We start from the raw sequence: 57,176 nt of genomic DNA, 5'->3' as shown, positions 1-57,176 counted from the left end.
CCTTCGTAGGCGGGTTTGTAATCCAGCGCGAGATTAACCGCCAGAACATCGCTGTTCGAGGCGGTGCCGAGCAGCTGCTGCCTGGGCGAGATATGCACCGTGCCGGACGACAGCGGCGTATACAGCCACAAATTTCTGCCCTGCTTGAGCATCAGCTTGCCGTCATCTTTTTCCGGAGAGAGGAAATCCACCAGCGTAGTCATGCGGCGGGTATATCTGTCGCGAAACGCGTACGCCTGCAGGTTCAGCGTGCTGACCGCAACGCCGGCGCGGAAATCGGTAAGCTCCACCGAAACCGTGTACGGCTGGTCGGGGTTCATTATCCGGTCCGACCCGGACATTATTTTGACCGCGTCCGGCCCCGCGAAACACGGAGCCGCCCCGATCGCCAGCATAATCATAAATATTTTGATTTTCATTATTACCGCCGCCTGTAGGGGAATCACTATAAATATTTTATAATACTTGTATGAGATAAACACATCCTATTGAAGGCGGCGCCAATGGACAGCATAAAACAGATTTACAAAACAGGTATGGGGCCCTCCAGCAGCCATACAATGGGCCCGAAGCTGGCGGCTGAAACTTTCCGGCGAAAAACACCGGCCGCCGCGCGTTACAGAATCGGGCTGTACGGCAGTCTGGCCCTGACCGGGGCCGGCCACCTCACCGACAAGGCCATTATCGCCGGACTGGGCGGCGCGCCGGCGGAAATCGAATGGAACCCGGCCAAACAGCTGCCGCTGCACCCCAACGGCATGGAATTCTCCGCTTTAGACGAAAACGGCAGCCTGCTTGACCGGTGGCAGGCCTACAGCGTGGGCGGCGGCGAAGTGCGCGGCGCGGAGAATTTCCGGCAGGACGTGGAAACCGTTTATCCGCATAAAAACTTCTCGGAAATACGCGCCTATATCGAAGAAAAAGGCATCACCCTGTGGAAATACGCGGAAGAACACGAAGGCCCCGAACTGTGGGACTATCTGGCCGAAGTGTGGACAGCAATGCGCCGCACACTCATCCGCGGCATCCGCGAGGAGGACATGCTGCCGGGCGGACTGAGGCTCCAGCGCAAGGCCTACAGCTTTCTCACCAAAGCGAAAACGCAAACCCAGTTTCTGCAGCCGGTGAATTTTCTGTTCGCCTATGCGCTCGGCTGCGCCGAAGAAAACGCCGCCGGAGGCGAGGTGGTGACCGCGCCGACCTGCGGATCCTGCGGCGTGGTGCCCGCGCTCCTGCACCTGATGCAGACGACTTACGATTTTTCCGACAAGCGCATTCATCACGCGCTGGCCACGGCGGGTATTTTCGGCAATGTGGCCAGGCATAACGCCTCCATATCGGGCGCGGAAGTGGGGTGCCAGGGCGAAATAGGAGTGGCCTGCGCCATGGCGTCGGGCGCGACGGCGCAGCTGCTGGCCGGCAGCATCGCCCAGATCGAATACGCCGCGGAAGCGGGCCTGGAACATCATCTGGGCCTTACCTGCGACCCGGTCAGAGGACTGGTGCAGGTGCCCTGCATCGAGCGCAACGCGATGGCGGCGGTGCGCGCGCTGTCCTGCTCGACTTACGCGCTGCTGTCCGACGGGCACGGGCTGGTGAGCTACGACGACGTGGTTTCCACCATGCACGAAACCGGCCTTGACATGAACGCCAAGTACCGCGAAACCGCGACCGGAGGGCTGGCCCGGATACTCAATAAAAAATACGGCGGCGCGGCATAATGTCGGGCATATTGCAGGCGGCGATGCGGCACGGGAACATGATCTGGGCCATAGCGGCGGGCACACTCCACGTCGCGCTGGCGGCAGTGGCGACCGCGCATATTCTGCTTAATAAGGATGACACAAAAAGCGCGGCCGGCTGGATCGGACTGGTCTGGCTGGCCCCGATAACCGGCGGACTCCTCTATATCATACTCGGCGTCAACCGCATCCAGCGCAAGGCTTTGCGCCTGCGCCGCAAAACTTCCGCGCCGGCCGGGCCGGACGCTGACGAGCATCACCAGCCGCCGGGCGCAATTCATTCGCCGCGATACGCGGACTTTCTCCGGTTCGCGGACAAAGCCCTGAAACAGAAATTTTCGCACTGCGTGTCCATCGAGCCGCTAATAAACGGCGACGAGGCTTATCCCGCCATGATCGAAGCCATCACCCGCGCGCAAAAGCAGATTCTGCTGGCCAGCTATATTTTCGACAACGACGAGGCGGGCCGCGCCGTCGCCGCCGCCCTCAAAGCCGCCGCCCGGCGCGGCGTGCATGCGCGCGTGCTGCTCGACGGGGTGGGCGTGCGCTATTCCACGCCCACCATAGAAACGGAACTGCGCGACATCCCCAATCTTGAATTGCGCCTGTTTCTGCCGGCAAAAACCCCGTTCGCGCTGCCGTTTGTGAACCTGCGCAACCATCGCAAAATGCTGATAACTGACAGCGACGCCGCCATCATCGGAGGCATGAACATCAGCCGCGGCAACCTGCTGAAAAAATACAGGCACGACGCGATCGCGGACATAACCTTCCGGGTCTGCGGCCCCGTTACCGACCAGCTCGCCCGCGTGTTCGAGGAAGACTGGCTTTTCAGCGGCGGCCGGAAATTCCGGCTCGCACAACCGCAGCCCTGCCCCGCAAAACCCGAGGACAATACTCTCTGCCGTGCCGTAGCCGACGGGCCGGACAGCGACACCGGCCGCATTGAATGGCTGCTGCTCGGCGCGATCGCCTGCGCGCAAAAAAACATCACTATCGTCACCCCGTACTTTCTGCCCGGCTCCGGCATCATGAACGCGCTGGAGCTGGCCGCCATGCGCGGCGTGGGAACGGAAATCATACTGCCCGGCAAAAGCAATATTTTCGGCATGGACTGGGCAATGGAAGCCAATTTCCCGGGCCTTTTGAAAGCGGGCGTAAAAATCTACCGCACCCCCGCCCCGTTCGACCACAGCAAACTGACGGTAGTGGACGGGCTGTGGTCGTTCATAGGCTCCGCCAACTGGGACGTGCGCAGCCTGCGCCTTAATTTCGAGGCCAATCTGGAGTGTCTGGGCGAAGCCTTCGCCAGAAAACTGCTCGCCGTCGCGACTGAAAAAAAATCCGCCGCCAGACTCATTAAAACCCGGCACGGCCAGCGCCTGAGCCTGCCGCATCAGTTAAGAAACAACGCGTTCCGCCTGCTGACGCCCTACTACTGATGTTTATAAAGAAACCGCCCCGTCACGAAGTGCTGGCCTCTTACGGCTCCGCCCCCGGGCGGCGCCTGCCGCGCAGGATAACAGTGACCGTATGGAACTGCCACAAATGCCGGCACCCGCGCTGGGAACGTGATTTCGCGGAACTGGACCAGCAATCCGATCTTGTCATGCTGCAGGAACTGCGCCTGAGCCCCGCGGTGGAAACGCTTTTAAGCCTGCCCTGCGCCGCGTGGCGGATGGCAACCAGCTTTTTTTCTCCGGGCCGGGGCCACGCCTGCGGCGTGGCGACGGGAAGCGCATGCGCCGCCGCGCGCGTGTTTTTTCTGGCGCAGGAGCGCGAACCCGTGATAAACACGCATAAAATGATGCTTGCCACGGTCTATCCGATACCCGGAGGCTACCTGCTGGCGCTCAACGTGCACGGCATAAACTTCACGCGCCCGGCGGCGTTCGCCCGCCAGATGGAACAGGCGGGCCGCGCGCTGGCGGAATTCAAGGGCCCGGTAATAATGGCGGGCGACTTTAATTGCTGGAGCAGGCGGCGCAGGGACATACTTTATTCGGTGACCCGCGTGGCCGGGCTGACCGAACTGGCTTTCAAACCCGACACCCGCAGCCGCCATCCCATCCATCCTGTTGACCATATATTCTCGCGCGGGCTTAAAATAATATCCGCGCAGGCGCTCGACGGAGTGAACTCGTCCGACCACAAACCGCTGTCCGCCCGTTTTGAAATTGAGGAGACCTGATATGAAACGCAGCCCCGCAACCCTGAAACCTGTCCGCAAAGACCGCGACACCGGCCTGCTGAAGCACCCGAAGATCAAACCGCCCGCGGCGGAAATCCGGCCGCACACGCTGACCGCGCACAATGATACCAGAACCGACAATTATTTCTGGCTCCGCGAACGCGGCTCCGAAGCGGTAACCGCCTGTCTCAAAGCAGAAAACCGCTATACCGACGCGGTTTTAAGGCCCGCCGCCCACATCAAGCGAACCATTTTCAACGAAATAAAAGCCCGCATGAAAAAAGACGACTCCAGCGTGCCGGTCTGGAAAAACGGCTGTTACTATTACGCCCGCTATGAAACCAGATCCCAGCACCCCATCTACTGCCGAAAACAAGGCAGCCTCAAGGCGCGCGAGAAAATCCTGCTCGATGTAAACAAACTCGCCCGCGGGCACGCCTATTACGATATAATGAGCCTTGCCGTCAGCCCTGACGGCAGTATCCTCGCCTACGCCTCCGACACGGAGGGCCGGCGGGTCTGCACAGTGAGCTTCAAAAATCTCAAAACCGGAAAACTGCTGCCGGAAACGATCGAAAAAACCACGCCCAATTTCGTCTGGGCCGAGGACGGCGGCTCCCTGCTCTACACCCGGCAGGACGAAACCACCCTGCGCTACAACCGTGTTTTTCTTCTCTCGCCCGACCGCAAAACCCATACCCCGGTCTATGAGGAAAAGGATCCCGCTTTCAGCGTGGGAGTGGACAAAAGCCTGTCGCGCAAATACCTCTACCTTTCAATCCACAGCTCCACGTCCAGCGAATACCGGCTCATACCCGCCGGCCAGCCGCGCACGGAACCCGTTGTTTTCCAGCCGCGCACGAAAAAACTGGAATACTATGTTTCACACGGCGGCGACCGGTTTTTCGTGCTGACAAATCATAAAGCCAAAAATTTCCGCGTGATGCAGACGCCGGAAACGGCAACCGGCCTGAAAAACTGGAAACAGCTCATCGCGCACAGGCCAGACACGCTCATTGAAAGCATCAGCGCTTTCAGAGATCATCTGGTGATCGAGGAAACCCGCCGCGGGCTGACCCGCATCCGCATCCGCAACCGCGCCACCGGGCGCGAACGCCAGCTGCGCTTTAACGACCCCGCCTACACCGCGTATGTGGGTGACAATCCGTGCTACGAAACCAGACTGCTGCGCTACGGCTACCAGTCGCTCACCACGCCGGCCAGCGTATATGATTTCGATCTGAAAACCGGCGGACATATCCTTAAAAAACGGCAAAAAGTGCTGGGGAAATTCGACCCCGGCGATTACCGCTCCGAACGGATTTTCGCTTCCGCCAAAGACGGCGTCAAAATACCCGTTTCGCTCGTCTACCGCAAAGGCCTGCGGCGCGACGGCGCAAACCCGCTGTACCTGGTGGGGTACGGAGCGTACGGCATCTCGTCGGACCCGTATTTCAGCGTGGCAAGGCTGTCGCTGCTCGACAGGGGATTTGTGTTCGCCATCGCCCACGTCCGCGGCGGATCCGACCTGGGGCGCAAATGGTATGAAAGCGGAAAACTGCTTAAAAAAAAGAATTCGTTTTCGGATTTCATAGCGCTCGCCGAGCACCTGATAAAACGAAAATACACCTCGCCCGCCCATCTTTACGCCAACGGCGGCAGCGCGGGCGGACTGCTGATGGGAGCCGTGCTAAACATGCGGCCGGACCTTTTCAACGCGGTGGTGGCGGACGTGCCGTTTGTGGACATCGTCACCACCATGCAGGACACGTCGCTCCCGCTTACGGCAGGCGAGTACGAGGAGTGGGGCAACCCCGCCGATCCGAAATACTACCGCTACATGAAAAGTTATTCGCCTTATGACAACGTGACCGCGCAGGACTACCCGCACCTGCTAATCACAGCCGGACTGGAAGACTCGCAGGTGCAGTACTGGGAACCCGCCAAATGGGCCGCCAAACTGCGCGCGCTTAAAACCGACGGCAATTTCGTGCTGCTCAAAACCGACCTGAACGCCGGGCACGGCGGCCGCTCCGGAAGATTCGAGGCGATAGAGGATGCGGCGTTCGAATTTTCTTTTCTGCTTGCGCTCGAAAACAGGCGCTGAGCCGCCAGCATGTCCGGCGTGCCGGCGTTGTGATACGCGCCGGCGCGCGGATACCAAAAGCACGGAGACTACAGCTCGGCGGTAAGAATTTCGATCCAGCCGTGGTCCGCGGAGGGGAAGAACTTGGTTTCGCCCGTGCGCTGTTTCTCCATATCGGAAAGGGTAAAATGCTCCAGCGGCTCGCCGCCTTCGCCGCGGAACAGGGCGGAGAGCGAGGCCCGGTTATAGGTTGTCATGTCGGCATAGCCGCCGGCCATGGCGATCGAATCGAAAATAGCGTGGGGAATATCACGCCGGAACGACGTAACCTGCCCTTCCGGCACCAGGTATTCGGCAATGCAATAATTATGCCGCTGGCCCGATTTGAACAGGCGCATCATGTGCGCCAGCGTTTTCGGCGGCAGGAAATAGCTCGCTCCTTCCAGCAGGATGATGGAGGGGATATCGCGGCGGATGCCGTGTTTGTCGAGCCTGTCCAAAGCGCCGAGCTCGGAGCCGATGAACGTAACAAGCCCTTTCGAAAGCGGCTCCACTTCGTAAAACAGTTTTTTCTTTTCGGCAGGGCTTTCATGATCAATCTCGAAAATCTGCGCGAGTCTGGCGCGGCGGGTTTCGATCAGCTCCAGCGCAAGCGGGCTCCAGCCGGAACCCAGCAGCACCAGCTGGCACGGCAGTTCGGACTGGTCGAGGCGGGCCTGAATCAGCCGCTTTATCATGAATTTGCGGTTGAAAATCACTTCGGCGTACCACGGGCATATTTCGGCGCAGCTGATGTAAAGCGGGTCCGCTTCCGACAAATCGAGCAGATCGGCATACCGCTTCGCCGCGCCCGAACTGTTGACCTTCACCCATTGCATTATAAGCGCGGCGGCCGCGCCCATTTTATGCCTTGCCATACCGTTCCCCCAATCTGACAAAAATCTTTTTCAGCTCCTCGATTTCCGCCGTCCGGTAAAAACCGGCCAGCCCCAGAATAACCGGATAAAACAACAGCACCGAGAGTTTCGCCGCCCGCACCGGCGCACCGCACCTGACCGCCGCCCACGCGCAACCCAGCAGCAGCCCCGCGCACGCGAACACTTTCAACACCCGGCTCCATTCGTACGGCACCGGATAGACGCGCCGGCCCGCAAAATAAAGGCATACCGCCATTATAAGATAACTGACGAGCGTTGCCCAGCCCGCGCCTATAATCGAGAAATGCGGCACCAGCAGAAAATTGCCGGCTATATTGGACAGGCCGCCCGCAAGCGTCACCCAAACCAGCATCCCTGTTTTCTTGCTCAGCACCGGCGCGACCATGAAATTTATGTAAAATCCGTAGAACAGATACGCCACCAGCACCAGCGGCACAACAGCAATGCCGCCCCGGTAATCCGGGTGAAGCAGATACACACCGTGCACCGGGAACCGCAATAAATCGCCTATAAAAAGTGCGATGGCGAGCGTCACCCAGACCCCGGCGAACGAAAACAGCGTGAACACCCGCGCGAACATGCGCTCCGCGCCCGGCTGTCTGGCGCGCTCGAGGAAAAACGGGCGCCACGCCTGATCGAACATCACCACAATCAACATCATGAAAATGCCCATTTTGTAACCGGCCTGATACACGCCGACCGCCGTCGCGCCGGCCAGAAACATCACTATCGGCCGGTCCACCACCTGCACAATCATCGAAGCAAGCCCGGACGGCACGAACGGCCAGGCGAATGCGGCCATGTCAGAAAACAGCGCCCGGTCAAAACGGGGGCGGGCAATCCTTAACATGTCCGGCAGAAGCAGCAGAAGCGATACGCCAGAAGCCGCGAGCGCGGCGATAAAAATGCCTTCGGGCCCGCGCCGCAGCACCGCCAGCATAACGATATTCATACCCACATTGACCGCTATGGACAATGTACGCACTCCCACGAATTTCCACGCGCGGTGCTTCATCCGCAGCCGGGCAAACGGCACTATGCACACCGCGTCAAGCGCGAGCACAAGCGCGGAATAGACCACCAGCGGCGCGAACCCGCGCCCGATCCCGCACAGCTCCGCCAACGGCCCGGAAAACAGGATAAGCCCCGCCGACAATACCGCCGAGCTGGCCGTTACGGCAAGCAGGGGGGTGGAGAACACCACGGGATCGTCCGGGTTCCTGCCGGCGGTAAAGCGCATGTACGCCTGATCCATGCCGTACTGGTAGATGATATTGAGAAACGCGATATAGGCAAACACCGACGCCGCCACTCCGTAATCCGCCGGCGCCAGGAAATAGGTGTAAAACGGCACCAGCAGAAAATTGAGCAGGCGGGCCAGAACGGTGGAAAACCCGTAAATCACGCTTTCCCGTCCGAGGGCGGCGATATCCTTTAGCATCAGTCTGAGTTTACCAAATTGAGATCATTAAAAGATTGACCGGCATATGCTTACATTTTGTACAATCAACAGTAGGAGACACTCCCATGTCATTTACAAAACGTGAAGTTCCCGATTGTGATAAATGTATTTCCCGTTCCAACTGCATCTACGAACACTTTGACAGAGCCGCCCAGCGCACCTGGAAATCGCTCCGGTCGTCCTGCGCCTTTGCCGACGGCGAATACCTGTTCAACGAAGGCGAACCGCCCCCGGGCCTGTTTATCGTATGCACCGGCCGGGTGAAAATTTATAAAACCAGCGCGAGCGGACAGCAGCTGATATCTCGTATCGAGCATACGGGCGATCTGGTGGGGCACATCGCGTTTTTTGCGGGCGGCAACTTCCAGTCGAGCGGCGAGGTGATGGGCGACACGGTTATCTCGCTGGTGGACAATGCGTTATTCCTTGATTTCCTGCGCAAACATCCCGATGCGTCCGTCGCGGTCATGCGCGCGCTCGCGCGCGACGTGCGCGAAGGCGACACCCGCGCCCACGACATTGCCTACAAACCCGCAAAAACCCGCATGGCGGACGTTATTCTTAAAACCTCGCTGCCGGAAAGCGGCAGGAATTTTGTGGTAAAAGGCGTCAAGCGCCGCGAACTCGCCGAGATGGCGGGCCTGACCGTGGAAACGGCGGTGCGGATACTGGCGGAGTTTGAAAAAAACAAAATCATAAAGCGCAACGGAAAGGAAATAGTGATCACCAACAAGTCTTCACTGGACAAGATCGCCGCCGCGGAAATCTAGCGTCCCGCCATTGTCAAAAACCCCCGGCAAAGCCGGGGGTTTTCTTTTTAAATTACGCTCGCAAAACCCCGGCGCCGGCCGACGCGGCATAATGATTGCCGGCATGGCTCAATGGAGTGTGTAACCCCGCCAAATGAAGGCTGGACCAAAAGAAACCCCCGGCTTGCCGGTAAAGCGTAATAACAACCGGCAGGCCAATGGCACAGCCGGGGGGGTTCATCCTCAACGGAAACGGCCCGCCGCGGTTACGGCGTGGATAAATATACCTTGAGGCTCTCGATCTGCGCGCTGGTGTCAGGATCACGCAGAAACTGCTCATACTTGATGTCGCCAACCAGCTTGCCAGCCTCAATGTCGGAGGGATTGTGCACGCCGCCTATAACCCTGTACAGCGCGCACTGATCGGCCTGATCCATGAAAACCTTGCGCTGCGCCGGAACCAGATCCGCCAGCAGCCGCCCGAACATCCGCGAAATCGCCGCGTGTCCACTCGGATAGGAATATCCGCCAATACGGCCAAGGCAAGGGTCAATGGTGCTGTCCATACGGAAAGGCCGGGGCCGTTTATAACGGTTTTTGATCTGGACATTGGTGTCATTCACTTCCTTGCGCAAGTGCGTCAGGATGCTCTGCACGTTTTCCGGAACCGGTTTTTTAAAGGGACTGAGCCCGCCGAAAAGTTCCTCATAGGTGGCGTAGGCCTGCGCGTTGGCGGCCGCGCATTGCTGCTCTGTCCGCTCGTCCTGCCATTTATGCACTGCTGCATTGTCCGCGCGGTCCTCCTCGGATCCCGCGGCCGGAGGTGGCGGAAACTGTATTGTGCTGCTGGCAGAACCCGCCTCCTGAAGCTGAGTAACCGGCGCGCAGACCGCCCAGGTGCCAGTAAGCAGCAGCGCGCCGATAATAATGAGATTTCTTATTTTCTTCATGTACTTATTTTAGCACACAAAACGCCGGAAATTTACAACTTGCGGGCCGGGCTGAAAGTGCCGGACGGACCAGATTTTCAAACACCAGTCCCGCCTTAAAAAAGGAAAAAGCCGCCAAAAGGCGGCTTTTTCTCACCGTTTTAATTATGCTCAGGTTATACGCCGCGAACCGGTTTGAAATGTCAGACCGTGCCGAACATCCTGTCGCCGGCATCGCCGAGCCCGGGCAGTATGTAGCCTTTATCGCTCAGCTTTTCGTCAAGCGAGCCGATGAAAATCGGCACTTCCGGATGCACCTTGTGCACTTTCCCGACACCTTCCTTGGCGGCGATAATGCAGACGAAAGCGATATCTTTCGCGCCCTCGTTTTTCAGGATATCCAGCGCCTCTATGGCGGACCCGCCGGTCGCAAGCATCGGGTCGGTAAGGATTACGCAATGCCTGTCAATATTGGCGGGAAACCGCGCATAATAACGAACCGGCTCAAGCGTATCCTCGTTGCGGTATACGCCGATATGCGCGAACCGCGCCATCGGCTCGAGCGCCATGAACCCGTTGCTCATGCCCAGGCCGGCGCGCAGAATGGAAACGATTGTCAGTTCCTGCGCGGCCTTATGGCCCTGCCACAGTCCCAGCGGAGTGTGCACTTCGGACTTTTCGATTTTCATCTCCGCCAGCACCTCATAACCGAGCAGCATGGTTATCTCGCCCACCAGCCGGCGGAAATCGGCTACGCTGGTGTTTTTACAGCGCAGACGACCGATTTTATCCTGCAACAGCGGATGCTTCGATACGAAGGTTTTTCCTGTCGTCATTTAATCACTTCCCGGATTATTCCGGGAACCTTTACCTTTCCTTTCTGGATTTTCACTGCCCGTCCAAAATGTTCCGCGCCCGCTTTCAGGCGTTTGGGGTCGGACGCGTGGATCCGCGCGATCACGTCGCCTTTTTTCACCGCGTCGCCCACTTTTTTCTCAAACCATATGCCGGCCCCGAAATCAATCACATCCTCCATTCTGCCGCGCCCCGCGCCGAGCAGCACGCAGGCCTCGCCGGCCGTGCGGGCGTTCATCGCGGCCAGATAGCCGGACTGCGCGGCTTTGAATTCCGTCATCAGCCGGGCGTTTTTAAGATGCTTCTCCGGCTCGTCCACGAGTTTGGGGTTGCCGCCCTGCCATTTGATCATCAGGCGCAGTTTCTCGAGCGCGGAGCCGTCGTCAATATAACCCTCAAGCTGCCGCGCCGCCTGCTCGACGGTTTTGGCCTTTTTGCCCATCACAAGCATATGGGCGCCCGTCTGAATGAGCAGCTCGTAGAAATCCGGCGCGGAAGTTTTGTCGCCTTTGAGCACGTTTATGCTCTGCAGCATTTCGTTGGCGTTGCCTGCGGCGCGCCCCAGCGGCTGATCCATGCCGGTGAGCAGCGCGGTGCACTTAAGCCCCATCAGGCTAGCCGTGCGCACGAGCGACTGCGCGAGTTTTTTACTGTCCCCGTATTTCTGCATGAATGCGCCGGAGCCGTATTTGACGTCCATGACCAGCGCGTCCACGCCTTCGGCGTATTTTTTTGAAAGGATGCTCGCCACAATGAGCGGGCGGCTTTCCACCGTGCCGGTCGCGTCGCGCAAAGCGTATAGTTTCTTGTCGGCGGGCGCAAGATCCCGGGTCTGCCCGAACATGCACACGCCCAGCGCTTTCATCTGTTTTTTGATCTGCGCCGAGGGTATGCGCACCTTAAAGCCTTTCATCGCTTCCAGCTTGTCAAGCGTGCCGCCGGTGTGGCCGAGGCCCCGGCCCGACATCATCGGCACCGCCAGCCCCGCGCAGGCGACCAGAGGCGCGAGCGCGAGCGATATGCCGTCGCCCACGCCGCCGGTGGAGTGTTTGTCCACTTTAGGGGCCCTGATTTCTTTAAACTGCAGCCTGTCGCCGGACAAAGCCATGGCGCGCGTGAACATCGCGGCCTCCGCGTCCGACAGCGGGTTTAAAAAACACGCCATCAGAAACGAGGAAAGCTGATAGTCCGGCACCGCGCCTTTCGCCGCGCCGCCGGCTATGAAATCAAATTCTTCCTGCGTAAGCGCGTTGCCGCCGCGCTTCTTTATGATGATGTCAATCATTCTCATGGCTGTTTCACCTCGAAAGCGGACGCTTTGAGCAGATCCGCAATGAACCCTTTGAATTTGCTGGCGATCATAACGCCGGCGTCCAGCACTTCCTGATGAGTAAGCGGAGAAGCGGAAATGCCTGCCGCGAGATTGGTCACGCAGGCAACGCCCAGCACCCGCATGCCGAGCTGGCTCGCCGCCAGCACCTCGGGAACGGTGGACATGCCGACCACGTCCGCGCCCCAGCTCCTGAACATGCGTATTTCGGTCGGGGTTTCATAAGTCGGCCCGAACCCCGCCAGATAAACGCCTTCGCGCGCGGGGATTTTATTCTTTCTGCAGGCGGCCAGCGCGGCACGGCGCAGGGCCGGAGCATAGACGTCGGTGAGATCGGGAAACATCGGACCAAACCGTTTGTCATACACGCCGCGCAGCGGGTGCACGCCCATGAAATTGATATGATCCCTGAGAATCACGAAACTGCCGGGCTTCACGTTTTTATGCACCGAACCGACCGCCGCCGTGACAACAAGGTTCTTCACGCCAAGCGCGCCGAATACGCGGATCGGAATGGCCAGATCGCTCATAGCGTGCCCTTCATAGTAATGGAACCGGCCTTTCATGATGGCTACGGTAAGCGCGCCGGATTTTCCGATTTCCAGTTCGCCCGCGTGGCCTTCTACGGTGGAACGCAGGAAGCCGGGTATTCTGTCATAGGAGATCGTTATGGAATTTTTCAGCTGCGGCACGGATTTGGACAGGCCGCTGCCCATTATCATCAGCGTGTCCGGCGTCAGGCCTTTGAGATTTTTTTTAAGCCAGGCTGCGGCTTTTTCAATTCTTGCGATATGTTGGGACTTTTTTTTTGTAATCATTTATATAGCCTCGCGCGGGAAGATAATCATCGCCAATGCATTGTTTAAGGTTAACAAAAAAACGGCGGGGCAGGCAATGGCCGCAGCAGACGCCGCTACGGCAATTTCCACCCTGCCGCAAACCCCGGGCGTGAACCGGAACGCCCGTTGCAAAAATCCCGGGCCGTCAGCCGCCCGAATGAAATTTCAACCGGGCTTTCAGAAATTGAAACCGGCGGCGGGGGGAAAAGCGTTTTCGATATGCACGGGCTCCTGCCCGGCGGTGAACAGCATCACGTCGAACCGGGCTGATGAAAAACCGGGCGTTTCCGCTTTGATATAGCTTAGCGCGGCGCGCGTGAGTTTGAGTTGTTTGGCTTTTGTCACCGCATGAATCGCGCCGCCGAAACCCGTGCCGCGCCGGGCTTTGACTTCGACAAAAACCAGCGTACCGGTTTTGCGGGCCACCACATCCAGCTCGCCGCACGGCACGCGCCAGCCGCGCGCGAGTATTTCGTAGCCTTTCGCCCGCAGCAGAGCCTCCGCCTGCGCTTCGGCGGCGGCGCCGGTCTGCCGGCGCGTATTGTCAGAGCTGAATATCCGGCCGAAAAATCCCGCCATTGGAATTAGTGAAATTTGAAATCAAGCTGCCGGGCCCGGGATTTGAGCCCGTTTATGATATCGTCGGGGATAAATGTGGTTCTGTGTTCTGGACACGGGCCCTTTTCAGCTATCGCGCGCATGTGCGCCGCCGTGCCGTAGCCTTTGTGCCCGGCAAACCCGTAGCCGGGATATTTTACGTCAAGCGCCCGCATATAGCGGTCGCGCTCGACCTTGGCGATAACGCTCGCCGCCGCCACGCACAGCGACCGGCTGTCTCCTTTGACCACTGCCGTCTGAGGAAGGCTGAAATCGCGTATTTTATGGTTTCCGTCCACCACGCACAGCGGCGAAGCCAGCGAAGCGGCGACTTCAGCCGCCGCTTCGCGCATCGCCTTGAATGTGGCCTGCAGAATATTTATGCGGTCTATTTCCGCCGCAGCAACAAAAGCCACGCTGTAACGCGCTCCGCATTGTTTGAGCAGTTCGTACAGCTTCTCCCTTTTCTTCGGAGAAAGCTGTTTGCTGTCGTTCACTTCGGCAAGCAGCGGATATGCCGTTTTTGGCAAAACACAGGCGCAGGCAGTTACGGGCCCCGCAAGGGGGCCCCTGCCTGCTTCATCTATCCCGATCAGGGAGCCTGCGCTGTATTCCCGCGCCAGTTCCTCGTCGAATTCCTGTCTCGTCAAGGCACACCTGCGCTGACAATTTCTGTTTAAGACTGGGCAGTTCCGTCAGTTTCCGGTTTCGCTTCTTTAATGCGCGCGGCTTTCCCGGCGAGGTTGCGAAGATAATACAGTTTGGCGCGGCGCACCTTGCCCGCCTTCTTCACCTCAATTTTCTCGATCTTGGGCGAATGGACGGGGAAAATGCGCTCCACGCCTACTCCGAACGAGATCTTGCGGACCGTGAAGGTTTCCGAAATGCCCGCGCCTCTTCTGCCGATGACGGTGCCCTCGAAAATCTGAATTCTTTCGTTAGCGCCTTCAACAACTTTGGTGTGCACGCGAACCGTATCGCCGGGCCGAAACGCCGGTATATCGGTTTTAATTCCTTCCTGTACGAGTTGCATTGTTGTCCTCCAACATTGTTTTAAGCAGATCCGGTCTGCGACTGCGGGTCAGGGCGAGCGATTCCTGGTCACGCCATTTGTCCACTTCGCCGTGGTTGCCGCCCAGCAGCACATCCGGTACGCTCATTCCACGCCATACGGCCGGACGTGTGTAATGAGGTGCTTCCAAGAGGTTCCCGCTGAAGGATTCGGTATCGGGAACATTGTCTTTGACGAAGACTCCCGGCAGCAATCTTGTCGTCGCGTCTATGACGGCGACCGCCGCGGGTTCTCCGCCGGTCATGATGAAATCACCGAGCGAGAGCTCCATATCCACATACCTGTCAATGCGCGCATCCACGCCTTCGTAATGCCCGCACAGCAGAATCACGTGCGGACGGCCCGAAAGCGTTCTGGCCGTGTTCTGGGTGAACCGTTCACCCTTGGGGCCCAGCATAACCACCAGCGAATCTTCGCGCTTCACGCTTGCGATCGCCTGATACAGCGGTTCCGCCAGCATCACCATGCCCGGACCGCCGCCGTAAGGCCGGTCATCAACCGAACGGTGCCTGTCCGTGGTGAAATCGCGGGGATCCACAAACCCCAGCTCCAGTATGCCCTGTTTCCGCGACCGGCCCACTATGCTTTCGGAAAGCGGGCCATCCACCATCGCGCGAAACAGCGTGACTACGTCGAAACGCATCAGTCAAGGTCCAGAAAAACTTTCCTGCCCGCTTTCGCCGCGCCGGCGGACATCACCGCCCGCACCGCTTTGATCACACGGCCGTCTTTCCCGATAACCTTGCCCTTGTCCGACTCCGCCACATGCGCTTTCACGCGCACAACGCCCTTATCGTCCTCGGAAGCGGATACCGCCACTTCTTCGGGTTTTAATACAAGCGCTTTAAGCAGGTATTCAGCGAGTTCTTTCATTTCATCTCCTCAGGCCGCAAGCCGCGCGGCCCAAAGGCGGTTACTTCTTTTCGGCTTCTCCGCCGTTTTTAACGCGGCGGATAAGACCGGCAACGGTTTCGCTGGGCACAGCGCCCACCGAAAGCCAGTGCTCGAGTCTGGGCATGTCGAATACCACCTGTTCGGCGGGTTTCGCGTTGCCGCGGGGATTGAAATGCCCCACGATTTCCAGCGCGCGCCCACGGGTCTGATGCGATTTTTCAATCGCCACGATCCGGTAATGCGGCGCTTTCGGTTTGCCCGTTCTCTGCAGTCTAAGCACTACTGCCATGTTTCCTCCTAGTTGATGCTGCTGCGCAGGTTGCGCACGGCCTCCGCCGGCGATTTCTCGCCGAACACGGCGTTGCCGGCAACGAAAGCGTCAGCTCCCGCGCGGCAGGCCGCAGCGGCCGTTTCCTTGTTTATTCCGCCGTCCACCTCAAGCCATATCTTCCTTCCGCAAGCGGCTATGAGGCGTCGGGCCTCGGCAATGCGTTCGGCACTGCCGGGTAAAAATCCCTGCCCCCCGAAACCGGGGAACACAGTCATTATCAAAACCAGATCAACATACCGCAAAAACGGCTTAAGATCTTCTACCGGACGGTCCGGCCTGAGCGAAAGGCCCGCCCGGACGCCAAGCCCGGCGATCTTTTCCAGCAGGCCGGGCCCTTCTATCGCTTCAAGATGCACCGTGATCAGATCCGCGCCGGCTTTTGCGAACGGCTCGACAAAATCCTGCGGATTGTCCAGCATCAGATGCGTGTCAACCGGCAAATCCGTGTAACCGCGTATCGCCTTCGCCAGTGAAGGGCCGAAACTGAGGTTAGGCACAAAGTGCCCGTCCATGATATCCAGATGAACCCAGTCCGCCCCGCCTTTCGACACGGAATCAATGTCGCGGGCCAGCCGCATCAGATCCGCCGACAGCACCGACGGCGCTATTATCCTGCGCTCTCCGCCGGCCTCCGTTATGCGAGAAACCGCTTCCATCATCAGGGCATCTCCCGCTCGTCCACCAGCGTGCCGTTGACGAATATGCGAACCATGGCGGGCCCGTGGCGGGGCGCTGTCAAGTCTATATCCGCTCCGGGCATACGCAGCCCGTTGAAAACCTCTTTTTCGCCGCCAGAATCAATAAGGCTGATCTTCACTTTTTTCTGCTGGCCGCCGCCGTCCGCCACGCGGTACTGGATATGGTGCAGGCTTTCCCTGCTCTGCGCCTTCGCTCCGCCCGCCTTATGGCTGATCGTGACCGAAACCGGCTGCCCGGACGGGATCAGCGCGTCCGGCGCGGGATCCTGCGCGATAACCGTGTTGTCCGGAAAAATCGAACCCGCGTCCTCGGCGACTTTCAGTTCAATCTCGTTTTCCGCAGCCCAGTTTTTGGCTTGCGGAAGGGTTTTCTGCCGGAAATCAGGCATCAGTTTCACTTCCGGAGGCGGCGCGCCCGCCGACACCACCACGTTGACCAGCGCGTTTTTCGCAAGGCTCGCGTCGGCTTTCGGGTCCTGACTGGTGACAAGGCCTTTGGCGAACCGCAGTGAATAAGATTCGCTCACCTCGCCCAGCATCAGCTGGTTCTGGCGCAGCAGCAGTTCGCCGTTGCGAAGCGGCAGGCCCACCAGGTTCGGCGCGAAAACCGCCTCGCCGCCCTGGCTCAGCCATACACGGATTATCTTGCCCTTGCGCACTTCCGTGCCGGGCACGGGCAGCTGCCGGATGATGCTGCCGACAGGAACCTCCGCATCAAATTCCTCGCCCTGTTTCTGCAGGGCCAGGCCCTTGGGGGAAATGATGTCAAGCGCCGCCGTGACGGGTTTTTTCGTTATGTCGGGCAACGCGACTATTTCATTGCTGTGGATAACGGCTTTCAGCGCCCAGTTAACCGAAAAATAGGAAACGACCGCCAGAAAGACCAGCGCAATAAAAATCTCGCCCAGCCGCACGCCGGAAACGACAAACCCCCGCACGGAGGTCTGCAACCGCTCGGTCACGTCCAGAAAAATGCGCGCCAGTCTGTCTATCATCCGATCATCACACGGCCCGCTGCGCTCCGCTCAAAAAAATATCGCCCGGCCCGAGCTTCATGCCGGAAAAAAAATCCCGCGCCGGAACGGTATTTCTGCCCTCCGGCCGGACTTCAAGCACACCCAGTTCGGTGTTCTCTTTACATTGTACAATAATACCGCGCTCCGTTTCAACGCGTACGATTGCGCCCGGTTCCAGGCCCGCCCGGCCCGGCCGCAAACAGACAACCGTTTTCACAAACTGCACGGCAATCCTGCGCCCGTCCGGCAGCCTGAGCAGGGCTTTCGCTTTAGGCCCCAGCGCCAGCCCGCGGATCCGGTTATGCACGACAGCGGCAGAATAACGGAAATCCAGCCACGCGTCCTCGCGGGCCAGCATCCGCGCAAAAGTGGGCTCGCCGGCCTGCGGTTTGCGGATCAGCCGGCCGCTTTTTACCGCGTTAAGAGTGTCGGCCAGCACGTCCGCGCCCAGCGCGGTGAGGCGGCGCATTAGAGATGCGGCGTCATCCGACGGCAGAATATCGAGCTTGCGGCTCATGAAAATATCGCCGGTATCCATGCCTTTGGTTATCCAGAACGCGGTAACGCCGGTTTCGGTTTCGCCGTTGATAAGGCTCCACTGCACCGGCGCGGCGCCCCGGTATTTCGGCAGCAGGGAAAAATGGATGTTGATGTAACCGTGTCTGGCCGTAGCCAGGAACTGCGGCTTCAGAAAATGCCCGCAGGCAACCACTATGCCCAGATCAGGCGCGACGGCGGCAACCGCCTCCCGAGCTTCCTCGATATCGCAGGGAGCGAGCACCGGCAGGCCCGCCGCCAGCGCTGCGTTCTTTACGGGGCTGGGCGAAATTTTCATGCCGCGGCCGCAGGGCTTGTCGGAATTGGTGACAACAAGCCTCAGATCCGTCATTTCGCGCGTTTTATGCAGGAAGGGAACCGCCGGTTCAGGCGTCCCAAGGAAAACCGTTTTCATAATCGGGCACCTGTTTGCTTTCGTCAATTCCGGCCCAGTGTTTTTTCAGCCGCCTGATTTCGGACTTCACGCGGTTTTTCTCGGCGGCGACGACACGCTCCGTAAACACATGCCCGTCCAGATGGTCAATTTCATGCTGCATGACTTTTGCAAGGAACCCGGAAGCGGTTATTTCAACCGGAATACCTTTTTCGTTGAGCGCCCGCACCGTGACTTTAGCCGCCCGCACCGCTTCCGCGAACAGGCCCGGCAGGGAAAGACACCCTTCTTCCTCCACTTTCCGGCCCGTTCTGGCGGTTACGACGGGATTGACAAGCGTCAGCCGCCGCCAGCTCTTATCGTCCTGCGGCACGGCTATCACCACCAGCCGCATGTCAAGCCCCACCTGGCAGGCCGCCAGCCCCGCGCCGCGCATGACAAGGCAGGTTTCCCACATATCCTCGATAATGCGGGCAAGCGAGTCTTTCGCGGCGGCATAATCCACCTCCGTCAAAGAACGGTGCAGAATAGGCTCGCCGTATTTGCAGATTTTCAAAACAGCCATATCAGACGCTTCCCGCCACGGCATGCATTATCTGCGCCGCTGTCTTGAGTGAAACAAGCCGCTCGACAAACTCCGGCTGGAATTTTGCCGACAGCAAGGAAAGCAGTTGCAGGTGTTTCTGGAAAAACGCCGCGTCCGAAGGCGACAGGAACAGGAATACAACCTTTATCGGCACGCCGGGCGTGGCGGGATCCATAATCCCTTCCGGCGCAACCGCCAAGGCCACGATAAAATTGTCAATCCCGTCAACCCGCGCGTGCGGAATGCTAAGGCCGGTATCCATGGTGGTGCTGATGCCCTGCTCGCGCTGGAGTATCTTCTCCAGCAGGAAATCCGCCGGAAGATCGGGGTAATCGTCCGCTATTTTGCGCACAAGTTTTTCAATAAGCTCGTTTTTCTCGGTATGCTTGTTGATGATGAGCACCCGCTCGACGCTCAGCAGATTCTGAATATTTACGGACGGCTTTAAAGGTCTCGCCATACTTTAATTTAACTAATCACTCCTGATGTAAGATCGCGCACAGTGCAAACCGGCGGAAATTGCGAAAGTATTGCGAAACACAATACAGCCGGTGCGAGCATCGCTGCAAACCTGGCCTTCCGGCATATTAAACATCCTGAAGAATGGTGAAGGTCCCGGCAAGACGCGCAAAACCCGTCCCCTATATGCTATCATAAGCTATTAATGCAGTCAACTGACAAGGCCTTTTCGGAATGGACACTCTAGCCCAGACTTTATTTAACCGCTTTTCAGCAGGAAGAACGCCCGGCGAATCAGACTTCAGGGCATCGCGGATGTTTTCGCTTACGCAGGATCCGTTCGGGCTGTGGTGCGACTACCATGCCCCGCGCGCCGAATTCTTCGCGGAAAACACCCGCTACGACAAAGCCCGCACCGACGGCGACAAATCCACCAAATCCGACATAATCTTCGCCGAACATCCCGACGCGGTCATTATTGAAGGCGACTCGCAGTCCGATACTTTTCTCAAAACGCTTCAGGCCATGGAAGCGGGTGCGCCCGCGATCGGCTATCCCAGCCTGTGGGATCTGCCGGAAAACGTTCTGGGCCGCGCCACTCTGCTTCTGAAAGAGCATAAAGGCAAATCAGTTTTCGGCAAATACCACTACCGGCTGATCCAGCTCAAGCGCGCAGGCGATCTGAAAGACCATTATTCGCTTGCGGCCGCGCTTTTAAACAGGATACTGGGCCGGATCCAGCAGTACCAGCATCCGGATATGGTGATTTCGCTACGGACCAAACGGGTCTGCATTCTGCAACGCGACTGGGATGAACGGCTCGACAACGCGCTCAGGCTCTGGCGCGACATACGCGACGGCAGTTTCAAACCCGAAACCGGCCGCCCGCCCAAGGCGGCCCAGCCGCCCTGGCGCAAATACGCCAACCACAGCGCGGCGGACAGCGGCGCGCTGGTCATGATCCCCGCGATCGGCTATGAACTGCGCGAAGAACTGCGCGAATACGGCTACCAGACAACGGCGGACATAGCCGCCGAAGATCCTCTCAAATTCGGTATTCTCATGGGCGACCAGCCCGGCAAAGACATTTATATGAGCGCGACAGCATACAAACTGGGCAAACCGGTCATAAAAAAAACCGGCTGTTTCCCGCCGCCGCGCAAAAAACGCAATCTGTATTTCGATTTTGAAGCGTCGGATCCGGTGCGCGCCGGCGATATCGCGCATGTATACCTTATAGGGGTATACGACCGGGAAGCGGGCAAATATTCCAGTTTCCTCGCGCACGGGCATACCGAGGAAGAAAAGATTTTCAGGGAATTCATCGAGTTCGTGGGCGATCCGGCGCAAGCCGTGCTTTACCACTGGACCACTTACGAAGCCCATCACATGCGGAAACTTGCCGGCGTGTACCCCGAACTGGCTAAAAGCCTGACCGGGCTGGCGGACGCCTGCTTCGACCTTATGGAATCGGTCAAAGACTCGTTCTATCTGCCTGCGCCGGGCTACTCGCTCAAGGCCGTGGCGCCGCTGTTCGGGTTCCAGTGGCGGCAGAACGACTGCGGCGCGATGGAATCAATGGTGTTTTACTGGGACTGGCTCAAAGGCAACGAAGACTCCATAAAAAAAGTGCTTATGTACAATGAAGACGACTGCGTTTCCATGGCGGTGCTGGACAAAGCGCTGGAAGCCGCCGAACCGGCCGCCGTGCCCTGGCCCGACATACCCGAACCGGAGGAAGATTCACCCGGCCTGGAGGAAACCCCATGAAAGAACAAACCGTTCTGACAAGCGCGTTAAAAACCTGCGGCGGGATCCTGCTGCACTACTTCCGCAGGACCGATTATAAACTCAAGGGCAAAGGCGATCTGCTGACGCAGGCGGATCTGGAATCACAGCGGGCCGCGCTGGAAATAATCACCAGCGCGTTTCCCGAACACGATTATCTGGCGGAGGAGAAGTCGGAACGCATAACCGGCTCGCGCCACCTTTGGGTAATGGACCCGCTCGACGGAACCACCAACTACGCGCACGGCCTGCCGACCGCCTGCGTGTCCATCGCGCTGCTTAAAGACGGCGAGCCCGTTCTGGGCGGGGTGCTGGATCCGTTCCGCGACGAACTTTTTCTGGCGCGCAAAGGCCACGGTTCAACCCTTAACGGCGGGAAAATCCGCGTTACCAAAACCGCGAAACTGAAAGACTCCCTGCTGTTCACCGGATTTCCGTATGACCGCTACAAACGCGGAAATTTTTACTGCGGGTTCATCGAAGATTTCCTTAAAATCTGCCATGATATCCGCCGCACCGGCTCCGCCGCTCTTGACATGAGCTGGATCGCCGCGGGCCGCAGCGACGGCTACTGGGAATTCGTCCTCAAGCCGTGGGACGTGGCCGCCGGCCGCCTGCTCGTGCAGGAGGCGGGGGGCAAAGTGACCGATTTTTCCGGCAAGCCGTGGACCGCCATCGAACGCTACGGAGCGGAAACACTCGCCACCAACGGGCTCATTCACACCGAAATGCTGCGTATCATCAAACACCGCCTGAAAACCGGAATGGAATAGCATTTTCACGTTCTTTTAATTTCAAACGGCCGGCCCGCGCAATACTGCGCGGGCCGGCCGCTTGAAGCGGGTCTGGCAACAGAACGGTTACAGCTGTATCAGCAGCTTCACAAAGGGCGCATCCACGGTTTTATAATCGCCTTCGGTCAGGCCCCCGCGGGTATAGCCGATATAAGGTTTCATATAGCTATACCCCCCATAAACGCCCAGCATGATATGGCTGGAAACCGGAAACTTTACACCGATCTGACCCTGCAAAAGATAAGAATTGCCGCAGCTTGCGCTGACGGCCGGGTTGCTTGACGCATAATCGTTAATGCTGTAGCCGCCGCCCACCACCAGCGAAAACTGGGAGTTGGGCGTAATCGGAAAATCCGCCCCGGCCCGCACCAAAACGGGAATGGTGGTAAACCTGTAGTCGGATGAATCCGCGCTGTCAAAACCGAACCCGCCTACTGAAAACCCGACATAGGGATACCCTTTCCGGTACGCCGCGATAACGCCCGCTTCCGCGCCGAACCCGCCCGCGCTGTATTGATCCTTTATCTTGTAGGTGGGCTCCATAAAAAAACGTATGTAGTTGAGCATCATGTCTGAACTGTCCAGCCCGAAATAGCTGTTGTCAAACTGGTACGGATAAGCGCTGTCCGCCGCGTTTGGCGCGGCCGCCTGGGCCGGCGCGCCCGCCGGCTGCGGCGCGGCGCCGTCCTGCGCCATGGCAGAACCGGACATTAAAACCGCCAGCGCAACCAAAACAGACGTTATTCTCATAACCTTTCTCCCATGCTCAAAAAAACTGCGGTTCACATGAATCCGACCACTTCCGGTTCAGCCGTAACACCGCTTCGCCCGCCTGACGCCGGACCGCCCCAGCGCCAGGTAAGGCTGAACCGGTTGGTGCTGCCAAGATCGTTCATCGGAACCCACGCGTAATCCATTACCAGCCCGCCAAACCCAAGCCCCGCGCCCGCGCTCCAGCCGCCCAGCCCGCCAAGCTCGTGTGACCGCTTCATGTTAAACCCGGCGCGTAATGCGAAATCAACATCGCAGGTTTTGCGCCGAACCGGTTTCCACTCCAGCCCCACCGCCACATAAGGCGAATAGTCGCAGGGGAATTTGCCGTCTATATAGCCGTACCAGCCCTGCCCCGCATCCAGCATCACGCCCGCCGACAGTTCCAGCGGCAGCGGCTCCGCCACGGTGTCCATTTTCATCGGCAGGCCAAGATTGCGGACCGTAACGGCGAAATCGCGTATCAGCCCGCCCTGATCAACAAAATCACGGGTCAGAATCCCGATATCTGCGGCTATGGTGGACGCTTCCGCATTTTCAATGCGGCTGGTGATATATTTGAAAGTTATTCCGGCGTCAAACTCGCCGCGGCGCAATTTTATCGTGCGGGCATAGGAAAGCCCGGCGGCTGAATCATAAGCGTTAAAGGAGCCGGTATAATCGCCTCTGGTGCTGAACCCGTCAAGCGCGTCCTGAGAAGCATACAGCAGGCTTGCCGCCACCACTCCCGCGCCGACAGGCATGGAACAGGTGAGTGCGCTGCGCGAGTAGGTTTCGAACATGCTGTCATAACTCGCGCCCAGCGCGGAACCGACGGTATTGCCCTGAGCAGAGGGCGCCGGAGCGGCCTCAAGCAACAGCACGCCATCATCCGACTCGACCTGCCGTTTTTTGTTCCGCTCCTTGCGATGTTTGCGCAATTCCTGCAAATTATAGGCGATAACCCCTTCCGGCACGGTCTGCGCGTCCACCTCGAATTTTTCTTCTCGTGTCTGCCTGCGGTTGCGCAGCGCGCTCACCTTGTCGCCCGTCAGGCCGGCGGGATTGAAAAAAACAGAGTAGGGACTGCGGTAAGCCGAACCTGCCGAACCCAGCGCCGCGTAAACCGCGCCATACGGATCTTTTATAAATGCGGCGGCGGTAGTGCCGGTCGCTTCCTTGCTGAACGAGCCATCAGGCAGAAACCCGCCCGCCCAGCCGCACGGAACCGCCAGTAAAGTGATAAAAACAGCTATGGAGCGGACCAGCCCGGAATAATCTCCGGCCATAAACTAGCTGCGGCCCGCGGCCAGCGGATTGCCGCCCGCCGCACGGATATTTTCCAGTTCAAAAACAAGATACTGCAAACTGGGCTGGATCTCCTCCAGATACTGCGGTTCGACGGTTTCCAGCCGGTTCACAATGCCGTTTATATTGCGGATAATGTCCACGATCTGCTTCTCGTGAAGAGTCTTGCGCTGTTCCACAAGATATTTCATTTCGTCAAGCTGGACGCGGAATTCGGAAATTTCCGACTCGATCGCCGCCGTGCCGGGCGCCGTCCGGCGGGCCGCACCCTCTTCGGCCGGTATAAGCTCCGCCGAGAGGACAAACTCCTGCGCGGCAGGTTTTTCTGAAAAATCCGAAAACAGATCCGGTTCGGCCTGAACAAGCTGCGCAGCCGGCACAACGGCTGGCGGTTCCGCCGCCGGAGCCGGTTCCGCCGCAACGGCTTCGCCGCACGCCTCCGCGAATTTGGAAATGAAATAAAGCAGCAGCACCAAAGACACCAGAAACCCGCCAAGCGGGTAATACAGGCTGTTAAAAAAAGCTGTCGGCATCAGACCTCCAGTTCCATGTTATCCGCGGCGGCGAAAATTCCCAGTTCGGAACCGGCCGCCAGTTTCCGGCAGGAACCCACTATGGCATCAATGGCATCGTCCGTGCGTTCCTGATTGTGATGATAAAGAGCCAGCCGCTTCGCGCCGGATTTAAGGGCCAGCGCGACAGCCGCCTCCGCGTTCGAATGGCCCCAGCCCCGCCGGGCAGTGTATTCCGTTGCGGTATATTCGCCGTCATGCACCAGCAAATCGGCGTTCCGGCAGAATTTCGCGTAACCGGCCCTGCTGAGCCCGCCGGGATGTTTGAACCCGAGCTCATTATCGGTCAGGAACACGAACGAGCGCCCGTTTTCGGTAAATTTATACCCGCTGCCTCCGTTGGGATGGGAAAGCGGGACGGCTTGAACAGTCATGCCGCCGGCAACGAACCTGTCGCGGCACATAGGCTGTTCGCTGAACGACGCGGAAACGGTGTCATAAGGCACGGGGAAATTGGGGGGTTCCATCGTTTTGGCGATCATATCATTCACCGACTGGCCGGAATGAGGGCACCCGGTAAACACCACCGAACATTTCTTACTGTAAATAGGCGCAAAAAACGGAAAACCCAGAATATGATCCCAATGGAAATGAGTGAACAGAATATGACAGCTCCGCACCTTGCGGCGCGCCAATTCCAGACCCAGGCGGCGGATGCCGGTTCCGGCGTCCAGTATAACGGTTTCGCCCGACGAGCCCGTCACCTCCACACAGGCGGTATCGCCCCCGTACCGGTTGTATTTAGGCCCGCTGACGGCTATGCTGCCGCGCACTCCCCAGAATTTTATCCTCATAATTGCTCTGATAATACCATATATGCATACATTTAACAATAATTAAATATAAACCTTGTTGTGGCGGCCGGCTTTTTAATAAAATATAAAGGAATAACGAAACCCCGAAGGACTGCGACGTCCGGGCAATCCCCCGATTCAGAACCCGGCGTCAATTGTTTCAAGGAGCTTAACTGACTATGACAAAGAAACTCTCCGAACCAATAGCCATTATCGGAATGGGCGCCATAATGCCCGGCGCGCTGGACAAGGATACGTTCTGGAGCAACATTCTCAATAAAAAATCCTCCATTACCGAAGTGCCGCCCGACTATTGGAACCCCGCGATCTACTACAGCCCCGACCACAAGGCGACTGACCGCACCTATTCAAAAATCGGCGGATTCATACGCGGCTTCAGATTTAACGCCATAAAACACCGCATTCCCCCGAAAATCGCTGAGCAGATGGACGGAACCCAGCACCTCGCCATAGAAACCGCGCACATGGCGCTGGCCGATTCCGGCTACGACAGGAAACCTTTTGACCGCAAACGCACCGCCGTCATCGTAGGCAATTCGATGGGCGGCATGAAGAAGGAAACCACCGATTCCCGCGTGCATCGCCTTGAAATACAGGACATGCTCAAGCGCACCAAAACCTACGCGAAACTGGGCAAGGCGGCGGACGACATGCTGGCCGAGTTCGAAACCGGAGTAGACGCCAAATTCGGAGTAATAACGGAAGACACGATGCCGGGCGAACTGTCCAACGTCATAGCCGGCCGGCTGGCAAATGTATTTGATTTTAACGGCACCAATTTCAGCGTGGACGCGGCGTGCGCCACGTCGCTGGCCGCCGTGCAGGAAGCGGTGAACGGGCTGCGGCTGGGCAATTTCGACCTGTGTCTGTGCTGCGGAGTGGACCAGATGATGCAGCCTTCGGCTTACATAAAATTCTGCAAGATCGGCGCGCTGTCGGCCGACGGCTCGTTCGTATTCGACAAAAAAGCCAACGGGTTCGTGATGGGCGAGGCCGCCGGCTCGATAATTCTCAAACGCCTGTCCGACGCGGTGCGCGACGGCGACCGGGTGTACGCGGTCATCCGCGCGGTAGGCGCGTCAAGCGACGGCAAGGGCAAAGGCATCACCGCGCCCAACCCCAAAGGCCAGAAACTCGCCATAGAACACGCTTTCGAACAGCTGGACTATTCCATTGCCGACGTGCAGCTTGTGGAAGCGCACGGCACCGGCACCGTGGTGGGCGACGCGACGGAACTCGCCGTGCTCGACGAATGCTTCAAATCGGGCGCCGCCGCGGGCGGAGTGGGGGTAACTTCGGTCAAATCCAATATCGGACACTGCAAGGCGGCCGCCGGCATGGCCTCGATGATCAAAACGGCTCTGGCGCTCCATCACAAAACCCTGCCGCCCTCCATCAACTGCACGGAGCTTAACCCGGCGATAGACTGGTCCGGCTCGCCTTTGCGCGTGATAACGGAAGCGGAGCCGTGGAACACCGACAAAACGCGCCGCGCCAATGTTTCCGCGTTCGGGTTCGGCGGGACCAATTTTCACGTCGCGCTGGAAGAGTTCGGGCCGTCGGCCATAGCCGCCGCGCAGCGCGCGCTGGAAACGCAGGCCGAGCAGCCCGTCGCGCAAGCCCGGCCTTTTGTGCAGCTGCATGTGCCCGGCGAAAAACTGCAGGGCGAAGCGGTCACGCTTTCCGCGGGCACCATGGACGCTTTATTCGCCGAACTGGAAAAACTGGCGCAGGAACTCGACACCGGAAAACCCTATCCGTTAATTCTCAAGGCCTATCCGCTCAACACCAATATCAAAAACGGGTTCGGCGTGTCGCTTTCCGGCGCGACTCCGGCCCACCTGGCCGAAAATATCGCCTATTTTCTCAAAACCGCCAGAACGGCGAACGCCTGGGCGGCCGACAATCTGCGCCTGAAAATGAAAGGAATCTATCCTTTCGTGCCGGGTAAAATACAGCCCAAAATCGGGTTCGTGTTTCCGGGTCAGGGCTCGCAGTATGTGGACATGCTCAAGGATCTGGCGTCGAAGTACCGGATCGTGCAGGACACGTTCGACGAATCTGACGAAATCATGCAGCGCCTCATGAACGTCAAACTGACCGACGTCATCTGGTCGCGGCCTGGCGAAACAAGGGAACAGCTTGAAAAACACGAGCACGCCATCAAGCAGACGGAAATGACCCAGCCCGCGGTTCTTACGGCCGATCTGGCCATGATGCGGCTGATCACCTCCTACGGCATCAAGCCGCACATGCTTATGGGACACAGTCTGGGCGAATACGCCGCCGCCGTCGCCGCCGATATTTTCACTTTTGAAGGCGGCCTGCGCGCCGTCAGCACCCGCGCCAAGGAAATGGCGAGCATCAAAGTAGCCGACAACGGCATGATGGCTTCCATCGCCGCGCCGTGGGAGATGGTGCAGGAAAAGATTAAAGCCATACCCGGTTATGTGGCCGTGGCCAACAAAAACTGCCCCCAGCAAACCGTAATAGCGGGCGACAGCAAAGCCATTCCCGCCGCGATTGACATGTTCAACAAACAGGGCATACAGGCCGTCGCGATACCGGTATCCCACGCTTTCCACTCGAAAATCATCGAACCGGCAACCGTGCCGTACCGCGAATTCCTTAAAAAGATCCCGGTCAACCGCCCGCAGCTGCCGGTTTTCTCAAACGTAACCGCGCTGCCCTACCCGGACGACCCGGATGAAATCAGGGAACTGCTCGCAGTGCAGGTATGCCATACCGTGGAATGGATCTCCCAGCTTAACAACATGTACGATCAGGGCGTGCGCCTGTTTGTGGAATGCGGGCCCAAGCGCGTGCTAAGCGCGTTCGCCACAGCCACGCTGGCGGACAAAAAAGACATCCGGGTACTGGCCACCAACCACCCGAAAAAAGGCGGCATAGCGGAATTTAACGACCTGCTGGCCAACCTGATGTCCTCCAACATAGTGCTGGACTGGCAGGGCAAGGATATTTTAAAGCCCGGCAGCATCTATACCCCGTCCTATGAAATATGGGCGAAAGAAACCGCCGGTCTGGCCGCTTCCGTGCCGGCCCTGCCGGCGCAGCCTGCGGCGCCCGCGCCAGCTCCCGTTGCCGACAGCGCCAGCCGCTTCGGCTTCAACACCAGCAATATCGGCATAAGCGGCATCGCCGCCGGCACGCCCGGCAGCTGGGACAAGGCGTTCCGCGAAGGGAACATTGACGAAATACTGCGGGGGCAGAACCTTATCGAACCGGTTTCGCACAAAAATCAGCAGAGCCAGATTGACAAGAACGTGGAATACGTCGTTAAAGCCAAAGACGGAAACCACCGCATCGAGAAGCTGACGGATGTCGCCCAGGCCGTCAAGCTGGCCGCGCAGAAAGGCAAATTCGAGCTGAGCGAGGAATTCGGGCTGCCGGAAAAATGGGCCCGGTCAATGGACAACACTTTCCGGCTCGCCATCGGCGCGGGCCTGCTCGCGCTTAAAGATGCGGGGATCCCGCTCGTCATGTATTACAAGCGCACCTCGACAGGCGGCTACCTGCCGGAAAAATGGGGCCTGCCCAAAGAGATGATTGACGATACGGGCGTGATTTTCGCCTCGGCTTTCCCGTCAACGGAAAGCGTGATCAAGGAAGTGTCGGGATACCTGACTGCGAAATTCCGGACCGGCACGCTTGCGGACATCGAAACCTTCTACAACACGGTAATCAGCGAGATAAAGAGCCCGGAAACCCGGGCGAAACTGTCGCGCTGGTACGCGGAAAACTTCGCCCGGTACCACGCGCAGGAGAACGGGGCCTATAAATTCAGCACCGACTTTCTGCTCAAGGCGATTCCGCTGGGCCACAGCCAGTTCTGCCAGTGGATCAACGCCAGAGGGCCCGCCACGCATGTGAGCGCGGCCTGTTCAAGCACAACGCAGGCCGTAGGCATCGCCGAAGACTGGATCCGCACGGGCCGCGCCAGACGCATCATCATAATTTCGGCGGACGATGTCACCACCGACATCATGCAGGAATGGGTTCTGGCCGGTTTTCTGGCGACCGGCGCGGCTACGACCGCCGCCGTGGTCAGCCAGGCCGCTCTGCCGTTCGACAAACGCCGGCACGGCATGATTGTGGGCATGGGCGCGGCGGCGCTGGTGGTGGAAGATGAAACTTCCGCCGCACGCCGCGGCGTCAAGCCGCTGGCGCGGGTGCTGGGCACCGAAATAGCCAACTCCGCGTTCCACCCGACCCGGCTCGACGTGAACCATGTGAGCGACGTTATGGAAAGGCTTGTGGCCAAAGTGGAACGGCGTTATGGGTTTAACAGGCTCGACATGGCGAAAAACATGATGTTCATGTCGCACGAAACCTACACTCCGGCCAAGGGGGGAAGCGCATCCGCCGAGGTGAACGCGCTTAAAGAAACGTTCGGGCCCGGCGCGACCGACATCATAGTAAGCAACACCAAAGGATTCACCGGCCACGCCATGGGCGCGGGCCTTGAAGACGTGGTGAGCGTGCGCGCCCTGACAACCGGCAGGGTGCCGCCGATCGCCAACTACCAGGTGCCCGATCCCGAGCTGGCGGGCATCAATCTGAGCAAAGGCGGCAAATACAATTTCAAATATGCGCTGCGCCTTGCGGCCGGGTTCGGCTCGCAGCTGGCGATGACGGTGACGGAACGGCTGTGCACCGACGAGGAATCCAGAATAGCCGACTCAAACGTCCGCGAATCGTGGCTCCGCCTGATATCGGGCCAGAATACGCCGGAACTGGAAATATTCAAAAACACGCTGCGGGTGAAAGATGCCGGCATCAAAAAAGGCGAAACACCCGCCGTAGTAATCGAAGCGCCACAAGCTTTCGTGAAAACCGCGCCTGCGGCCTTACCTGTTATGAAAACCCCGGCGTCGGCTCCCATGCCGGCAGCGGTTGTGCCTGAAGCGGAAAAACCGGCGGCGGCCTCCGCGGCGCCCGGCGCAAACAGCCGGGTGGAGGCGGAGGTGCTTGATCTGGTATCCGAAAAAACCGGCTATCCAAAGGATATGCTGGAGCTTGATCTGGATATGGAAGCCGACCTCGGTATTGACACCGTCAAACAGGCCGAGCTGTTTGTAGCCATCCGCGAGAAATACAGTATCCCTCAAAAAGAAGGTGTGAAACTTAAAGACTATCCCACCATCCGCCACTGCATAAACTTCGTGCTGACGGAAACGGGGCAGGCTCCGTCCGGCGCGGCGACAGCCACAGCCGCCGCACCCGCTGCGCCTGCACCCGCTCCGGCGGCCACGCCGCCCGCCGCGGTTTCCGCGGCAGAACAGGCCGCTCTAACAACCGTGCCGCGGGCAAGCGGCAGCCCGGCGGTGGAAGCGGAAGTGCTTGATCTGGTGTCCGAAAAAACCGGCTATCCAAAGGATATGCTGGAGCTTGATCTGGATATGGAAGCCGACCTCGGTATTGACACCGTCAAACAGGCCGAGCTGTTTGTAGCCATCCGCGAAAAGTACAGCATTCCGCAGAGGGAGGGGATCCAACTGAAGGATTATCCCACCATCCGCCACTGCATAAATTTCGTGCTGACGGAAACGGGACAGGCTCCGTCCGGCGCGGCGACAGCCACAGCCGCCGCACCCGCTGCGCCTGCACCCGCTCCGGCGGCCACGCCGCCCGCCGCGGTTTCCGCGGCAGAACAGGCCGCTCTAACAACCGTGCCGCGGGCAAGCGGCAGCCCGGCGGTGGAAGCGGAAGTGCTTGATCTGGTGTCCGAAAAAACCGGCTATCCAAAGGATATGCTGGAGCTTGATCTGGATATGGAAGCCGACCTCGGTATTGACACCGTCAAACAGGCCGAGCTGTTTGTAGCCATCCGCGAAAAGTACAGCATTCCGCAGAGGGAGGGGATCCAACTGAAGGATTATCCCACCATCCGCCACTGCATAAATTTCGTGCTGACGGAAACGGGACAGGCTCCGTCCGGCGCGGCGACAGCCACAGCCGCCGCACCCGCTGCGCCGGCACCCGCTCCGGCGACCGCGCCGCCCGCCGCGGTTTCCGCGGCGACACCGGTAGCGTCTTCCGCCACGCCGGCGACCGCCGTGCTTGAACGGCCTGCTGTTGCGGTAAGCGCGGGCGCAGCGAAAGTGGAGCAGGCTGTCATAGAACTGGTATCCGAGAAAACCGGCTATCCAAAGGATATGCTGGAGCTTGATCTGGATATGGAAGCCGACCTCGGTATTGACACCGTCAAACAGGCCGAGCTGTTTGTAGCCATCCGCGAAAAGTACAGCATTCCGCAGAGAGAGGGGATCCAGCTGAAGGATTATCCCACCATCCGCCACTGCATAAACTTCGTTTTGCAGGAAACAGCCGCCCCGGCGCAGGACGAGAAACCCGCCACGCACGAAACAGCCGCCCTACCCGTAGCGCAGCAGGCCGGGCCGGAACCGGGCCGCTGCATCAGGCTGGTGCCTGTAACCGTAGAAGCGCCGCTTACCGAGGAATTTGACCGCAAAATCGCGGCGGACCGGCCCGTTCTGCTGTTCTCCGACAATGCCAAACTGACCAAGGCGTTTCAGCACGAACTGCAGAAATTCGCCGTGCCGGTTCATGTTTTCACCTCGCAGAAAACGCGGAGCAAAAACACCGTTATCGTAAACTGGGACAGCATAGAGGACGTCGAGAAGAACCTGCGCGAGTTCGCGGCGGAAAACCCGGACGTGCAGGGCATAATATCTCTGCTCGGCTGCCAGACCAGCGTGCTTGATCTGTCGGCAAGCGCGCATAACGATATGGTGCGCTACGTCATGCCGTATTTTCTGGCATGCAAGGTGTTCGAGAAAGCGCTGGCCAACCAGGCCGGAGCCGACACCTTTATCTCGATCAATATCACGCTTGACGGCGCATTCGGCTTCCGCACCGGCAAACCATTCGATCCGTTCTACGGCGCGATCGCGGGCACGACGCAGTGCCTGCGCAAGGACATGTACGAACTGGCGAAAACCCGCACCAAACTGATAGACTGCGACCCGTCGCTCAGCCCCGCCGCCATAGCCGAACAGACCGTGCATGAAATCATGCGCGGCGACGACCGCATGGCGATCGGGTTTCACGACAGTCTGCGCACCACCTATTTCGCGGTTTCCGAACGGGTGGACACCAGCAAGCTGCGTTACCCGCTCGACGGCAAGACCTTCATAGTAACCGGCGGCGGCCGGGGCCTGGGCGCGCTGTTTTCCCAGCTGGCCGCGAAACGCGCCAAAGTCCGGGTGCTGGTATTCGATATTCTGGAACTGACGGATGATACCCCGAAATACGCCAGAATGAACGAGGCGGAACTGGCGGAGCTGAAACAGTCCGTCTGGAACAGGCTCAAGGCCGACTCGTCCGTAAAAGCGACGCCGGTGCTTCTGGAACGCGAATACGCCCGGCTGACCGATCCCGTAACGCTCCACAACAATCTCCAGAAACTGCGGACGCTGGGCTCGGAGGCCGAATATTACCGGTGCGACGTGACTGACGGCAAAGCCATAGCCGAATGTGTCAAAAAGATCAAAGCAAGGTACGGGCAGATTGACGGAATAGTGCATTTCGCCGGGCTGGAACGCTCGAAACTGGTCAGCGACAAAACCGTGGAGGAATTCTACCGCATCTTCGACGTCAAGGCCGACAGCGCGATGAAACTCGCCGGGTCCGGCGTGCTCAAGAAAGGCGGGTTCTGGGTGTCAGCCTCTTCGATAGCCGGCAAGTTCGGCAATCTGGGCCAGTCCGATTACGCCTGCGCCAACGATTATATCGCCAAGCTGGCGGTCAGCCTGCAGAACTCCGGCTACCGCGGCGTATCCGCCGCGATGACCGCCTACGGCGGCACCGGCATGGCCCTGCGGCCCGGCGTAAAAACATTCCTCGAATCCAACGGCGTGGACTTCATTTACCCCGAAGAAGGGATGACCGCCATTCTGGACGAACTGATGTACTCGGCAAGGCCGGAAATAGTGCTTTCCGGCTCGCTCGGCAAACTGGACACCGACAGCCAGCTCCAGCTGAATTTCTTTCCGGAACGCGGCAGCGGCGGAACGAAATCTGATGCCGGCGAAACCGGCGTTCCGCAGCAGTCCGCGCCCCGGCAGCACGCCGCACGGGAGGAAAATCCCGGCCGGCCGGCAACAACCCGGCAGGAGGATCAGACGAAGGAACACGCCCAGCCCCAGCCGGCCAAACGGCGCATCGAGAAACCGCAGCTCGCCGAAACCGCGCTGAACGAACCGCAGCCCGCCCGTCAGCCGGAACCGGCGGCCGAGCCCGGCGCGGACCCCGAGGTGACCGCCTCGGTGCTGGCCATGATTTCCGACAAAACCGGTTATCCGAAGGATATGCTGGAACTCGATCTGGACATGGAAGCCGACCTCGGCATTGACACCGTCAAGCAGGCCGAGCTGTTCGTGGCGATCCGCGAACATTACGGCATCGGGCGGAGAGAGGGGGTTCAGTTAAAGGACTATCCCACTATCCGCCATTGCATAAACTATGTGCTGGCGGAAAGAGCCGGGGACAGCAACCCTTCTTCCGCGCAGGCCGAACCGCCCGGCGAACAGAAACCGGAGCCGGAACCTGAACCGGCGGCTCACTCTTCGCAGCTTACGCCCGAACCGGTTTTCCGGCATACCGAAAAACAGAAAACGCATACCGAACCGGCGGAACACACCGCCGCGCAAGCCGCGGTGAATTCCGGGTTTCCGTTTCTGGAGCGGGAGACCGCGTTTAAAAAAAACCAGACGCTGAAAACAAGCAAAACCTTCAGCATTGAAACGGATCCGTATCTGGCTGATCACTCGATAGCCGACACGCCGTATGTGCCGGGCGTCATAGGTATTGAAACGTTTTTTGAAGCCGCCGCACGACTTGGCGGCGAACGGCCTCAAATGTTAAGGAATATCCGGTTCTCGCTGCCGATAAAACTGCTGCGCAACCGGCCCCAGCCGGTTCGGATAAACGCGGAACGCAACCGCAACGGCATCACTATGGAAATCGAGTCCGATTTCATTAACGCCAAAGGGGTCAGGATGGGCGCGCCGAGGCGGCACTTCAGCGCGGCAACGGCCGAGAATGCGGCGCTTAAGTGGAAAAGCATGCCCAAGCCGGAATTTCCGCAAGGCAAACCGCTTATTGATAAAGCCGGGATTTACAAACTGTATTTCCACGGGCCGAGTTTTCAGGTGCTGGACCAGATCCATTCAATAGGCAGCAAATCGGTCAGCGCGGTTTACCGCAGGCCGCAAAAACCGCTCTGGGCTGACGGCAATGCCCGCAAACTGCTCGCGCACCCGCTCCTTATCGAAGCCGCTTTCCAGACCTGCGGGTTTCGCGACCTCAACATCGAAAAACGGATGGCCCTGCCCGACGCGGTCGGCCTGGTTTACACCAACCCCGATCCCGACGTGCCGGAAACGCTCTACGTTTACGGCGAGTACAAGGGCCGCAACTCGGAGGGAAGAAGCGTCTACAACGCTTATGTGTACGGGAAAAACGGCACGCTCTGGGCCGAACTGCAGGACTATCAGATGATAGCCCAGTAGCTTGATGCCCTTTCTAATTGTCAAAACCGGCATGACCAGTCTGCCCCCGCCGGAAAGTTTTCTGGGGGGGGAGGAACTGTCGGTATACAACCGTTTCAAAATCGAAAAGCGGCGGCGCGACTGGCTGGCCGGACGCTGGGCGGCGAAAACCGCGCTGGCAGCGCAGCGGTGCCCCGGCGCAGATCTGCGCGGCCTGCTAATCTCGTCCGACAGCGAAGGCCGGCCGCTGGCTCTGTTTCTGGGCAAGCCTGTGACATGCCCCATTTCGATAACCCACAGCAACGGCGTTGCGCTTTGCGCCGCCGGACGCGGTACTACCGCCGCGCTGGGCATAGACCTTGAGAAAAGCGAAACCCGTTCGGTCGGCTGGGCGGAATTTTCGTTTCATAAAGACGAGCTGAAAAGCCACGCTCCCGAATTCCTGACCGCGCTGTGGACTCTTAAGGAAGCCGTGCTCAAAGCGGCGGGCACTGGCCTTAAAGCGGTGCTGAACGATATCAGGTTCGCTGCGGCCGACAACATAGCCCGAAACCTGCCGGAACTGCCGCAAACCCCGGCCGGGCCGGACTACTCGCGATTTCTGGAGCTGGCGGCTGTTGTCGCCCCGCCCGTGGTAACGGGCAATCTGGCGCAGCGCGAAGAAATCGCCCGGCTGGTGGCTTCCCTGTCCTACAGGACAGCCCGCACGGCGGACGGGTTTGTAGTCAGCGCGGCCTGGCGATAGCGCAGCCGGCGGGCAAAAACGTTCCCATTTTGATATTATTTAATGTATACATGGCGCCCGGGTTCAATCCCCCATATGTGGCCCGGAACCGCTGTGTCAACTGCTGAAAGTGCCGGTATATTACGGAGGAACGACAATGGAAGATTTTTTGCAGGCTGAACGCGCCGAAGCCGAAGCCGCCAGAAACAAAACCCGCAGGAAGAAGAAAAGAGTCATATCCCCGGCTCTGCTGCTGTTCCGCGCGACCTATGAAAAAGTCAACAAGGGCGGGCCGGAAGACCGCGTGGCGGCGCAGAAGAAAAAAGGCAAACTGACCGCCATGGAGCGGATCCATTACCTGCTGGACGAAAACAGCTTTTACCCCGTCGGCAGCCTTGTAGAAACCACCTGCGTGGATTTCGGAATGGCCGAAAACAAGATCCCCGGCGACGGCGTTATCACGGGGTTCGGAAAAATCAACGGGCGGGACGTGGCGGTCTACGCGCAGGATTTCACCCAGCTGGGCGGCTCGCTCGGCGCGGCGCACGCGAAGAAAATCGCGCGGCTGACGGTCATGGCCGCCAAATCGCGGTTCCCGGTTATCGGGCTGCTCGATTCGGGCGGGGCGCGCATTCAGGAAGGCGTGTCCAGTCTCGACGGGTTCGGCGAGATTTTTTACCAGAACGTGCAGGCCTCCGGCATTGTGCCCCAGATTTCGGTGGTATTGGGCCCCTGCGCCGGCGGCGCGGTTTATTCGCCCGCGCTGACCGACTTCGTTTTCATGGTCGAAGGAATCAGCCATATGTTCGTGACGGGCCCCAACGTCATCAAATCGGCGACCGGCGAAGAAGTGGATTTCGACACGCTGGGCGGCAGCATGCCGCACTCGGAGAAAAGCGGAGTCTGCCATTTCGTGGCCAAAAGCGAGCAGGACTGTTTCCGGCAGGTGCGCGAACTGCTCGGTTTCATTCCGCAAAGCCGCTACGACCGTCCGCCTACGGAGCATAACGAGGATCCCATAGACCGCAAAATAACGCTGCTTGAAAAAATCAGCGAACTGCATCCGCGCAAGCCCTACCGGGTGCAGCACATCATCTGGTGGCTGGCCGACCAGCATGAATTCTTCGAGATACACCAGAATTTCGCGAAGAATATCGTAGTGGGGTTTATCCGGCTCGGGGGCGACACGGTGGGCGTGGTCGCCAACAACCCCGCTCATCTGGGCGGCGCGCTCGACATCGCGGCGAGCGTGAAAGCGGCCCGCTTCATAAGGTTCTGCAACAATTTCAACATACCCGTATTAAGCCTCATAGATATCGGCGGCTACTACCCCGGCCTGGAGCAGGAACACGGCGGCATCATCCGCAACGGCGCGAAACTGCTGTTCGCATACGCCGAGGCGACGGTGCCGAAAATCTCGCTTATCCTGCGCAAAGCCTACGGGGGCGCGTATATCGCGATGAACTCCAAATGCATGGGGAGCGATTTCAACTACGCGCTGCCCAACGCCGAGATCGCCGTCATGGGCCCGCAGGGCGCCATTGAAATACTCAACGCCCGCAAGTTCAAAACCATGCCGCCGGAAGAACAGCTCAAGGAAAAAGAACGCATGACCACGGAATATGCGGCCAAATTCGCCACGCCGTACCACAGCGCGGCGGCCGGCGCGCTCGACGAAGTGCTGGAACCGGCGGACGTGCGGTTCCGGCTGATCCAGTCGTTCCGGCTGCTCAAGAAAAAACGCACGCCCGGAGAAGTGTCGCTCAAAGGCAACATGCCCACCTGAAACTGCCCGCCTGAAGAAAACCCCCCGCCTGAAACAGGCGGGGGGTTTTTCGTTAGCGCGAATTTACTTTTTTAATTGCCGCCGAAATAATAACGCAGCGCCAGCTCGCCGCGCACGCCGGTATAATCCTGGCTGTAATTATCGCTGCCGGAAGGCTGGGAGGAGGAGGCCACAATCTGGCGGCCCACCGGTTGCGGAACCGTATACAGCTGCGAATCGGACCCGCTCACGGTGCCTTTCATCTTGTCGAACCTGGCGCCGAACAGATAGGCAATATTCACGCCCAGAGCAAACCGTTTCGAAATATACCATTCCGCGCCGGCGTCAAGATGCGGCACCAGTTTGGTCTGCTTGAAATCGGTATTGATATTGCTGCTGGCGGAACCGGAAGTAGCCATATTGGTGCACGCGCTCATGATATCCGCGCCGCCTCCGAGCCGGTACGCGAAAGAACTGTCCTCGGCCTTAAGTTTCCAGTAAACCGTGATGGGGAAAGACTGCGCGCTCGCCTTTAAAGTGCCCGCGGAATTGGGAATGGATTCCTCCAGCTTGATCTCGGAAATCGAGTTTAGCCCGAGCGACACTCCGAGCCTGCTCGGCCCTTCCGTTTCAAAAAACAGTTCCGCGCCCAGAAACCCGTTATTGGTTGTAAGTTCGCTGCTGTAGTTGGAAGACGCGCTTGCCCAGTAGTCAACTTCCTTCTGGAAATCCGTATCGCTGGCGGTAACCGCGCCGGCTTTCAGGCCAATTCCCCAGTAGGCAAAAACGCCCGTCTGCGCCATTGCCAGCAGACAACCGCGATGATTTTCTTGTTCATGACAAAGCCTCCCTAAACATTAGATGGTTTATACCAGTATAGCAAAACAGGAGTCCTTAAAAAGCGTGATCATGCTCACACCGGTCCGTCCGGGGGTTTTGACCGCGGCGCGCGCAAAGGCAGAGGATAGCCTTTCGAACGCCAGAAAAGAAAATTTGACAGCAGCATCAACAGCAGCAGAAACAGCTGGCCCAGACTGATCGCGTTAAGCGCGCGGGTGGCCGGGCCGTAATAACCCAGCAGCTGCTCGTATTCCGCGCCGCCGCGAACGGACGGCGCAAGCCCCGCCAGCTGGCCTGAAGAATAATAGGGCCGCAATGACAGTTCTGCTCCGCCGTTGCAGGCGATGAGCAGTTTCCCGCCGGTTTTATCGGTTCCGTAGGCCAGCCACGGGGGGAACCCGTCAAACCCCGCGCCGACCTGCACGACAAGCGGGATATCGTGAAGAGTGCGGACTCCGTTGAAAATTTCCAGCCGCTCAAGCGGAGTGCCATGCGAATCTTTCGGAAACACGTTGGCGAAACCCGTAGCGAGGCCCTGTATCACAAACGCTTCGTTCGGCTGCCAGCCCAGATACACATAATCGCGGCCGTATACCCGGTTAAACCGGCGCGCGTTGCGCTCGATTACCATTTGGGCGGTGCCGACGGCCCCGTCCACCAGCGACAGCCCTATCACCCGCACGCCGCGGCGGAACGCGTGCCGGCAGACCGCGTCAGCCGCAGGCTCCAGCTCGGTATTGAAAGAGGGTATGAAGTCTATCGAAAGCGCGATTATTCCGCCCGGCGGTACGGCTTCCAGCTCCCGGTAAAACGCGCGCGCAGGATCCGACACTTCAAGCGGCGGCAACCGCACCGGCAGAAATATCGGCGCGGCAAGCACCAGCCCGAACACAAGCCAGATGACGCGTTTATCCGGATTCAACAGTTTCATCAGCCGTTCTGTTCCTTTTTCCCGCGCCCGTAATAATACGCCAGAAAACCGGTCACGGCGGCCGCCAGCGCAAACGTAGCGCAGCCGTAGCTCCGCCCGCCGTAAACATACAGGTCGGAAAACCGCCCGTACAAAAGCGAAAATCTCGACATCACGGTAACCCCGAACGACGCGCCCAGATACACCATCAGAAAACAGATCCCGACCGCCGGAACCCGCCGGGCGACCGGACCCTTGTGTTCCGCCGAAAAAAAGAAATAAAACACAACGCTCGCCGTGCCCGCCGCCATGACAAGCAGGGAAAACGCGCGCCACAGCGCCGCGCCCGACCAGTCCGGCCCGCCGCCCGGCCCGATCAGCAAAAGCGGCGTCAGCGCGCCCTGCAGCTGCTTTAACAGCATGGTGGCAAGCACCGCCGGGATCGCCACCCCGGCCCCATACCCCATTATAAAAGCGAACCCGAACCGGCTGAGCCACGCGCGCCGCCGGTTCAGCCGGGCCAGCAGCGTAAGCCCCAGAACCGCCGGCACCAGCGGAGTCAGATCGCCCAGCAGCAGCGGCTCCTGCACTTTCGGAACCCACACGTTAAACAGCATCACGCTGAAATAGTATCCGACCGATATGCCCAGATACAAATGCTCCGCTATCCTGAAAAGCGGGTTTTCGCGATACAGGAAACTGTAGACGAACAGGGTAAGCCCCGCCGCCAGCCACGCTCCCAAAATCACCGAACCGTCCATGAAAACTCCTTGAAAAAACTCAATCTCCGCCCAGATACTTTTTCTCGACGCCAGTTATGATTTTTACCGACGTGGCGATCGCACCCAGCGCAATACCGATCATTATCCCGCGCCGGCCCGCCACATCAGGCACGTTAAGCACCCATTCCACTATTTCCAGAATGCTCAGGCCCGTCCAGCCCAGCAGGTCATTCCAGATCAGCTGACCCAGCGGAACCCGCCCGAAAACAAGCACTGCGGCGGCCGCGAACAGAAGAAAAGCCTGCCCGTTTTTTATCCTGAACGCCCGATAGGCCGTGGACACTATGTAAAAACCGAGCAGGGAATAGATCGTGCCCTGAAGCGGATAAAGCATATAGGTGTACATCCAGCCGAAGCAGGTAAGCGCGCCGTCAGGCGAAAGCGCCTGCGCGCGGCTTGCCAGCCCGGTGCCGGCGCCGATCGCAAGGCCGATGAACAAAACCGCGCTGTAACCCCAGCCGGCGCGCTGGCTCAGGATGTTTTTCAGATGCGGCGTGACAATGCTGTAAAGTCCCAGCAGATACGCGAAAAAACCCATTATGAGAACCGTTCGGTTCGCGTTCTCCATAAAACTCCGCGCAACCGGGTGCGGCACATAATACTGCGCGAAGCACAGCGTGCCCGTTATGAAACAGATGATAAGCGGAAGGCGTTTTTTTATAAAATCCATCATATCCTCAAAAAGACGTAACCGGATCGGTTACAACCCGCACCAATTCCCGCCAGCCGAAAACCGTGCCCAGCGTGGTCGCCAGCAGCCCCAGCGCGATAATGGCCAGCACGGCCGCCTTGCCCGCGTCCTGACCCCGCAGAGTACCCACCTGCACCGGATCGCGCGACAGGTACGCGCTGGCCGCATACAGCTCCTCGCCCATAAGCGTATAATCGCAGGTGGTGAAGAAAAACGGCAGCTGGTGCTCGGCGTCGGTCGCGGCGATCTGAACCGCGCCCACGCTCGCGCCCACCTCCGCCAGCAGCAGCGACTCGGCGTAATAATAACCGGTGTAGATGCAGGCGGCGGGCCGGTCGCGCGCAATCATGCCGTCAACCGCGGCGGTGTAGGCGAACTGCTCGGAACTGAGAAAGAAATTCATGTCGTCGCGGTAGGCGTCGGGCCGCGCCGCGCTGGCATAGGACTGGCGGACTATCTCCTGACAGACGGTCATCGTCAGCGGGTCAATATGCGGCACTTTAAGCGCGGCCCCGTATGCCGCCGTTTTTTCCGCCACATTGCCCAGTATGGACACCGCCGCGATGGTTGACATTGACGAGATATCAAGCCGCCCCGTGAGATAATAAACCGGACGGCCCGTTTCGGCGGCCCGGCCCAGCGCGCCGTCGAGCGCGTCCAGCCCGGGCAAACGCCGCAGAAAATAGTCCTTCCGCCGCGCGCGCATGATAAACCACAGAAACACCGCCCACAAACCCAGCGCGTAAACCAGATTGTTCAGGCGCGGCAGGCTGAACCAGTTGGCGCGTGCGACCGCCGGCACGGCCGCGCTTTCCGCACGCGCGCCGTATTCGTCCGTCGCAACAACCTTGCAGTAGCACCGCGTTTCAAACCGGGACGCAGGCGCGGCGGCTCCGGAAGAAGAAACCGGAAACAGGCCGCTCAGCTCGACCCTGAGCGCGTGCGCGTTTTTCGAGCCGCTCCAGGCCCAGAACGGCAGTTTTATCCCGTCCGAGAAATTTTTATCGGACCGGAACGCGGCGGCCTTCATCCACGGCCCCTGCGCGGAGCTTGAAACCAGCACCTGATACGAGGCAAAAGGCCCGTCGTAAGGCATCGCCCTCCATTTGAGCAGCACCACGCCGCCCGCGTCGTAAGGCATGTCTTGCGCGGTAAGCCCCGCAACCGGATATAGCGCCGGCGCGGAAGCAAACGCCGCCGCGCAGGCAAAACCCCGCATCACCGCTGAAAACACAAACAGCTTTTTCATCATCGCCCTGCCCTGCGCCAAAGCGCAGGGCCAAACCTCAAAATTTATTTTTCCGCCAGTTCCGCATTGGAACGGGCGACGGTGACAACCTCGCCGTTTTCCAGAACCACTTCCATCACCCGCACACGGCTTTCGGTGGCAATTTTCACCAGCTCGCGCGGCAGTTTCGCAACCGTGCCCGATTTGCCGAAATACGGTTCGCGGACTATGCGCACGGTGTCGCCTTCCCTGATCTCCGCGCCGGTTTCCGGAACAGCCTCCCCGCTCCGGCCCGGCGGGCCGCAGGGAATGATTATTTCAGGCCGCACCGCGGCGCAGCGGATCTGAGTCGCTCCGCAAACCGAACCCCTGTCGCCCTGCCGCGCTTTAAGCAGGCGGAAAGTGTAATCCGCCATCGCAAAACGCCCGAACCCCTCGGTTATGACAATCACAAACTCCTCACGGGCCATGCCGGTAACGGCAGAACCGGTAGCGTAACCCGGAATTTCGCACAGGTCCCTGTCATGCACCGCGCCAACCACCAGCCCCGCCACGCCCAGCTGCCGCGCACGCCGAATGGTTTTTATGCCCGCGTAACCGCCGCCTACCACTATCTTCCCTTTGTGAGCCGGGGTCAACTGTTCCGACAAAAGCTCCCCGTCACTCGAACCCGCCGCCACGACCAGTTCGCCGCACGCCTCGCCGCCAACGCCGAAAATACCCTGAATGTAACTGGCCCGGGCGGATACGGTGGCGCCGCACCCGTCAAAAACTTCGGTCACCTCCCCGTCAATAAAAGCAGTCAGTTCAAGCGGCCGGGGCGGCTCGCGCAGCAGCAGCTGTCCGGTTATCTCCGACACGCTTTCAACCACTCCTGACACGGGCGAACGAACCGTCGCTTTCAGCCATTTGAAAAACGGCCTGTTTTCCGCCAGCACGGCGCCTTGCGCGACAGTATCGCCGGCCTTTACGGCCAGCACATCCTTAAGCGCGCCCGGCTCCACGCCCATGGCGTTCGCCACGTTCACCAGATACGCCTTGCCCGGCAGTTCCGCCGACGCTACGGTGTCGCCGGCGCGCACCCTGTCGCCTTTTTTCACACCGACCACGCCGTCCAACGGCAGCAGCCGCTTTTTTGATACCGTCACGCACGGCATCGCTTTCAGGCAGGGAGCGCAGAACCGGGCCGGCATCAGCCATGCTCCGGATAAAGCGCCAAAGCCCTGAACCAGCGGTTGAGCTGGCGGCGACGGACAGGCGGCTCGGTTTCCAGAACTAGAGGGCGTCCGCGCCCGTCCAGCACAAACCCGGCCTGCCCGCGCTCCGCCTCCACGCAAACCGGCCGGCCCATGCCCGCGCCCAGATCGAACCGCCGGGCGGGCCGGAGGGTAACGCAAGCGGGGCCGGCGCAGGGCACAAGTCCGATCTCTCCGGCCGGAACCGCGCCGCGGCGCGTTTCGCCGCCGGGGAATTTCATTTCATAATCCAGGCACGGCGCGCCGGCCGGCGCCGAACCGAGCGGCGCGATGCAGACGCCCAGCGGCACAAGACAGTCGTTATAAAACACATCCAGCGCGGCCCGCTCGCAGACTCCGGCAAGCGCGCCAAGCTGGGGCATCATGAAAACCGAATCAACCGCCAGAGCGGTCACGCCAGCCGGCTGGAAAGCGTCAAGCATCATAAGCAATGCCTGCGCGCGGCGCGGCGCGCGGGCCAGAATTCCGCCTGACCCGATGATATAGTCCAGCTTCACAAGATCCACAATCCCGCCGGCGGCGGACTGCGCGAAGGCGTCGGCAATAGTGCGCTCACGGCCAACGCCCTTGATTTCCGTCGCGAGCCGGCAATGCTGTTCAAAAGCCAGCCGCAGAGCCTCGCGGGCGACGGCGTGCTCTATCATGAGGTCTTCAATCGTCTGGGCTATGGTGGCGGGCCGGATCATCTTGTTTTTCAGCCGGTCGCGCAGGTCGGATTCGTCCATTTCAAACGGCAGCCAGCGCGTGATCTTCTCCGCGCCCGCCTCGGCAAGCACGTTCGCCGCGGAGTAACTCATGCCGAGGTTCGCGCTCACGGTGCGGTTAAACACGCCTCCGAAAACCGAAAACACGTCGGTCGTAGCGCCGCCGATATCCGCCGCAAGCACATTGGCGGACCGGGCGCGGGCGAACCTTTCAACCATAATGCCGGCCGCCGCCGGCGTGGGCAGCACGGCGCCGCGGGCCATTGCCGCGAGTTTTGCGTAGCCCGGCGCCTGCCGCATGACATGTTCAAGGAAAATTTCATGAATTTTCCGGCGCGCCGGAGCCAGGTTCTCGCGCTCCGGCGAAGGGCGCAGATTGTCCGCTTCGTAAAACGCCGTTTTTTCGCCCAGTATAGAGGCGACGCGCTCCCGCGCGTCGCTATTGCCAGCGAACACGAGCGGCAGTTTATAGCCCCGTCCGAGCCGCGGCAGGGGATCCGCCGCCGCTATGCATTGCGCCAGTTCCAGCACATGGGAAACCGAGCCGCCTTCGGTGCCGCCGGACAGCAGTATCATGTCCGGCCGGAGCTGGCGGATAAACTCGATTTTTTCATGCGGCGCACGGCAGTCGTTTGAAGCCAGCACGTCCATCACAATCGCGCCCGCGCCAAGCGCGCAGCGCCGGGCGGATTCGCCGGTCATTTCCAGTATCGCGCCCGCGACCAGCATCTGCAAGCCGCCGCCCGCGCTGCTGGTGGAAACATAAAGATCCGCGCCCGCGCCGCCAGCTGCGGGCGTGATCAGCTCTCCGCCGCGCAACAGCGTCCTGCCCGACAGCGTTTCCAGTTCCGCCAGCGCGTTGCGCACTCCGCAGGTCACATCCTCAAAAGGGGCCTCCACGGTGGTGGGCGCTTCGCCGCGGCAGGTCTGGCGGTAAACGCCGTCTTTTTTCTCGATCAGGATCGCTTTGGTGGTGGTGCTGCCGCAGTCGGTCGCGATTATGACGCCGGGAACCGGCCCGCTGTCATTCCGCATCGCGTTCACCCGCCCCCGTATTTTCGGACGGCGCGTCATCCGCCGACAGCAGCTGCGCCAGCAGCTCCGCCGCCCGGGGATTTTCGAAAACAAGAAAAAACCGGCCGGCCCGGTCCGGTCCGTAAACCAGTTCGGCGAACGGACGCAGAAACAGCGCCGCCGAAAACCCCAGAAAATGCAGCGGACGCGCACTCTCCACCGCCAGAAACGCCGGCTGGCGCAACCCTTTGGCCCGCAGCCGGGCGGCGGTCCGCCGCACAAACAGTTCATCTTCGCGGCCGAGTTCCGGCGCGGGCGGCAAAGCGAACGCGTTGGCTGGATTTATTTTCATTGCATGCACACCAAAACCGGCACCCGCCTAGCGCGAAGGCTGGCCGGCGGGCTTTACCGCGCCGGAAACAGGCTTGGCCGGCTGGGTGGAAACAACGGCGAACTCGCGCGCCACGCCGTATACGAAATCGAAATACCGGTAAAGCGAATCAAGCCGGATTTTTTCGTCCGGCGCATGCGCCTCGTCCAGCTCGCCGTAGCTTTTCGGCGCGCCCAGCCCGTAGGCTATCACTCCGGCGCGGCGCAGAAATTCGGAATCGGTGGTGCCGGGAATCATTCCGCCGGCAACCGCCACGCCCGGCATCTGCGTCCCGGCGACAGCCGTTATCGCCCGGTAAAGCTCGTCATCCTGTGTCATCGCCGCAGGAAACGGCAGCCGCGGACTTTCGACCACGCTCACGGTCACTCCGTACGGCGCGACAGTTTTGCGTATTTGCTCTACGAAATCATCCACGCCGGAATCGTAAAGCAGACGGCAGTTGAGCAACGCCCACGCCTGAGCAGGCACGGCATTGTTGTCCTGCCCGGCGCGCACGACGGTAGGGGTTACGGTGTCGCGCAGCTGGGCATTGAAAAACGGGTCGTAGGCGATTGTTTCGGCCGCCGCGGCGGCCTTACGGGAATCGCCGGAAAAAAACAGATCGAAAGTAGTCCGGCCGTCGGCCCCCTGAATGGCGTAAATGGACCGGAAGAATTTTTCCGCCGTCGGCGTTACGCGGACCGGCAGTTTAAGCCTCTCCACCGCCGCCAGCGCGGCGGCCAGCGAGTAAATAGAATTGGAGCGCGGCGGCAGGGCGGAATGCCCTGCGGTGCCTTCCGCCGTAAGCCTGAGATCCAGATACATCTTGCCCGCGGTTTCGACAAACACCAGAAGCGGCTTGCCGGCTTCGTCGGTGATAACTCCGCCGCCCTCGTTCAAGGCGTACCCGCCGGGCGGCTTGCCTTTCCAGCGGGTTTCGAGCAGCCACGCAAGGCCATACCCGGAGCCCGCTTCCTCGTCGGGCGTGGCAAGCATGATAACGTCGCGCGAAAGCTCGGCGCCGGAGCGCTTGAGCGCGACCAGCGTCATCAGGTTTATCGCGGTAAGATCCTTGCAGTCGGACGCGCCGCGCGCGTATATCTCGCCGTTTTTCTCAACCGGCGTGAAGGGCGGGGTCTGCCACTGCTCCGCATCCGCTCCGACAGTGTCAAGATGCGACAGCAGCAAAAGCGGTTTCCCGCCCGTGTTTTTCGGCGCGCGCAGAAAAGCGGCCAGCGCCGCGCGCCCGGGTGTGGACTCGTAAATTTCCCAGTCAATGCGCTCGTCGTCAAGCACGCCGTAAAGGTAACGCGCCGCCTCCAGTTCGTTGCCCCTCGGCTGCGCCGTATTGATGCCCAGCAGGCTGGAAAAATGCCGCTTCAGCTCGGGATAATAATCCGGCGCCTGCGCCCGCTGCGGCTCCTGCGCCAGCGCGGCGCTCCCGCCAAGCAGCACGATAAGGGGGAGAAAAGAAAAAAAGGTCATTTGGCGGCGGTGTCCGGTTTTGTGGAATTGAGCGCGGACAGGTCGAATTTCAGCTTGTCGCCTTTTTTCAGGCCGTGCGCCTTCGCTGTTCCGGCGGGCACTTCCAGCACATAGCGCGCCAAACCGGCGCGCCGGGCGGGGTTTTGCACCGAAACGGAAAGATCCGCCGCAGGCACATTCTCATGCACGCGAGTGACGGCATGATCATCGCCGATAAAAACCATATCCAGCGCAATAACAGTGTTAAGCATCCAGAATATCCGCCGGGTTTCCGACCCGCCAACAAACAGCATGCCCGCGTCTTTCGCCAGTTCCGTGCGGAACTGAAGCCCCAGCTCCTGCTCCGTTCCGGTAACGGCCAGCTCGGCCCGGACGCGGAACCCGTCCGGAAAAACGACATCGGTTACGGGCAGCTTCTGCTCCCCGGCATAAGCTGGCGCGCACAACAGCAGTGCAACCGCCATAACGCATGTCTTCATAGCATCAATAATACTTTATTAGGGGTTGCCGGTGCCAGCCGCGGCGGAAGCGCCGCCGTAAAGCTTTTTATGCCGCACGACCGCGTCACGGGCGGCGCTGACCCAGTCCTGCGTGGTTTCATTGCCTTTGCGGCCGTAAAGCAGGCGGCCCAGGTCATGGATAAACAGGCCTTCGGCGTTTCCTTTGGGGCCGTAAATCCCGTCGCCGGCCCAGTTGAGGCGGCGGGCGAACTCCCGGCTGCCGCGTTTCTGATGCAGGGGCGCGTCCACTATATCGCCGACCACGAGGCGGGTGTCCCCTTTTTCCAGATAGCCGCTCCAGTCGCGCATCATGGTCGCATACTGACCGTCATCGGCCTCATAGAGCATTACGGCGTCAATATCGGCTCCGGCGTCCACTATCATTGCCGGGTCCTGCCCGTGCTGCCAGCCCTTGTTCCAGCCGAGCGTGTAAGCCCACAGCAGTTTACTGTCGCCGAGCCGCGTTTTGATGTGATGCACTATCTGGGCCACCCGTTCGGCGCGCCACCATTCCCAGGCTTCTATCAGATTACGGTCCGCGCGCGTTATTTTTTTGCGCGCGAACGCTTCAATGCGCTGGTCGCGGTTCATACGGTCCCAGCCTGCGGGCTTTGCGATCCACCACATATCGCGATAGAACTCCTCGCACATCTCATAGCCGCCGAGCGCGTTCCTTATATAGTCCAGCCCGAGAAAATCCACTTCCGGCATGTCGCGGAATTTTGACAGCAGGTCGGCTATATCGTCCGGCCGGTTCGGATCCAGCAGCGAAATGCTGCGCACGCGCGTGACTTTGCCGTCAACAAGATCGTACGCCCATTTGTAAGGCAGCCAGTCTTTGTCGGGGAAGGCAAGATAGCTCATCTCCCACACTCCGAACTTCACGCCGCGCTTGTGGCATTGCGCGCCGATATTGCGGATCGCCTCGAAATCCACGGTGTCCCATATTCTGCCTTTGGTGCCGGTGGTCTTGCCGACCAGCACCCATAGCGCGTCGGCCTTGAGGCTGACCGCCCATTCGGCGAGGCTTTCCGCCGCAGGCTTCTTTTCGCCGGACGGGGATTTCATGGTCAGCCCCGCGTAGCGGCCGGAATATTCCAGCGTAACCGCCGAAAAGCCTTTTTTCAAAGGCGGCAGAACGCGCTTTGAAATCGTGAATTCGCGGACCGGCTCGTCCCCCGGTTCCAGCCCGGCGTTCAGCAGCCGCAGCGAATACCGGCCGCGGGGCGGATTCCACGGAATGGGGAACCGGCCTTTCCAGGTCCGGGTTACCGGATCGTACCGCAAAGGCACGTCCCTCAAGCCGCCTATGGAAGTCACCTGCGCGTCGTTGTGGAAAACGCCGGCGTAAAGCGGCGCCGTTTGCCAGCGGTCCCGGGTATACGGGTTGGGCGCGGCCGCTTCTATGTTCACATACCCGTAGCGCAGATAATCCGCGCGGTCGGTCGTAAGCAGCGCCTTTTTCAGACGTCCGAGATAAAAGAACAGAAACGGCACCAGCAGCAGATACAGCGCGGCGTATTTGAAAAATTTTAAAACCCGCAGCGCGGGAAACGGTTTATGCCCCGCCGGTTTGCCGCCGGCAGATTTGCGGACAGCGGGTTTGCGGCGCGCCGGTTTTTTCAGCGCGGTTTTTTTAACCGCAGGCTTTTTCGCGGCCTCTTTTCCGGGCGGCCTCTTTTTCCGGGCGGGTTTTTCCGCCGCCGATATCCCGGCGTACGATTTCCGCGGTTTGCGGGCCGCGCGCACCTTCCCGGCGGCAGGCTCCGCGGCTGCGGCTTGCGCAGGCACCGCAACCGGCGCATTTTCTGAAACGGATGCTTTTTTAAAAACCGGTTTGCGAACGGCGCGCGGCTTCTTCGCCGCGGGTCTGCGTGCGGCAGCTTTGCGCTTTTTGGCGGGTTTCCGGGCCGGCTCGCCCGGCTCCGCTTTTTCCGGCGCGGAATGAGAAACGGCGCCGCCGTCATTACGCCCCTCAGGCATGGGATCCGGCTGACCGGAAAACAGAACGGCCTGTTCCGCGGCGGCCTGCTGAACCGGAAGTTCGGCAGCGGCTTGCGCTTGCGGAGGAACCGGCTCCGTCTCAGTTTTTACAACCTTTTCCTCCGGCAGGCCCGGGCCGGGCTGCGGACCGGCGGGCAACGCTTCCCGCCCGGCTGATGGCGGCACGGTTTGTTCAGGAGCGGACTGCCGCGCCGCGGAGCCGGGCTGGCGCGGCAGAGAGGTTTCCCTCCGCAAATATCCGGGTTCCGCGGGGTCAGGCACAAAAGGGCGTTTGGGACGTTTGTTTCCGCCCGGGCCGGAGTTGTCCATTAGTTAAGCGTTTTCCTTCTCCAGCAGCACGGTGACCGGCCCGTCGTTGACCAGCGCGACCTTCATGTCCGCGCCGAACTCGCCGGTAAGCACGGCGATGCCGGATTTTTTCAGTTCGGAAACATATAGCTCATAAAGCGGAACAGCCGTTTCGGGCCGGGCGGCGGCGGTAAAATCGGGGCGAGCGCCTTTGCCGCAATCGCCGTAAAGAGTGAATTGCGAAATTACCAGCGCGGAGCCTTTTATATCCGTAACCGACAGATCGAATTTCCCCAGCCCGTTTCTGAAAATGCGCAGTCTGGCCGTTTTGGAGGCAAGCCAGACGGCCTGCTCCGGCGTGTCGTTCACTCCGACGCCGAGCAGCACCAGCAGCCCGCGCCCCACGCAACGGGTTTCGCCGTCCGGCAGGGTAACGCTCGCTTCCGACACTCTTTGCACCAGCGCTCGCATATATGCCGATATTTTACTAAATATAAATCAGGGCTGTTCGCTTTCCCGCATTTTGTATAATGACTCAAAATAGCCGCAAACGGGAGGCCTTAAAATGATCAGCGGTCTTGTGCTTGTAAAACTTAAACCCGGCAAAGAGAATGAAGTGCTCAAACGCATAAAAGCGGTTAAGGATGTGGCCCATGTGTCAGCCGTATTCGGCAGATGGGATCTGGTGCTGGATATGGAGTCGGAGGATTTGCAGACCATGTCGAACTGCGTCGTGCACCAGATCCGCGCCATACCCGGAGTGGACAGCACCGAAAGCCTTGTAACCACCGCCATCTGACAAGCTTTCTTACTGATGGAAAAACCCGGCATGACCGGTTTTTTCCATTGCGCAAGCTATGGCGCTTCTTGAAATAACCGGCCTTACGGTGGATTTCAGCACGGAGCTCGGCGCGCACCGCGCGCTGGAGGGTTTTTCGCTCGCGCTGGAACCGGGCGAAACGATGGCGGTGGTGGGGGAATCGGGCTCCGGCAAAACCGTGCAGGCGCTGGCGGTGATGGGGCTGCTTCAGTCGCCGCCCGCGAAAATAGTGGCCGGAACGGTAAAATACAACGGCACAAACCTGCTGGCTCTGGAGCCGGAGAAACTGCGCCGGCTGCGCGGCGACAGGATCGCCATGATTTTTCAGGATCCGATGACCTCGCTCAACCCGGTGTTCACCGTAGGCGCGCAAATCGAGGAAACACTGCTGGTTCACAACCGCGCCAGAAACCGGGAGGAAGCGCGCCGCCGGACAATCGAACTGCTGGCGGACGCCGGAATAGACAGCCCCGCCGACCGCGCGGGCCAGTATCCGCACCAGTTTTCCGGGGGAATGCGCCAGCGCGCGATGATCGCGTGCGCGCTCGCCTGCAACCCCGACCTGCTGATAGCCGACGAGCCGACCACCGCGCTTGACGTGACCATTCAGGCCCAGATTCTGAAACTGCTCGCCGGGCTCAGGCTGAAATACAAAGCCGCCGTCCTGCTCATCACCCACAATCTCGGCATCGTGGCTGAAAACGCCGACCGCGTGACCGTGCTGTACGGCGGCCGGGTTATGGAACGCGCGAAAACCGCGGAGCTGTTAGCCGCGCCGCGCCATCCCTATACCAGGGGCCTGCTGCGGTCCCTACCGTCGCTTAAAGGCAACCCCGACCGGCTGAGCGCGATTGCCGGCGCGCCGCCCGCGCCTTATGAAAAAATCTCCGGGTGCGTATTCTCGCCGCGCTGTCCCCGGGCGTTCTGGCCGTGCAAAACCGTGCAGCCCGCCGAAACGGTTTTTGAAGACGGTTCCGCCTGCGCCTGCCACCTCTACAGCGGCGGGAAGGCCGCGCCGTGACCGCGCTGCTGGAGGCTAAAAACCTCGTCAGGACCTACCGCATGAAAACCGCGTTTTCCGGCGTGAAGCAGGTGCGCGCGGTGGATGATGTTTCTTTGACGGTCAACCCCGGTGAGGCGCACGGCATAGCGGGCGAATCGGGCTGCGGGAAAACGACTCTGGCGAAACTGCTTTTAAGGCTGGAAGACGCGGACTCCGGGTCGGTTTTTTTCGACGGCCGCGACATAACGGCGCTGTCGGGCGGCGCGCTCAAGGCGTTCAGAAAACAGGCGCAGATAATTTTTCAGGATCCCCAGTCCAGCCTCGACCCGCGCATGACGGTGCGCGAGCTGATAGAGGAACCGCTCGTGATACACTCCACCGGCGACCGCGCGCAACGTCTTGAAACCGTAATCGCGCTGATGGACAAAACGGGACTGAGCGCTTCGTTCCTGGACCGGTATCCGCACGAGTTTTCCGGCGGACAGCGTCAGCGGATCGGGGTAGCCCGCGCGCTCGCGCTGAATCCCCGCCTGATAGTGGCGGACGAATGCGTTTCCGCGCTTGACGTTTCCATCCAGGCGCAGATTTTGAATCTGCTGAAGGATCTGCGCGCGGAATTCGGGCTAAGTTACCTGTTCGTGTCGCATGATCTTTCGGTTATGCGGTTCCTGTGCGACCGGATCACGGTCATGCACGAGGGCCGCGCGGTGGAAACGGGCCCCGCCTCGCAGCTGCTCGGCGCGCCCCGGCATCCTTACACTAAAACACTGCTGGCGGCGGTTCCGCGCCATCCCTGCGAACGGACATGAACGGCAGGCCCGCAAAAAAAGTAAAATTTTTACTGTCCTGCGCGAAATATGCGGGGGCGGGTTTATGCGCGGCCATGCTGGCATATTTTCTGCTGTCGGTCTGGGGCGCGATGAACCGGATGGAAAAAGCGGCGGGCGGGAAGACTCCGCCGCAGAAACCGAAACCCGGCCGCGTGCTTCAGACGATGTAGCTTATTTGCGGGAAACCGCGGTCAGGCAAGCGGTCAGGCAAAAGGAGAGGAACACAATGCACTCAAAAATCAACGAGAAACGGATGCTGGACACTTTTGTGGAGCTGGTGAAGATTGATTCGGAATCGCTGGCTGAAAAAAACATCGCGCTCAGGCTGGAAAAAGAACTGAAAAAACTCGGCGCGAAAACGGTTTTCGATAACGCCCACAAAAAAACCGGCGGCAACTGCGGCAACCTGATCGCCAGATTCCCCGGCACAGTCAAAAAACCGGCGTTTCTTCTTTCGTCGCATATGGACACGGTGAAACCCGGCAAAGGGGTGAAACCGAAAATCGGCAGGACGACCGTCACCTCCGACGGAACCACCATTCTCGGCGCGGACTGCAAAAGCGGCATCACCGCCATTCTGGAAGTGCTGCGGGTATTAAAGGAAAACAGGCTGCCGCACCCGCCGCTCGAAATCGCGTTTACCGTGTCGGAAGAAATCGGCCTGCTGGGCTCCAAAAACCTCGACTATTCGCTGCTGACCGCCAAAGAGGGGCTCGTGCTCGACAGCGAAACCCCGGAAACCATCACCGTCAAAGCGCCGTCCACCTGCATGGTGAAAGCGGCCATCAGAGGGCTCGCCGCGCACGCCGGGATGCTGCCGGAGGAAGGCATCAGCGCGATCAAGGTCGCGGCCGAAGCGATCCACGCCATGAAACTGGGCCGGATAGATTTTGAGACCACCGCCAATATCGGCGTGATAAGCGGCGGCAACGCCCGCAACATCGTGCCCGGCGAAGTGCATCTGCTGGGGGAAGCGCGCAGCCACAATATCAAAAAACTCGACAGGCAGACGAAGCACATGCGCGCCTGTCTTGAAAAAGCCGTCAAACGCGCCCGGCTCAAGGTGCGCGGCAAGCTGCATCAAGCGCAGCTGGACCTGCAGATCACGCGGGAATATCCGAACCTTGACGTGCCGGCGACGGATGCCTGCGTCAAAACCATAATCGCCGCGGGCGCGAAAGCGGGAGTGAAGATAAAACCGGTTGCGTCGGGCGGCGGAGCAGATTCCAACGTCTATTTCGGGCACGGCATCAAGGCTCTGGACATCGGGTGCGGCATGGGAAAAGCGCACAGCCTGGAGGAATACCTTGATATCAGGGCGATGACCGACTGCGCGAAAGTCGCGCTTCAGGTTGTCGTGGACCGGGTGGAATAACCGTTTATGCGCGCGTTCATTCTCCGGCGGCTGGCCGCGCTGCCGCTTGTGGTGGCGGGTGTCACGCTGCTGCTGTTTGCGCTTACGCAGCTCCTGTCGCCGGAGATGCGCGCGTCGCTTTATGTGAAAGACCCGCGCCAGCTCGACTCGCTTGCCGAAATAATCAAAACGCGCGGGCTGAACGATCCCGTTCTGGTGCAGTACGGGCGCTGGCTGGGAATGCTGGCGCGCGGCGAACTGGGCTATTCGGAAACCGCGAACATGCCGGTAACCGAAGCGATAAAAGCGTACCTGCCGGCCACGCTTGAGCTGTCCGTCGCCACAATGGCGCCGGTGCTGCTGCTGGGGATCTGGCTGGGCACTTTGTCGGCCGTGAAAAAAGACAGGTGGGCCGACCATCTCATACGCGCCGGCTCAATCACTTCCTATTCCCTGCCGATTTTCGTGCTGGGGCTGCTGCTGCTGATGTTTTTCTACGGCAAGCTCGGCTGGTTCGAGCCGGGCAGATATTCGCTGGAAACCGATTATCTCATCAGCGCGGGCGGCTTCACGCGCCATACCGGACTGCTGACCATAGACGCGCTGTTAAACCGGAACATGACGGTTTTTCTGGACGCGCTGAAACATCTCGTGCTGCCAGCTTTCGCTTTATGCATAGGAAGCGCGGCACTGATGATCCGGGTGATGCGGTCATCGATGCTGGAGGAGCTGGGCAAGGATTATGTCCGCACGGCGCGCGCCAAAGGCCTGCCGGAATGGCGCGTGCGATATGTGCACGCGGGCAAAAATGCGCTGATACCGGTAATCACCGTGGCCAGCCTTCAGTTTGTGAAACTGCTGGGCGGAGTGGTGATCATAGAAACAGTTTTCGCTTTTCCCGGCATAGGCCGCTGGGGAGTGACGGCGGCGCAGCAGCTCGACATACCGGGCGTGCTGGGCTTTGCGCTGATGACCTCGCTGCTGTTTGTGACGGGCAATCTGCTGGCTGACATAGCCTATGCGTGGGCCGACCCGCGCATAAGGTACCGGTAACATGGCGGCCAAAATATTCAATCTGCGCACCTGGCGCAAAATCAAAGCCAGCAAGGTTTCGCTTGCCGGCGCGGCTATCATAGCGCTGTTCACACTCACCGCGGCGTTCGCGCCACTGCTCGCGCCGGCGGAACGCGGAGCAGACCCGTATCTGATGCCACAGTCCGGCTACTCGCCGGAACCGGCGCCGCCCTCCGCACAGCATATCTTCGGCACGGCTGAACAGCAGTACGATATTTTTCACGGCATCGTGTGGGGCTGCCGCACCGCGTTTAAAACGGGAGCAAGCGTGGTGGCGGTTTCGGCTTTTATCGGGATACTGCTGGGCGGGCTGGCAGGCTACGCCGGCGGAAAAACCGACGAGGCGCTTATGCGGATAACCGATATAGTACTGTCGTTTCCGTCCATAGTGCTGGCGGTGGTGATAGTGGCGATGCTGGGGCCGGGACTGTATAAGGTGATGATCGCGCTGGCGGCTGTTTCCTGGCCCGCCTATGCGCGGCTCGTGCGCGGGGACGTGATGAGCATAAAACAGCGCGATTTCGTGACCGCCGCGAAAGCGCTGGGCGCGGGGCACGGCAGGATTTTCTTCCGCCATATCCTGCCGAACTCGATTTATCCGGTGGTGATTGTGGCGAGCCTCGACACCGGTGCGGTGGTGCTTACCGCAGCCGCCCTGAGTTTTCTGGGGCTGGGCTCTCCGGTCGGCTATGCCGACTGGGGGCAGCTCATCGCAATGTCACGCAACTGGATTCTGGGAACCGCCGGCAATCCGTTCGCCTACTGGTACACGGTCACGGTGCCGGGCGGCGCGATTTTCCTGTTCGTGCTGGGCTGGAACCTGCTGGGCGACGCGTTCCGCGATATCGCCGATCCGAAACAATACTGACAACGCCTCAAAAATCTTTCCCGCGCCGCAACTGCTTGACGGCGGAGCGGCGTTTTTTCGCGTCGAGCCGGCGCGCTTTCGACGCGCGTGTCGGCCGGGTAGGCTTTCGCCGCACGGGCACGCGCAGGGCGCGGGCTATAAGGTCAAGCAGGCGGGCGCGCGCGGCAAGCCTGTTCTGCTGCTGGGTGCGGTACTCGCCCGCGACAATAAGGATATCGCCTTCAGCCGTCAGCCTGGCGCCCGCCAGTTTTCCAAGCCGCGCCAGCGCAGCCGGCGCAAAACCCGCCCGGCCCGCGAAAAAACGCAGCTGCACCGCGGTGGACACCTTATTGACGTTCTGCCCGCCGTGCCCCGCGCTCCTGACGAATTTTTCCTCAAAAGTGCCGGGAACCAAAAACAATTCCGCGTTTTCCATGCCTGATTTTACCAGTTTCCGCGCGCGCCCGCATATGAGCCGGATGCGGGCTATGGATGCGGGCTATAGCGGGCTATATTTGATATAATGAAATTATGAGCTGGACGGAGGGTAAGATGAAAAAGCTTCTGGCTGTTGCATTACTCGTTTCAATCAGTCCCGGCATGCTGTTGAAAGCCGAAGAAACAGCCGGCCGGACAAAGCTCAGACAGCGGATATCGGAACCCGTAACACAATCCGCACCGCAACAGCCAGCCGCGGAAACCCCACCCGGTCAAACAACCCCTGCCGCCGGGCCGGAGCAACCCGCGGCAGCAGAACCCGAGCCGGCGGTAACGGCCCCGGAGCAGGCCGGCGCTTCCGCCGCGCAGGCTTCATTATGGCAGAACCCGGCGGACGAATACAAAGCTCCGTCCGTTGAAACGCTGGCTGGCTTCAGCATCGTGCCGAACAACCAGTGGAAAACCGGCCAGTTCGTTTCCTACGAAGATTATCTCTCCGTGGATTTCGACGCGACAGCGCTCACCACCTACGAAGGCAGCATCTGGCACAACAAAACCGGGCTTAAGCTGGGCATCAGCGCGGATGTGGAAAACAACGTCATCGGCAAGCTCAACAGGTTCATGGGTTTTCTCGGCTACAAAAGATTCATACTGCGCGTGCAGAACGGAAGACTGCGCGGCACCGCCTATTGGACCGGCCCGGCTGTAGCCGGCCAGCCCGGCAGCACGAAATTCGACAATAAATACACCAATATTGACCTGCTGTACTGGATGAAGGGCGGTTCAAACGGGATGTACTGGGGGCTCGGCTATAACGAATACGCGCTGCCGGTTCAGGTGAACGCCGAACTGTACAGTGCGTCAAGAGGCGAAATAGTTTACGGCAACGCGGTCTATCAGGACAATATGGAATACAAAACATATACCGCCATGTTCGGGTTCGACACGATGACAGGCGCGGCCATGAACTCGCAGAGAGGGTGG

Annotated in this window: 54 protein-coding genes (1 of these 54 running past the window's edge); 19 read left to right on the top strand and 35 right to left on the bottom strand. The window is 59.6% G+C overall.

Annotated features, from left to right (window positions below; genetic code table 11):
- Positions 1-419, bottom strand: partial view of an outer membrane lipoprotein-sorting protein gene (locus tag PHW69_00665; protein MDD4003700.1) — the beginning only. Its footprint begins 442 nt before the window's first position; 419 of the gene's 861 nt are visible here — the first part of the coding sequence; it begins with the start codon at positions 417-419; its stop codon lies off the left edge, out of view.
- 84 nt (positions 420-503) lie between these two features.
- Here PHW69_00665 and PHW69_00660 point away from each other — a divergent pair, with 84 nt between their 5' ends.
- From PHW69_00660 to PHW69_00645, 4 genes are read left to right on the top strand one after another with little or no spacing between them, the layout of a single operon-like run.
- Complete coding sequence (locus PHW69_00660) at positions 504-1,721, top strand: L-serine ammonia-lyase (protein MDD4003699.1); 1,218 nt, start codon at positions 504-506, stop codon at positions 1,719-1,721.
- Complete coding sequence (locus PHW69_00655; GenBank protein MDD4003698.1) at positions 1,721-3,184, top strand: phospholipase D-like domain-containing protein; 1,464 nt, start codon at positions 1,721-1,723, stop codon at positions 3,182-3,184. Before PHW69_00660 ends, PHW69_00655 begins: the two co-directional genes overlap by 1 nt.
- A complete protein-coding gene (locus PHW69_00650; protein MDD4003697.1) occupies positions 3,184-3,933 on the top strand; it encodes an endonuclease/exonuclease/phosphatase family protein in 750 nt (249 codons plus the stop codon). Before PHW69_00655 ends, PHW69_00650 begins: the two co-directional genes overlap by 1 nt.
- A gap of 1 nt (position 3,934) precedes the next feature.
- A complete protein-coding gene (locus PHW69_00645; protein MDD4003696.1) occupies positions 3,935-6,040 on the top strand; it encodes a S9 family peptidase in 2,106 nt (701 codons plus the stop codon).
- Between the two features lie 68 nt (positions 6,041-6,108).
- Here the strand turns inward: PHW69_00645 and PHW69_00640 are convergent, their stop codons facing one another.
- The gene (locus tag PHW69_00640) at positions 6,109-6,936 is read right to left on the bottom strand and encodes a class I SAM-dependent methyltransferase (GenBank protein MDD4003695.1); all 828 of its coding nucleotides are present in this window, start codon (positions 6,934-6,936) and stop codon (positions 6,109-6,111) included.
- Positions 6,923-8,398, bottom strand: a complete 1,476-nt coding sequence (locus PHW69_00635; protein ID MDD4003694.1) for an oligosaccharide flippase family protein — start codon at positions 8,396-8,398, stop codon at positions 6,923-6,925. Before PHW69_00635 ends, PHW69_00640 begins: the two co-directional genes overlap by 14 nt.
- Positions 8,399-8,484: 86 nt before the next feature.
- Between PHW69_00635 and PHW69_00630 the strand changes: the two genes are divergently transcribed.
- Positions 8,485-9,189, top strand: a complete 705-nt coding sequence (locus PHW69_00630; GenBank protein MDD4003693.1) for a Crp/Fnr family transcriptional regulator — start codon at positions 8,485-8,487, stop codon at positions 9,187-9,189.
- 245 nt (positions 9,190-9,434) lie between these two features.
- On the opposite strand, the gene PHW69_00625 is transcribed toward PHW69_00630, so the two are convergent.
- From PHW69_00625 to PHW69_00555, 15 genes are all read right to left on the bottom strand, one after another.
- Entirely contained in the window at positions 9,435-10,118 is a 684-nt protein-coding gene (locus PHW69_00625) for a phosphatase PAP2 family protein (protein MDD4003692.1), read from the bottom strand.
- 182 nt (positions 10,119-10,300) lie between these two features.
- Complete coding sequence (gene upp, locus PHW69_00620) at positions 10,301-10,933, bottom strand: uracil phosphoribosyltransferase (protein ID MDD4003691.1); 633 nt, start codon at positions 10,931-10,933, stop codon at positions 10,301-10,303.
- Positions 10,930-12,243 (bottom strand): thymidine phosphorylase, encoded by a 1,314-nt coding sequence (locus tag PHW69_00615; protein MDD4003690.1) that lies wholly within the window; start codon positions 12,241-12,243, stop codon positions 10,930-10,932. The genes upp and PHW69_00615 overlap by 4 nt, the downstream gene beginning before the upstream one ends.
- Entirely contained in the window at positions 12,240-13,100 is an 861-nt protein-coding gene (locus PHW69_00610) for a purine-nucleoside phosphorylase (protein MDD4003689.1), read from the bottom strand. Before PHW69_00610 ends, PHW69_00615 begins: the two co-directional genes overlap by 4 nt.
- Positions 13,101-13,298: 198 nt before the next feature.
- Positions 13,299-13,700: a YraN family protein gene (locus PHW69_00605; GenBank protein MDD4003688.1), complete on the bottom strand. Its 402-nt coding sequence runs from the start codon at positions 13,698-13,700 to the stop codon at positions 13,299-13,301.
- A gap of 5 nt (positions 13,701-13,705) precedes the next feature.
- A complete protein-coding gene (locus PHW69_00600) occupies positions 13,706-14,368 on the bottom strand; it encodes a ribonuclease HII (protein MDD4003687.1) in 663 nt (220 codons plus the stop codon).
- Between the two features lie 26 nt (positions 14,369-14,394).
- Complete coding sequence (gene rplS, locus PHW69_00595) at positions 14,395-14,751, bottom strand: 50S ribosomal protein L19 (protein ID MDD4003686.1); 357 nt, start codon at positions 14,749-14,751, stop codon at positions 14,395-14,397.
- On the bottom strand, positions 14,726-15,433 hold the full coding sequence (gene trmD / locus PHW69_00590) for a tRNA (guanosine(37)-N1)-methyltransferase TrmD (GenBank protein MDD4003685.1): 708 nt from the start codon (positions 15,431-15,433) through the stop codon (positions 14,726-14,728). The genes rplS and trmD overlap by 26 nt, the downstream gene beginning before the upstream one ends.
- Complete coding sequence (locus tag PHW69_00585) at positions 15,433-15,663, bottom strand: KH domain-containing protein (protein ID MDD4003684.1); 231 nt, start codon at positions 15,661-15,663, stop codon at positions 15,433-15,435. The genes trmD and PHW69_00585 overlap by 1 nt, the downstream gene beginning before the upstream one ends.
- A 40-nt stretch (positions 15,664-15,703) precedes the next feature.
- The gene (gene rpsP / locus PHW69_00580; GenBank protein ID MDD4003683.1) at positions 15,704-15,973 is read right to left on the bottom strand and encodes a 30S ribosomal protein S16; all 270 of its coding nucleotides are present in this window, start codon (positions 15,971-15,973) and stop codon (positions 15,704-15,706) included.
- Between the two features lie 8 nt (positions 15,974-15,981).
- Complete coding sequence (rpe, locus tag PHW69_00575) at positions 15,982-16,674, bottom strand: ribulose-phosphate 3-epimerase (GenBank protein MDD4003682.1); 693 nt, start codon at positions 16,672-16,674, stop codon at positions 15,982-15,984.
- On the bottom strand, positions 16,674-17,708 hold the full coding sequence (locus PHW69_00570) for a PASTA domain-containing protein (protein ID MDD4003681.1): 1,035 nt from the start codon (positions 17,706-17,708) through the stop codon (positions 16,674-16,676). Before PHW69_00570 ends, rpe begins: the two co-directional genes overlap by 1 nt.
- A 7-nt stretch (positions 17,709-17,715) precedes the next feature.
- Positions 17,716-18,681: a methionyl-tRNA formyltransferase gene (gene fmt / locus PHW69_00565; GenBank protein ID MDD4003680.1), complete on the bottom strand. Its 966-nt coding sequence runs from the start codon at positions 18,679-18,681 to the stop codon at positions 17,716-17,718.
- The gene (gene def / locus PHW69_00560) at positions 18,653-19,225 is read right to left on the bottom strand and encodes a peptide deformylase (protein ID MDD4003679.1); all 573 of its coding nucleotides are present in this window, start codon (positions 19,223-19,225) and stop codon (positions 18,653-18,655) included. The genes fmt and def overlap by 29 nt, the downstream gene beginning before the upstream one ends.
- 1 nt (position 19,226) lies before the next feature.
- A complete protein-coding gene (locus PHW69_00555) occupies positions 19,227-19,706 on the bottom strand; it encodes a PTS sugar transporter subunit IIA (protein MDD4003678.1) in 480 nt (159 codons plus the stop codon).
- A gap of 233 nt (positions 19,707-19,939) precedes the next feature.
- On the opposite strand from PHW69_00555, the gene PHW69_00550 reads away from it, so the two are divergent.
- Together PHW69_00550 and PHW69_00545 are read left to right on the top strand one after the other, a co-directional pair.
- Positions 19,940-21,475 carry a TM0106 family RecB-like putative nuclease gene (locus tag PHW69_00550; GenBank protein MDD4003677.1) on the top strand — a complete coding sequence of 512 codons (1,536 nt, stop codon included), beginning with the start codon at positions 19,940-19,942 and terminating at the stop codon, positions 21,473-21,475.
- Positions 21,472-22,266, top strand: a complete 795-nt coding sequence (locus PHW69_00545; protein ID MDD4003676.1) for an inositol monophosphatase family protein — start codon at positions 21,472-21,474, stop codon at positions 22,264-22,266. The genes PHW69_00550 and PHW69_00545 overlap by 4 nt, the downstream gene beginning before the upstream one ends.
- Positions 22,267-22,353: 87 nt before the next feature.
- Here PHW69_00545 and PHW69_00540 read toward each other — a convergent pair whose 3' ends face one another.
- From PHW69_00540 to PHW69_00525, 4 genes are read right to left on the bottom strand one after another with little or no spacing between them, the layout of a single operon-like run.
- Complete coding sequence (locus tag PHW69_00540) at positions 22,354-23,037, bottom strand: hypothetical protein (protein ID MDD4003675.1); 684 nt, start codon at positions 23,035-23,037, stop codon at positions 22,354-22,356.
- 32 nt (positions 23,038-23,069) lie between these two features.
- Positions 23,070-24,326: a hypothetical protein gene (locus tag PHW69_00535; GenBank protein MDD4003674.1), complete on the bottom strand. Its 1,257-nt coding sequence runs from the start codon at positions 24,324-24,326 to the stop codon at positions 23,070-23,072.
- A gap of 3 nt (positions 24,327-24,329) precedes the next feature.
- Positions 24,330-24,878, bottom strand: a complete 549-nt coding sequence (locus PHW69_00530) for a hypothetical protein (protein ID MDD4003673.1) — start codon at positions 24,876-24,878, stop codon at positions 24,330-24,332.
- Positions 24,878-25,711 (bottom strand): MBL fold metallo-hydrolase, encoded by an 834-nt coding sequence (locus PHW69_00525; GenBank protein ID MDD4003672.1) that lies wholly within the window; start codon positions 25,709-25,711, stop codon positions 24,878-24,880. Before PHW69_00525 ends, PHW69_00530 begins: the two co-directional genes overlap by 1 nt.
- A gap of 179 nt (positions 25,712-25,890) precedes the next feature.
- Between PHW69_00525 and PHW69_00520 the strand changes: the two genes are divergently transcribed.
- The 3 genes from PHW69_00520 to PHW69_00510 all read left to right on the top strand — a co-directional run bounded on the left by PHW69_00520 (position 25,891) and on the right by PHW69_00510 (position 37,775).
- Positions 25,891-35,286 (top strand): SDR family NAD(P)-dependent oxidoreductase, encoded by a 9,396-nt coding sequence (locus PHW69_00520; GenBank protein ID MDD4003671.1) that lies wholly within the window; start codon positions 25,891-25,893, stop codon positions 35,284-35,286.
- 4 nt (positions 35,287-35,290) lie between these two features.
- Complete coding sequence (locus tag PHW69_00515) at positions 35,291-36,010, top strand: 4'-phosphopantetheinyl transferase superfamily protein (GenBank protein ID MDD4003670.1); 720 nt, start codon at positions 35,291-35,293, stop codon at positions 36,008-36,010.
- A gap of 136 nt (positions 36,011-36,146) precedes the next feature.
- The gene (locus PHW69_00510; protein MDD4003669.1) at positions 36,147-37,775 is read left to right on the top strand and encodes an acyl-CoA carboxylase subunit beta; all 1,629 of its coding nucleotides are present in this window, start codon (positions 36,147-36,149) and stop codon (positions 37,773-37,775) included.
- Between the two features lie 71 nt (positions 37,776-37,846).
- Here the strand turns inward: PHW69_00510 and PHW69_00505 are convergent, their stop codons facing one another.
- From PHW69_00505 to PHW69_00455, 11 genes are all read right to left on the bottom strand, one after another.
- Positions 37,847-38,557 (bottom strand): hypothetical protein, encoded by a 711-nt coding sequence (locus PHW69_00505; GenBank protein ID MDD4003668.1) that lies wholly within the window; start codon positions 38,555-38,557, stop codon positions 37,847-37,849.
- Between the two features lie 110 nt (positions 38,558-38,667).
- The gene (locus PHW69_00500) at positions 38,668-39,525 is read right to left on the bottom strand and encodes a hypothetical protein (GenBank protein MDD4003667.1); all 858 of its coding nucleotides are present in this window, start codon (positions 39,523-39,525) and stop codon (positions 38,668-38,670) included.
- Positions 39,525-40,265 (bottom strand): hypothetical protein, encoded by a 741-nt coding sequence (locus tag PHW69_00495; GenBank protein ID MDD4003666.1) that lies wholly within the window; start codon positions 40,263-40,265, stop codon positions 39,525-39,527. The genes PHW69_00500 and PHW69_00495 overlap by 1 nt, the downstream gene beginning before the upstream one ends.
- Before the next feature lie 19 nt (positions 40,266-40,284).
- Positions 40,285-40,956, bottom strand: a complete 672-nt coding sequence (locus PHW69_00490; GenBank protein ID MDD4003665.1) for a hypothetical protein — start codon at positions 40,954-40,956, stop codon at positions 40,285-40,287.
- Positions 40,957-40,963: 7 nt separating this feature from the next.
- Positions 40,964-42,226, bottom strand: a complete 1,263-nt coding sequence (locus tag PHW69_00485) for a hypothetical protein (protein ID MDD4003664.1) — start codon at positions 42,224-42,226, stop codon at positions 40,964-40,966.
- Positions 42,227-42,270: 44 nt separating this feature from the next.
- The gene (locus PHW69_00480) at positions 42,271-43,398 is read right to left on the bottom strand and encodes a hypothetical protein (protein ID MDD4003663.1); all 1,128 of its coding nucleotides are present in this window, start codon (positions 43,396-43,398) and stop codon (positions 42,271-42,273) included.
- On the bottom strand, positions 43,398-45,200 hold the full coding sequence (locus PHW69_00475) for a glutamate mutase L (GenBank protein ID MDD4003662.1): 1,803 nt from the start codon (positions 45,198-45,200) through the stop codon (positions 43,398-43,400). Before PHW69_00475 ends, PHW69_00480 begins: the two co-directional genes overlap by 1 nt.
- On the bottom strand, positions 45,190-45,531 hold the full coding sequence (locus PHW69_00470) for a hypothetical protein (GenBank protein ID MDD4003661.1): 342 nt from the start codon (positions 45,529-45,531) through the stop codon (positions 45,190-45,192). The genes PHW69_00475 and PHW69_00470 overlap by 11 nt, the downstream gene beginning before the upstream one ends.
- A 27-nt stretch (positions 45,532-45,558) precedes the next feature.
- Positions 45,559-47,034, bottom strand: coding sequence for a M20/M25/M40 family metallo-hydrolase (locus tag PHW69_00465; GenBank protein ID MDD4003660.1), 1,476 nt, complete (start codon positions 47,032-47,034; stop codon positions 45,559-45,561).
- Positions 47,031-47,513, bottom strand: a complete 483-nt coding sequence (locus tag PHW69_00460) for a DUF192 domain-containing protein (protein ID MDD4003659.1) — start codon at positions 47,511-47,513, stop codon at positions 47,031-47,033. Before PHW69_00460 ends, PHW69_00465 begins: the two co-directional genes overlap by 4 nt.
- 18 nt (positions 47,514-47,531) lie before the next feature.
- Positions 47,532-49,325 carry a hypothetical protein gene (locus PHW69_00455; GenBank protein ID MDD4003658.1) on the bottom strand — a complete coding sequence of 598 codons (1,794 nt, stop codon included), beginning with the start codon at positions 49,323-49,325 and terminating at the stop codon, positions 47,532-47,534.
- A 153-nt stretch (positions 49,326-49,478) separates the two neighbouring features.
- Between PHW69_00455 and PHW69_00450 the strand changes: the two genes are divergently transcribed.
- Positions 49,479-49,694, top strand: coding sequence for a hypothetical protein (locus PHW69_00450; GenBank protein ID MDD4003657.1), 216 nt, complete (start codon positions 49,479-49,481; stop codon positions 49,692-49,694).
- Positions 49,695-49,850: 156 nt separating this feature from the next.
- Here PHW69_00450 and dtd read toward each other — a convergent pair whose 3' ends face one another.
- Positions 49,851-50,285, bottom strand: a complete 435-nt coding sequence (gene dtd, locus PHW69_00445; GenBank protein ID MDD4003656.1) for a D-aminoacyl-tRNA deacylase — start codon at positions 50,283-50,285, stop codon at positions 49,851-49,853.
- Positions 50,286-50,391: 106 nt separating this feature from the next.
- Here dtd and PHW69_00440 point away from each other — a divergent pair, with 106 nt between their 5' ends.
- The 7 genes from PHW69_00440 to PHW69_00410 are packed head-to-tail and all read left to right on the top strand — an operon-like array spanning position 50,392 to position 55,775.
- The gene (locus PHW69_00440; GenBank protein ID MDD4003655.1) at positions 50,392-50,625 is read left to right on the top strand and encodes an Lrp/AsnC ligand binding domain-containing protein; all 234 of its coding nucleotides are present in this window, start codon (positions 50,392-50,394) and stop codon (positions 50,623-50,625) included.
- Positions 50,626-50,683: 58 nt separating this feature from the next.
- The gene (locus PHW69_00435) at positions 50,684-51,667 is read left to right on the top strand and encodes an ABC transporter ATP-binding protein (GenBank protein MDD4003654.1); all 984 of its coding nucleotides are present in this window, start codon (positions 50,684-50,686) and stop codon (positions 51,665-51,667) included.
- The gene (locus tag PHW69_00430; GenBank protein ID MDD4003653.1) at positions 51,664-52,458 is read left to right on the top strand and encodes an ATP-binding cassette domain-containing protein; all 795 of its coding nucleotides are present in this window, start codon (positions 51,664-51,666) and stop codon (positions 52,456-52,458) included. Before PHW69_00435 ends, PHW69_00430 begins: the two co-directional genes overlap by 4 nt.
- Complete coding sequence (locus PHW69_00425) at positions 52,455-52,649, top strand: hypothetical protein (protein MDD4003652.1); 195 nt, start codon at positions 52,455-52,457, stop codon at positions 52,647-52,649. Before PHW69_00430 ends, PHW69_00425 begins: the two co-directional genes overlap by 4 nt.
- A gap of 56 nt (positions 52,650-52,705) precedes the next feature.
- A complete protein-coding gene (locus tag PHW69_00420; GenBank protein MDD4003651.1) occupies positions 52,706-53,854 on the top strand; it encodes a M20/M25/M40 family metallo-hydrolase in 1,149 nt (382 codons plus the stop codon).
- A gap of 6 nt (positions 53,855-53,860) precedes the next feature.
- Positions 53,861-54,886 carry an ABC transporter permease gene (locus PHW69_00415; GenBank protein ID MDD4003650.1) on the top strand — a complete coding sequence of 342 codons (1,026 nt, stop codon included), beginning with the start codon at positions 53,861-53,863 and terminating at the stop codon, positions 54,884-54,886.
- A 1-nt stretch (position 54,887) separates the two neighbouring features.
- Positions 54,888-55,775: an ABC transporter permease gene (locus PHW69_00410; GenBank protein ID MDD4003649.1), complete on the top strand. Its 888-nt coding sequence runs from the start codon at positions 54,888-54,890 to the stop codon at positions 55,773-55,775.
- Between the two features lie 7 nt (positions 55,776-55,782).
- Here PHW69_00410 and arfB read toward each other — a convergent pair whose 3' ends face one another.
- Positions 55,783-56,190, bottom strand: a complete 408-nt coding sequence (gene arfB, locus PHW69_00405) for an alternative ribosome rescue aminoacyl-tRNA hydrolase ArfB (protein ID MDD4003648.1) — start codon at positions 56,188-56,190, stop codon at positions 55,783-55,785.
- 116 nt (positions 56,191-56,306) lie between these two features.
- Here arfB and PHW69_00400 point away from each other — a divergent pair.
- Positions 56,307-57,176 (top strand): hypothetical protein (locus PHW69_00400; protein ID MDD4003647.1); only part of this gene is annotated, 870 nt, incomplete at its 3' end.

The organism is Elusimicrobiaceae bacterium, assembly GCA_028700325.1.
Lineage (GTDB): Bacteria > Elusimicrobiota > Elusimicrobia > Elusimicrobiales > Elusimicrobiaceae > JAQVSV01.
This window is presented reverse-complemented; position numbering and strand designations above follow the sequence as displayed.

What these genes read in the sequence shown, in the direction of transcription:
- PHW69_00460 (MDD4003659.1), bottom strand. Translation starts at nt 47,513, where the DNA reads ATGAAGACATGCGTTATGGCGGTTGCACTGCTGTTGTGCGCGCCAGCT.
- trmD (MDD4003685.1), bottom strand. Translation starts at nt 15,433, where the DNA reads ATGCGTTTCGACGTAGTCACGCTGTTTCGCGCGATGGTGGATGGCCCG.
- PHW69_00505 (MDD4003668.1), bottom strand. Translation starts at nt 38,557, where the DNA reads ATGGCGCAGACGGGCGTTTTTGCCTACTGGGGAATTGGCCTGAAAGCC.
- arfB (MDD4003648.1), bottom strand. Translation starts at nt 56,190, where the DNA reads ATGGAAAACGCGGAATTGTTTTTGGTTCCCGGCACTTTTGAGGAAAAA.
- PHW69_00625 (MDD4003692.1), bottom strand. Translation starts at nt 10,118, where the DNA reads ATGAAGAAAATAAGAAATCTCATTATTATCGGCGCGCTGCTGCTTACT.
- rpe (MDD4003682.1), bottom strand. Translation starts at nt 16,674, where the DNA reads ATGATGGAAGCGGTTTCTCGCATAACGGAGGCCGGCGGAGAGCGCAGG.
- PHW69_00655 (MDD4003698.1), top strand. Translation starts at nt 1,721, where the DNA reads ATGTCGGGCATATTGCAGGCGGCGATGCGGCACGGGAACATGATCTGG.
- PHW69_00540 (MDD4003675.1), bottom strand. Translation starts at nt 23,037, where the DNA reads ATGAGAATAACGTCTGTTTTGGTTGCGCTGGCGGTTTTAATGTCCGGT.
- PHW69_00635 (MDD4003694.1), bottom strand. Translation starts at nt 8,398, where the DNA reads ATGCTAAAGGATATCGCCGCCCTCGGACGGGAAAGCGTGATTTACGGG.
- PHW69_00435 (MDD4003654.1), top strand. Translation starts at nt 50,684, where the DNA reads ATGGCGCTTCTTGAAATAACCGGCCTTACGGTGGATTTCAGCACGGAG.
- PHW69_00415 (MDD4003650.1), top strand. Translation starts at nt 53,861, where the DNA reads ATGCGCGCGTTCATTCTCCGGCGGCTGGCCGCGCTGCCGCTTGTGGTG.
- PHW69_00525 (MDD4003672.1), bottom strand. Translation starts at nt 25,711, where the DNA reads ATGAGGATAAAATTCTGGGGAGTGCGCGGCAGCATAGCCGTCAGCGGG.
- PHW69_00470 (MDD4003661.1), bottom strand. Translation starts at nt 45,531, where the DNA reads ATGAAAATAAATCCAGCCAACGCGTTCGCTTTGCCGCCCGCGCCGGAA.
- fmt (MDD4003680.1), bottom strand. Translation starts at nt 18,681, where the DNA reads ATGAAAACGGTTTTCCTTGGGACGCCTGAACCGGCGGTTCCCTTCCTG.
- PHW69_00475 (MDD4003662.1), bottom strand. Translation starts at nt 45,200, where the DNA reads ATGCGGAATGACAGCGGGCCGGTTCCCGGCGTCATAATCGCGACCGAC.
- PHW69_00425 (MDD4003652.1), top strand. Translation starts at nt 52,455, where the DNA reads ATGAACGGCAGGCCCGCAAAAAAAGTAAAATTTTTACTGTCCTGCGCG.
- def (MDD4003679.1), bottom strand. Translation starts at nt 19,225, where the DNA reads ATGGCTGTTTTGAAAATCTGCAAATACGGCGAGCCTATTCTGCACCGT.
- PHW69_00515 (MDD4003670.1), top strand. Translation starts at nt 35,291, where the DNA reads ATGCCCTTTCTAATTGTCAAAACCGGCATGACCAGTCTGCCCCCGCCG.
- PHW69_00485 (MDD4003664.1), bottom strand. Translation starts at nt 42,226, where the DNA reads ATGAAAAAGCTGTTTGTGTTTTCAGCGGTGATGCGGGGTTTTGCCTGC.
- PHW69_00420 (MDD4003651.1), top strand. Translation starts at nt 52,706, where the DNA reads ATGCACTCAAAAATCAACGAGAAACGGATGCTGGACACTTTTGTGGAG.
- PHW69_00410 (MDD4003649.1), top strand. Translation starts at nt 54,888, where the DNA reads ATGGCGGCCAAAATATTCAATCTGCGCACCTGGCGCAAAATCAAAGCC.
- PHW69_00520 (MDD4003671.1), top strand. Translation starts at nt 25,891, where the DNA reads ATGACAAAGAAACTCTCCGAACCAATAGCCATTATCGGAATGGGCGCC.
- PHW69_00510 (MDD4003669.1), top strand. Translation starts at nt 36,147, where the DNA reads ATGGAAGATTTTTTGCAGGCTGAACGCGCCGAAGCCGAAGCCGCCAGA.
- PHW69_00615 (MDD4003690.1), bottom strand. Translation starts at nt 12,243, where the DNA reads ATGAGAATGATTGACATCATCATAAAGAAGCGCGGCGGCAACGCGCTT.
- PHW69_00535 (MDD4003674.1), bottom strand. Translation starts at nt 24,326, where the DNA reads ATGGCCGGAGATTATTCCGGGCTGGTCCGCTCCATAGCTGTTTTTATC.
- PHW69_00555 (MDD4003678.1), bottom strand. Translation starts at nt 19,706, where the DNA reads ATGGCGAGACCTTTAAAGCCGTCCGTAAATATTCAGAATCTGCTGAGC.
- PHW69_00530 (MDD4003673.1), bottom strand. Translation starts at nt 24,878, where the DNA reads ATGCCGACAGCTTTTTTTAACAGCCTGTATTACCCGCTTGGCGGGTTT.
- PHW69_00650 (MDD4003697.1), top strand. Translation starts at nt 3,184, where the DNA reads ATGTTTATAAAGAAACCGCCCCGTCACGAAGTGCTGGCCTCTTACGGC.
- PHW69_00570 (MDD4003681.1), bottom strand. Translation starts at nt 17,708, where the DNA reads ATGATAGACAGACTGGCGCGCATTTTTCTGGACGTGACCGAGCGGTTG.
- PHW69_00640 (MDD4003695.1), bottom strand. Translation starts at nt 6,936, where the DNA reads ATGGCAAGGCATAAAATGGGCGCGGCCGCCGCGCTTATAATGCAATGG.
- upp (MDD4003691.1), bottom strand. Translation starts at nt 10,933, where the DNA reads ATGACGACAGGAAAAACCTTCGTATCGAAGCATCCGCTGTTGCAGGAT.
- PHW69_00610 (MDD4003689.1), bottom strand. Translation starts at nt 13,100, where the DNA reads ATGATTACAAAAAAAAAGTCCCAACATATCGCAAGAATTGAAAAAGCC.
- rplS (MDD4003686.1), bottom strand. Translation starts at nt 14,751, where the DNA reads ATGCAACTCGTACAGGAAGGAATTAAAACCGATATACCGGCGTTTCGG.
- PHW69_00495 (MDD4003666.1), bottom strand. Translation starts at nt 40,265, where the DNA reads ATGGACGGTTCGGTGATTTTGGGAGCGTGGCTGGCGGCGGGGCTTACC.
- PHW69_00645 (MDD4003696.1), top strand. Translation starts at nt 3,935, where the DNA reads ATGAAACGCAGCCCCGCAACCCTGAAACCTGTCCGCAAAGACCGCGAC.
- PHW69_00480 (MDD4003663.1), bottom strand. Translation starts at nt 43,398, where the DNA reads ATGCCGGCCCGGTTCTGCGCTCCCTGCCTGAAAGCGATGCCGTGCGTG.
- PHW69_00465 (MDD4003660.1), bottom strand. Translation starts at nt 47,034, where the DNA reads ATGACCTTTTTTTCTTTTCTCCCCCTTATCGTGCTGCTTGGCGGGAGC.
- PHW69_00450 (MDD4003657.1), top strand. Translation starts at nt 49,479, where the DNA reads ATGAGAAACGGCGCCGCCGTCATTACGCCCCTCAGGCATGGGATCCGG.
- PHW69_00545 (MDD4003676.1), top strand. Translation starts at nt 21,472, where the DNA reads ATGAAAGAACAAACCGTTCTGACAAGCGCGTTAAAAACCTGCGGCGGG.
- PHW69_00500 (MDD4003667.1), bottom strand. Translation starts at nt 39,525, where the DNA reads ATGAAACTGTTGAATCCGGATAAACGCGTCATCTGGCTTGTGTTCGGG.
- PHW69_00550 (MDD4003677.1), top strand. Translation starts at nt 19,940, where the DNA reads ATGGACACTCTAGCCCAGACTTTATTTAACCGCTTTTCAGCAGGAAGA.
- PHW69_00630 (MDD4003693.1), top strand. Translation starts at nt 8,485, where the DNA reads ATGTCATTTACAAAACGTGAAGTTCCCGATTGTGATAAATGTATTTCC.
- PHW69_00660 (MDD4003699.1), top strand. Translation starts at nt 504, where the DNA reads ATGGACAGCATAAAACAGATTTACAAAACAGGTATGGGGCCCTCCAGC.
- PHW69_00585 (MDD4003684.1), bottom strand. Translation starts at nt 15,663, where the DNA reads ATGAAAGAACTCGCTGAATACCTGCTTAAAGCGCTTGTATTAAAACCC.
- PHW69_00490 (MDD4003665.1), bottom strand. Translation starts at nt 40,956, where the DNA reads ATGGATTTTATAAAAAAACGCCTTCCGCTTATCATCTGTTTCATAACG.
- PHW69_00605 (MDD4003688.1), bottom strand. Translation starts at nt 13,700, where the DNA reads ATGGCGGGATTTTTCGGCCGGATATTCAGCTCTGACAATACGCGCCGG.
- PHW69_00440 (MDD4003655.1), top strand. Translation starts at nt 50,392, where the DNA reads ATGATCAGCGGTCTTGTGCTTGTAAAACTTAAACCCGGCAAAGAGAAT.
- rpsP (MDD4003683.1), bottom strand. Translation starts at nt 15,973, where the DNA reads ATGGCAGTAGTGCTTAGACTGCAGAGAACGGGCAAACCGAAAGCGCCG.